Origin of the sequence: Thauera sp. 27, assembly GCF_000310125.2 — a bacterium.
Classification (GTDB): Bacteria; Pseudomonadota; Gammaproteobacteria; order Burkholderiales; family Rhodocyclaceae; genus Thauera; species Thauera mechernichensis.
In genome coordinates this window covers 1-49,283 of record NZ_AMXB01000036.1, presented here as the reverse complement: position 1 = coordinate 49,283, position 49,283 = coordinate 1, and the positions used below count along the sequence as shown (strand labels likewise).

At 66.2% G+C, this 49,283-nt stretch carries 44 protein-coding genes and 1 tRNA gene; 14 read left to right on the top strand and 31 right to left on the bottom strand.

Annotated features, from left to right (window positions below; genetic code table 11):
* Positions 1–421: phosphoenolpyruvate carboxylase (locus B447_RS17185; RefSeq protein WP_002936149.1), on the top strand; the 421-nt coding region annotated here is incomplete at its 5' end.
* Positions 422–442: 21 nt separating this feature from the next.
* Here B447_RS17185 and B447_RS17180 read toward each other — a convergent pair.
* Both B447_RS17180 and B447_RS17175 read right to left on the bottom strand, forming a co-directional pair.
* A complete protein-coding gene (locus B447_RS17180) occupies positions 443–1,222 on the bottom strand; it encodes a LytR/AlgR family response regulator transcription factor (RefSeq protein WP_002926753.1) in 780 nt (259 codons plus the stop codon).
* Positions 1,212–2,267 (bottom strand): sensor histidine kinase, encoded by a 1,056-nt coding sequence (locus B447_RS17175; RefSeq protein WP_002943330.1) that lies wholly within the window; start codon positions 2,265–2,267, stop codon positions 1,212–1,214. Before B447_RS17175 ends, B447_RS17180 begins: the two co-directional genes overlap by 11 nt.
* An 86-nt stretch (positions 2,268–2,353) precedes the next feature.
* On the opposite strand from B447_RS17175, the gene argH reads away from it, so the two are divergent.
* From argH to B447_RS17160, 3 genes are read left to right on the top strand one after another with little or no spacing between them, the layout of a single operon-like run.
* Positions 2,354–3,787, top strand: coding sequence for an argininosuccinate lyase (gene argH, locus B447_RS17170; RefSeq protein WP_002943328.1), 1,434 nt, complete (start codon positions 2,354–2,356; stop codon positions 3,785–3,787).
* Positions 3,788–3,837: 50 nt separating this feature from the next.
* Complete coding sequence (locus tag B447_RS17165) at positions 3,838–5,133, top strand: serine/threonine protein kinase (protein WP_002943324.1); 1,296 nt, start codon at positions 3,838–3,840, stop codon at positions 5,131–5,133.
* Positions 5,130–6,047 carry a fructosamine kinase family protein gene (locus B447_RS17160; RefSeq protein WP_002943321.1) on the top strand — a complete coding sequence of 306 codons (918 nt, stop codon included), beginning with the start codon at positions 5,130–5,132 and terminating at the stop codon, positions 6,045–6,047. The genes B447_RS17165 and B447_RS17160 overlap by 4 nt, the downstream gene beginning before the upstream one ends.
* A 26-nt stretch (positions 6,048–6,073) precedes the next feature.
* On the opposite strand, the gene B447_RS17155 is transcribed toward B447_RS17160, so the two are convergent.
* The 14 genes from B447_RS17155 to B447_RS17090 form a co-directional block, all read right to left on the bottom strand.
* Positions 6,074–7,171, bottom strand: a complete 1,098-nt coding sequence (locus tag B447_RS17155; RefSeq protein ID WP_002943318.1) for a nucleotidyltransferase domain-containing protein — start codon at positions 7,169–7,171, stop codon at positions 6,074–6,076.
* On the bottom strand, positions 7,168–8,022 hold the full coding sequence (locus B447_RS17150) for an HprK-related kinase A (RefSeq protein ID WP_083485745.1): 855 nt from the start codon (positions 8,020–8,022) through the stop codon (positions 7,168–7,170). The genes B447_RS17155 and B447_RS17150 overlap by 4 nt, the downstream gene beginning before the upstream one ends.
* A gap of 59 nt (positions 8,023–8,081) precedes the next feature.
* Positions 8,082–8,312, bottom strand: a complete 231-nt coding sequence (locus B447_RS17145) for a hypothetical protein (RefSeq protein ID WP_002943293.1) — start codon at positions 8,310–8,312, stop codon at positions 8,082–8,084.
* Between the two features lie 81 nt (positions 8,313–8,393).
* On the bottom strand, positions 8,394–9,092 hold the full coding sequence (locus tag B447_RS17140) for a hypothetical protein (protein ID WP_002943285.1): 699 nt from the start codon (positions 9,090–9,092) through the stop codon (positions 8,394–8,396).
* A gap of 242 nt (positions 9,093–9,334) precedes the next feature.
* On the bottom strand, positions 9,335–9,664 hold the full coding sequence (gene grxD / locus B447_RS17135; RefSeq protein WP_002943284.1) for a Grx4 family monothiol glutaredoxin: 330 nt from the start codon (positions 9,662–9,664) through the stop codon (positions 9,335–9,337).
* Between the two features lie 103 nt (positions 9,665–9,767).
* A complete protein-coding gene (gene prmC, locus B447_RS17130) occupies positions 9,768–10,628 on the bottom strand; it encodes a peptide chain release factor N(5)-glutamine methyltransferase (RefSeq protein ID WP_002943283.1) in 861 nt (286 codons plus the stop codon).
* The gene (gene prfA / locus B447_RS17125; protein WP_002926776.1) at positions 10,628–11,707 is read right to left on the bottom strand and encodes a peptide chain release factor 1; all 1,080 of its coding nucleotides are present in this window, start codon (positions 11,705–11,707) and stop codon (positions 10,628–10,630) included. Before prfA ends, prmC begins: the two co-directional genes overlap by 1 nt.
* A 60-nt stretch (positions 11,708–11,767) precedes the next feature.
* On the bottom strand, positions 11,768–13,036 hold the full coding sequence (hemA, locus tag B447_RS17120; RefSeq protein WP_002926778.1) for a glutamyl-tRNA reductase: 1,269 nt from the start codon (positions 13,034–13,036) through the stop codon (positions 11,768–11,770).
* A 143-nt stretch (positions 13,037–13,179) separates the two neighbouring features.
* Positions 13,180–13,255: transfer RNA gene (locus B447_RS17115), tRNA-Phe, on the bottom strand.
* 113 nt (positions 13,256–13,368) lie between these two features.
* Complete coding sequence (locus tag B447_RS17110; protein WP_002943279.1) at positions 13,369–14,850, bottom strand: sensor histidine kinase; 1,482 nt, start codon at positions 14,848–14,850, stop codon at positions 13,369–13,371.
* Positions 14,825–15,511: a response regulator transcription factor gene (locus B447_RS17105; protein ID WP_002926782.1), complete on the bottom strand. Its 687-nt coding sequence runs from the start codon at positions 15,509–15,511 to the stop codon at positions 14,825–14,827. Before B447_RS17105 ends, B447_RS17110 begins: the two co-directional genes overlap by 26 nt.
* Before the next feature lie 321 nt (positions 15,512–15,832).
* Positions 15,833–17,482, bottom strand: coding sequence for a chaperonin GroEL (gene groL / locus B447_RS17100; protein ID WP_002943277.1), 1,650 nt, complete (start codon positions 17,480–17,482; stop codon positions 15,833–15,835).
* Between the two features lie 53 nt (positions 17,483–17,535).
* Positions 17,536–17,826 (bottom strand): co-chaperone GroES, encoded by a 291-nt coding sequence (gene groES / locus B447_RS17095; RefSeq protein WP_002926786.1) that lies wholly within the window; start codon positions 17,824–17,826, stop codon positions 17,536–17,538.
* A 263-nt stretch (positions 17,827–18,089) separates the two neighbouring features.
* Positions 18,090–19,469 (bottom strand): L-serine ammonia-lyase, encoded by a 1,380-nt coding sequence (locus B447_RS17090; protein WP_002943268.1) that lies wholly within the window; start codon positions 19,467–19,469, stop codon positions 18,090–18,092.
* Between the two features lie 125 nt (positions 19,470–19,594).
* Between B447_RS17090 and pxpB the strand changes: the two genes are divergently transcribed.
* The 3 genes from pxpB to B447_RS17075 are packed head-to-tail and all read left to right on the top strand — an operon-like array spanning position 19,595 to position 22,235.
* Complete coding sequence (pxpB, locus tag B447_RS17085) at positions 19,595–20,365, top strand: 5-oxoprolinase subunit PxpB (protein ID WP_002943266.1); 771 nt, start codon at positions 19,595–19,597, stop codon at positions 20,363–20,365.
* Positions 20,362–21,423, top strand: coding sequence for a biotin-dependent carboxyltransferase family protein (locus B447_RS17080; RefSeq protein WP_002943264.1), 1,062 nt, complete (start codon positions 20,362–20,364; stop codon positions 21,421–21,423). Before pxpB ends, B447_RS17080 begins: the two co-directional genes overlap by 4 nt.
* Before the next feature lie 35 nt (positions 21,424–21,458).
* Positions 21,459–22,235, top strand: a complete 777-nt coding sequence (locus B447_RS17075) for a LamB/YcsF family protein (protein WP_002943262.1) — start codon at positions 21,459–21,461, stop codon at positions 22,233–22,235.
* A gap of 65 nt (positions 22,236–22,300) precedes the next feature.
* On the opposite strand, the gene B447_RS17070 is transcribed toward B447_RS17075, so the two are convergent.
* The gene (locus B447_RS17070; RefSeq protein ID WP_002943260.1) at positions 22,301–24,046 is read right to left on the bottom strand and encodes an autotransporter assembly complex protein TamA; all 1,746 of its coding nucleotides are present in this window, start codon (positions 24,044–24,046) and stop codon (positions 22,301–22,303) included.
* 14 nt (positions 24,047–24,060) lie between these two features.
* Complete coding sequence (locus tag B447_RS17065; RefSeq protein WP_002926803.1) at positions 24,061–25,062, bottom strand: class 1 fructose-bisphosphatase; 1,002 nt, start codon at positions 25,060–25,062, stop codon at positions 24,061–24,063.
* A 182-nt stretch (positions 25,063–25,244) separates the two neighbouring features.
* On the opposite strand from B447_RS17065, the gene B447_RS17060 reads away from it, so the two are divergent.
* Positions 25,245–26,522: a D-amino acid dehydrogenase gene (locus B447_RS17060; protein WP_002943259.1), complete on the top strand. Its 1,278-nt coding sequence runs from the start codon at positions 25,245–25,247 to the stop codon at positions 26,520–26,522.
* Between the two features lie 56 nt (positions 26,523–26,578).
* Here the strand turns inward: B447_RS17060 and B447_RS17055 are convergent, their stop codons facing one another.
* From B447_RS17055 to dnaX, 9 genes are all read right to left on the bottom strand, one after another.
* On the bottom strand, positions 26,579–27,091 hold the full coding sequence (locus tag B447_RS17055) for a hemerythrin domain-containing protein (protein WP_002926807.1): 513 nt from the start codon (positions 27,089–27,091) through the stop codon (positions 26,579–26,581).
* Between the two features lie 10 nt (positions 27,092–27,101).
* On the bottom strand, positions 27,102–27,593 hold the full coding sequence (locus B447_RS17050) for a ClpXP protease specificity-enhancing factor (protein WP_002943258.1): 492 nt from the start codon (positions 27,591–27,593) through the stop codon (positions 27,102–27,104).
* A 50-nt stretch (positions 27,594–27,643) separates the two neighbouring features.
* Entirely contained in the window at positions 27,644–28,240 is a 597-nt protein-coding gene (locus B447_RS17045) for a glutathione S-transferase N-terminal domain-containing protein (RefSeq protein ID WP_002926809.1), read from the bottom strand.
* Positions 28,241–28,348: 108 nt separating this feature from the next.
* On the bottom strand, positions 28,349–29,104 hold the full coding sequence (locus B447_RS17040; protein WP_002943257.1) for a cytochrome c1: 756 nt from the start codon (positions 29,102–29,104) through the stop codon (positions 28,349–28,351).
* Positions 29,101–30,369, bottom strand: coding sequence for a cytochrome b (locus B447_RS17035; protein ID WP_002926815.1), 1,269 nt, complete (start codon positions 30,367–30,369; stop codon positions 29,101–29,103). Before B447_RS17035 ends, B447_RS17040 begins: the two co-directional genes overlap by 4 nt.
* 3 nt (positions 30,370–30,372) lie before the next feature.
* Complete coding sequence (petA, locus tag B447_RS17030) at positions 30,373–30,966, bottom strand: ubiquinol-cytochrome c reductase iron-sulfur subunit (RefSeq protein ID WP_002926818.1); 594 nt, start codon at positions 30,964–30,966, stop codon at positions 30,373–30,375.
* A gap of 214 nt (positions 30,967–31,180) precedes the next feature.
* Positions 31,181–31,774 carry a recombination mediator RecR gene (gene recR, locus B447_RS17025; RefSeq protein ID WP_002926820.1) on the bottom strand — a complete coding sequence of 198 codons (594 nt, stop codon included), beginning with the start codon at positions 31,772–31,774 and terminating at the stop codon, positions 31,181–31,183.
* A 13-nt stretch (positions 31,775–31,787) separates the two neighbouring features.
* On the bottom strand, positions 31,788–32,111 hold the full coding sequence (locus B447_RS17020; RefSeq protein WP_002926821.1) for a YbaB/EbfC family nucleoid-associated protein: 324 nt from the start codon (positions 32,109–32,111) through the stop codon (positions 31,788–31,790).
* 83 nt (positions 32,112–32,194) lie between these two features.
* Positions 32,195–34,165 (bottom strand): DNA polymerase III subunit gamma/tau, encoded by a 1,971-nt coding sequence (gene dnaX / locus B447_RS17015; RefSeq protein WP_002943248.1) that lies wholly within the window; start codon positions 34,163–34,165, stop codon positions 32,195–32,197.
* A 341-nt stretch (positions 34,166–34,506) separates the two neighbouring features.
* Between dnaX and B447_RS17010 the strand changes: the two genes are divergently transcribed.
* Positions 34,507–35,841 carry a PEP-CTERM sorting domain-containing protein gene (locus tag B447_RS17010; RefSeq protein ID WP_232431663.1) on the top strand — a complete coding sequence of 445 codons (1,335 nt, stop codon included), beginning with the start codon at positions 34,507–34,509 and terminating at the stop codon, positions 35,839–35,841.
* Positions 35,842–36,159: 318 nt separating this feature from the next.
* On the opposite strand, the gene cysN is transcribed toward B447_RS17010, so the two are convergent.
* Entirely contained in the window at positions 36,160–38,067 is a 1,908-nt protein-coding gene (gene cysN, locus B447_RS17005; RefSeq protein ID WP_002943241.1) for a sulfate adenylyltransferase subunit CysN, read from the bottom strand.
* Between the two features lies 1 nt (position 38,068).
* Positions 38,069–38,992: a sulfate adenylyltransferase subunit CysD gene (gene cysD / locus B447_RS17000; protein ID WP_002943233.1), complete on the bottom strand. Its 924-nt coding sequence runs from the start codon at positions 38,990–38,992 to the stop codon at positions 38,069–38,071.
* 190 nt (positions 38,993–39,182) lie between these two features.
* Between cysD and cysQ the strand changes: the two genes are divergently transcribed.
* Together cysQ and B447_RS16990 are read left to right on the top strand one after the other, a co-directional pair.
* Complete coding sequence (cysQ, locus tag B447_RS16995) at positions 39,183–39,953, top strand: 3'(2'),5'-bisphosphate nucleotidase CysQ (RefSeq protein ID WP_002943232.1); 771 nt, start codon at positions 39,183–39,185, stop codon at positions 39,951–39,953.
* A gap of 20 nt (positions 39,954–39,973) precedes the next feature.
* A complete protein-coding gene (locus B447_RS16990; protein ID WP_002943229.1) occupies positions 39,974–41,710 on the top strand; it encodes an SLC13 family permease in 1,737 nt (578 codons plus the stop codon).
* Positions 41,711–41,731: 21 nt separating this feature from the next.
* On the opposite strand, the gene B447_RS16985 is transcribed toward B447_RS16990, so the two are convergent.
* On the bottom strand, positions 41,732–41,998 hold the full coding sequence (locus tag B447_RS16985) for an acyl carrier protein (protein WP_002926828.1): 267 nt from the start codon (positions 41,996–41,998) through the stop codon (positions 41,732–41,734).
* 123 nt (positions 41,999–42,121) lie between these two features.
* On the opposite strand from B447_RS16985, the gene B447_RS16980 reads away from it, so the two are divergent.
* Positions 42,122–43,699 carry an acyl-CoA ligase (AMP-forming), exosortase A system-associated gene (locus B447_RS16980; protein ID WP_002943224.1) on the top strand — a complete coding sequence of 526 codons (1,578 nt, stop codon included), beginning with the start codon at positions 42,122–42,124 and terminating at the stop codon, positions 43,697–43,699.
* A 41-nt stretch (positions 43,700–43,740) separates the two neighbouring features.
* Complete coding sequence (locus B447_RS16975; RefSeq protein ID WP_443080989.1) at positions 43,741–44,994, top strand: pyridoxal-dependent decarboxylase, exosortase A system-associated; 1,254 nt, start codon at positions 43,741–43,743, stop codon at positions 44,992–44,994.
* Positions 44,995–45,009: 15 nt separating this feature from the next.
* Here the strand turns inward: B447_RS16975 and B447_RS16970 are convergent, their stop codons facing one another.
* The gene (locus B447_RS16970; RefSeq protein ID WP_002943215.1) at positions 45,010–45,432 is read right to left on the bottom strand and encodes a hypothetical protein; all 423 of its coding nucleotides are present in this window, start codon (positions 45,430–45,432) and stop codon (positions 45,010–45,012) included.
* Positions 45,433–45,547: 115 nt separating this feature from the next.
* Here B447_RS16970 and B447_RS16965 point away from each other — a divergent pair, with 115 nt between their 5' ends.
* Complete coding sequence (locus tag B447_RS16965; RefSeq protein WP_002943212.1) at positions 45,548–49,108, top strand: VanZ family protein; 3,561 nt, start codon at positions 45,548–45,550, stop codon at positions 49,106–49,108.
* The last annotated feature ends 175 nt before the right edge of the window (positions 49,109–49,283 follow it).

The following is a 49,283-nucleotide window of genomic DNA, read 5'->3' as shown; positions in this document are numbered from 1 at the left end:
GGACGGCCTGGCGCTGCTGCAGCGCATGAACCGCGAGTGGCCCTTCTTCCAGACCCTGCTGTCGAACATGGACATGGTGCTGGCCAAGACCGACCTCGCGATCGCCAGCCGCTACGCCGAGCTGGTCAAGGACGCCGCGCTGCGCGAGGCGATCTTCGGGCGCATCCGCGCCGAGCACCAGGCCACCGTCGAGGCGGTGCTCAAGATCACCGGCCAGGCCGCGCTGCTCGACGGCAACCCGCTGCTCAAGCGCTCGATCCGCAATCGCTTCCCCTACCTGGACCCGCTCAACCACGTCCAGGTCGAGCTGCTGCGCCGCCACCGCGAAGCCGCCGCCGCTGCCGGCAGCGACGAGCGCACCCGCAACGGCATCCATATCTCGATCAACGGCATCGCGGCGGGCTTGCGCAACAGCGGCTAGGGCACAGCACAGGACGCGCGCCTACACACCAAGCGCCTGGCGGACCGCAGGCCACTGCCTGCGGCTGACCGCCAGGCGCTCGTCCACGCCCTTGAGCAGTACCGCCCAGTGGGCCTCGCCGTCCTGCTCACCGGCGCGCTCGACACCGAGCACCGCCGCACGCGCCACCAGGCAGTTGCGGTGCAGGCGCAGGAAGCGCTGGGGAAACTCCTCCTCGAGCTGGACCAGCGATTCGTCGAGCACGTAGTCGCGCTCTGCCGTGCGCGCTGTGACGTACTTGAGCTCGGCACGCAGGTAAAGCACATCGGCCACCGGCAGCAACAGGATGCGCCCACGCTCGCTGACGCTGAAGTGACGCCGCTCGCCCGGCGCCAGGCCGGCCAGCGTGGCGTCGGCGACACGCGCGGGCGGGCGCAGCTTGCCCAGCGCAGCAGCCAGGCGCTCGGCGCGCACGGGCTTGAGCAGGTAATCGACCGCCGCAAGGTCGAAGGCCTGAACCGCATACTGGTCGTAAGCAGTCACGAAGATAACCGCCGGCGGCTTGTCGAGGCGGCCCAGGTGGCGGGCAAGCTCCACCCCATCCATCACCGGCATGCGGATGTCGGCGAGGACGACGTCGGCCGGCTCGGCCTCCAGGATGCGCAAGGCCTCCACGCCATTGGCCGCCATGCCCACGACCCGGCTCGGCTGCCCCGCACCGATGTCGCCGAGCAGGTCGCGCAGGCGGCTGCGTGCAGGCGCTTCGTCATCGACAATCAGGACCCGCAGTGCGGGCGCTGCTCCGCCCCCCTCAGGCTTCATCGTTCCATGCTCCCAAAGCACCCCCGGTACGGTAAGGCAGTCGGATGCGCACACGGTATCGCCTGCCATCGTCGTTGATCTCAAGCCCGGCCTCGAGGTCATAGAACAGCATCAGGCGCTCACGAATGTTGTCGAGTGCCATGCGATTGCCGGCATGGTGGCCACCTGCATCGCACACCGGGTTGTCGACCTCGAGCCTCAGCTCCTTGCCGTGGCGCGCCAGACGCACGACCACCTCACCGGCCTGGGCAGCGGGCTCGATGCCGTGATAAACCGCGTTCTCCAGCAGCGGCTGCAACAGCAGCGGCGGGACTCGCGCTTCGAGCAAGGCCTCGCGCCCGCCCTCACCTTCGCCAAGCTCCCAGCGCACATGCAGGCGCTCGCCCAGACGCAGGCGCTCGAGGTCGATATAGCGCTCGCACAGCGCCAGTTCGTCGCGCAGCGGCACCTGCTCGCGGTTGTCCTGCATCAGCGCGCGAAACAGGTCTGCAAGCTCTTCGAGGGCGCGCTCGGCCCGACGGGGATCGGTCCGGATGACACCAAGCACACCGTTGAGGCTGTTGAAGAAGAAATGTGGCCGGATGCGCGCGGTAAGCGCAAGCAGACGCGCCTCGGCAAGTGCGGGCGTATAGCGGCAGCGCACATAGTCGAGGTAAAGCAGGCACAGCATGGCGGCCAGTGCCGCCCACACCGCGCTGCGCGCGCCCTCGGCGACCACATCGCCGCCGACCAGCGCCACACCCGCAAGCGCCGCAGCAACAGCCAGGCCGACAACGGCAAACCACGCGCGACGCGCACCAGCGCGCAGCAATGCAGGTGCCACGCCATAGAGCAGCAGCACGGTGAGCAACAGCGGCAGCGCCACCTGCCCGGCCATCAAGACCAGCGCTGCCGGCAGCTCGGCGGGCTCATCGACACGCACGCCAACGGTGAGAACGACGAACAGGCTCACCAGCACAAGCACGCGCAGGATGACGCCCAGATTGCGGAAATCCGGCAGGCGGGGCGGGCCAAGCCCGGCTGGCTTTTGCTTTATAATTTCCATCGTTCCCGAGCGCCGTGACCACGGCCTCACATCCACGCGCAGGGCCGGCTTCAATACGCCGGCCGATTCATTTCATCGGCACCATTATGACAGACACCACGACGCCGGCAGCCAGCGGCAACGAACCCGCCAAGGCCTGGTCCGGCCGCTTCACGGAGCCCGTCTCAGAACTCGTCAAGCGCTACACCGCCAGCGTGTTCTTCGACCAGCGCATGGCGACGCAGGACATCCGCGGCTCGCTCGCGCACGCCAGGATGCTCGCCCGCCAGGGCATCATCGGCGCCCAGGATCTCGCCGATATCGAGCGCGGAATGGCGCAGATCAAGGACGAGATCGAGCGTGGCGAATTCACCTGGAACCTCGACGACGAGGACGTGCACCTCAACATCGAGAAACGCCTTACCGCGCTCGTGGGCGACGCCGGCAAGCGCCTGCACACCGGCCGCAGCCGCAACGACCAGGTCGCCACCGACATCCGCCTGTGGCTGCGCGACGCGATCGACCAGATCCTGGCGCTGATCGCCGAGTTCCAGAAGAACCTGCTCGATGTCGCCGAGGCCAACGCCGACACACCGATGCCCGGCTTCACCCACCTGCAGGTGGCGCAGCCGGTTACCTTCGGCCACCACCTGATGGCGTATTACGAGATGAGCCGGCGCGACGCCGAGCGCTTTGCCGACTGCCGCAAGCGTACCAACCGCCTGCCGCTGGGCTCGGCCGCGCTCGCCGGCACCAGCTACCCGATCGACCGCGAGTTCGTGGCCGCGGAGCTGGGTTTCGACGAGGTCTGCTACAACTCGCTCGACGCCGTCAGCGACCGCGACTTCGCCATCGAGTTCTGCGCCGCATCGGCGTTGCTGATGACCCACCTGTCGCGCCTGTCCGAGGAGCTGATCCTGTGGATGAGCCCCCGCGTGGGCTTCATCGACCTCGCCGACCGCTTCTGCACCGGCAGTTCGATCATGCCGCAGAAGAAGAACCCCGACGTGCCCGAGCTCGTGCGCGGCAAGACCGGCCGCGTCAACGGCAGCCTGATCGCCTTGCTCACCCTGATGAAGGGCCAGCCCCTGGCTTACAACAAGGACAACCAGGAAGACAAGGAGCCGCTGTTCGACACCGCCGACACCGTCATCGACACCCTGCGCATCTATGCCGACATGATCACCGGCATCAAGGTCAAGGCCGACGCCATGCGCGGCGCGCTCTGCCAGGGCTATGCCACCGCCACCGACCTCGCCGACTACCTGGTCAAGAAGGGCCTGCCCTTCCGCGATGCGCACGAGGCCGTGGCGCTGGCGGTGCGCGCAGCCGACGTCAAGGGCTGCGACCTGCCGCAGTTCTCGCTCGATGAGCTGCGCATTGCCATGGCGCACGTGCCGGGCGCAGCCGAGCGCCTCGGCGAGGACGTGTTCGGCGTGCTCACGGTCGAGGGCTCGCTGGCCTCGCGCAAGCACATTGGCGGCACCGCGCCGGAGCAGGTTCGCGCCGCCGTTGCACGCGCGCGCAACCGGCTTGGCTGAGTTCGGCGCAACTCGATGACGGCACGTAAGGGCGCTGCGGCGCGGCGACGATGAACACGGCAACGGCTGAGTTCATCGGCAAGTACGAACTTCGCCGCCTCATCGGCCGCGGCGCCACCAGCAGCGTCCACCTGGCCTGGGATCCGTTCCGCCAGACCGAGGTCGCCATCAAGCGCCTGCGTCGCGAGATCGTGAGCGACCCGCAGCGTGGCCGCCTGCTGCGCCAGCTGTTTCTCAACGAAGCCACCTTCGCAGGCAAGCTCAAGCACCCCCACATCGTCCGCATCCATGACGCCATGGTGGGCGACGACAGCGCCTGGCTGGTGATGGACTACATACCCGGCGGCACACTCGACGCCATCGCCACCCCAGGGACGCTCGCCCCCTTCGAGCGCGTCATAGAGCTCGTCTTCAAGGCCACGCGCGCACTCGACTACGCCTTTCACCAGGGCATCACCCATCGCGACATCAAGCCGGCCAACATCCTGCTGATGGAACCGGAGGGCACCGACATCCGCATCTCGGACTTCGGCGCCGCGCTGCACACGGCACGCGAGACCACCCAGATCTCCGGCGTCGGCTCGCCTGCCTACATGTCACCACAGCAGGTGCGCGAGGTGCCGCTGGACCACCGCACCGACATCTACTCGCTCGGCGTGGTGATGTTCCAGTTGCTCACTGGTCGCCTGCCCTTCGAGCACGACAACAACTACAGCCTGCTCTACAGCATCGCCAACGATACGCCGCCACTCCCCTCGGAGCTGCGCCCCGAGGTACCCGAAGCCCTCGATGCGATCGTGCGTCGCGCCACCGAGAAGGACATCGAGCGCCGCTACCAGGACTGGGCCGAGTTCTCGCACGACCTCGCGCTCGCATTCCGCAACCATGGCGTTCACCTGGCCGCAAACAGCGTCCCCGATGCAGAGAAGTTCGAGGCCCTGCGCGCGATCCACTTCTTCCGCCGCTTCTCGGATGCCGAACTGTGGGAGGTCATCGGCCTGTCGCGCTTCAGTCGCGCCCATAGCGGCACGGTGATCTTCAAGGAAGGGGAGCGCGGCGACGCCGTTTGTTTCGTGCTCGAAGGCGAGGCGCATGTGCGCAAGCACGGGCACCTGCTCAACGTGTTGAGCACCGGCGAGTGCTTCGGCGAGGTGGCGGTGTTCTCGGCGGCTGCCGGCATACGCTCGGCCTCGGTCGAAGCGACCACCGACACGGCGCTCATCACCATACGCGCAGCGGCCCTGCAACGCGCCAGCGACACCTGCCGCATGCATTTCTACCAGGGCTTCCTCGAGGTCCTCGCCACCCGCCTGTCCCAGGCCAGCGCACGCATCGCGAACCCATGAGCACACCGCCCCACCCCGCCCTGCCCGACATCGAACACGCAATCCGCAGCGCGACCGGCAGTGCCTTCCACATCGCCGAACTGACACCAGCCAGAGGCGGCAGCACCCACCAGGCGATGACCGTCTGCGGCACCGACGGCAGCCGCCACTTCGTCAAGGTCGGGCCCCGCGCCTGTGCAGCGATGTTCGCCGCCGAATCAGACGGCCTCGCCGCGATCGCAGCCAGCGCAACGTTCCGCACGCCTGCCGTCATTGCCCGTGGCGAGTCCGCCGAGCACGCCTTCGTCGTCCTCGAGCACCTCGACCTGCTGGCTGTGAGCTCTGCGGCCGACGGCGTCCGCTATGCCGAAGCGCTGGCTGCCCTCCATCACACGACGGGCGACAGCTTCGGCTGGCGATGCGACAACTTCCTCGGCCGCAGCGCCCAGCGCAACACGCCAAATGCGAACTGGGCCCAGTTCTTCATCGAACAGCGCCTGCGCCCCCAGTTCGCCCTTGCGCGCGAGCGCGGCTTCGTCGGCGAGCTGCAGAAGCAGGGAGAACGCCTGCTCCCACGCGTGCCCGCACTCTTCCTCGACTACCGTCCACGCGAGAGCCTCGTCCACGGCGACCTCTGGCACGGCAACGCAGCCCTGCTCGCAGACGGCACGCCGGTTGCGTACGACCCCGCGGTGCACTTCGGCGACCGCGAGTCGGATATCGCCATGAGCGAGCTTTTCGGCGGCTTCCCGTCGAGCTTCTATGCGCGCTACCGCCAGGCTTGGCCGCTGCACGAGGACTACGAGCAGCGCAAGCTGCTGTACAGCCTGTATCACATGCTCAACCACCTCAACCTCTTCGGGCGCGGCTACCTGGGCGAAGCGCTGAGGCTTGCGACCAAGCTCAACCAGGAACTGTCGCTGCGCCGGGATTGAGGACAGGCGTCAAAGTGCGCCGCGCATCACGCCTCGCTGCGAAAGGCCTTGTTGAGCAGATGAACTGCCAGCAATCCTGGCGGCATGCGCAGCCAGTGGCTGCGCACGAAGGCCATCCAGCGCGCAAATCGGACGGACGATGTGGCGCACGAGGGGTGATCGGGCAGAAGCGCGCGGCGCAGCATCCAGTCACGAAGCGCGCCGACGCCGCGCGACGACCGCGCTCGAACGACTTGTGCCAGCTCGACCTCAGGCACAGCGGTATGGAACACCCGCGCACAATGCTGAAGCGCATCGTTCAGCGGCTGCTCCAGCCCAGTCTCGCAAGCCCTGCGCCGCAGGACCGTCCAGAACGCCGGCACATCGCCAAAATGCGTCAGCAGACGATGCAGGTCGTAGAGGTCGCGCAAGCCCTTGTGGAACTCATTGAAGAACAAGTGCGCGGCCGAGTGCAGGACCATGTCTTCCGGCGCCAGCACCCTGAACATGCCCAGCCTGTCGGACTCCAGACCGTTCAGGGGCTGCGCGCGCTCGAGCAGCACGTTTGCGTCAGGCACGACACCGGAGGTCGGCGGTACGATCGTGTGGTGCACGTCGAGCACAGTGCCGCGTGATTTGTGTTCAAGCGGCGGAATCTCATGCATCCAGCGCCTGTAGTAGCGCTGGTCATAATCGTTGACGATCTGCGGAATCCAGCCCGCATCAAGCAAGGCGTACTCGACCGTGGTGATCGCGGCATGCGGCACCATGATATCAACGTCATTGAATACGCGGCCTTCCGCCGCCGGATAGTCCGCGAGGGCGTAAGCGGCTCCCTTCAGCAGCACCACAGGAACATCAAGCTTGCGCAGGGCACGCGCGATGTGAAGCACCTCCCAGCGCACGGCCTCGCGATGGCGCATGGACAGTTGCCAGGCTAGATCAAGGTGGCGGCGCGCCGCCTGAGGCGCAAAATGGAGCGCGGCGGCACACGAAAGGCGCGCATGCAACTGACCGAGCATTTCGGCATTTCTGGCCTGTCCGATCAGAACCGACCACGCCGCCGCATCCAGGCCGGCCACCCGCCCGGGCTCGGCAAGCACAGCGGCAATCAGGCTCGTGTCGAGCACGCCGCCCCCGCTCATGAGCGATCCGCCGCGGTAAGGCGGTCGATCTCGGGGAGTATCTGCGTCAGACTGCCATAGCCAGCGCGAAAGGTCTCGCTACGCTCGATCAAGCCGGCCAATGCGTCGAAGGCAGAGGCGCCAAGGAAGCCATAGTTGAAGGCGTGGCGCACCATCTCCATGAAAGCGTGCGCCTTGCCGACCGGCTCGACGCTGAGCTGACCGCCGCGCGTGAAGCGAGGAAAAACCAACCAAGCCGGCAGCGCCATCTCCGCTCTGCGCGCCACACTATCGGCAGGCGGGCGCATATGCGCGACGGCGCCCTTGGTCGTATCGGCACATACTGCGCTGAGCTCGACCTCGTCGCCAAGACCGCGCACGACCTCGATAGATTCATTCTTGAGGCTGATCGGTCGCGCCACCGGCCGCACACGCCCGGACGACAACTCGAGCAAGGCCAACTCGTCCGACAGCAGGCGCCAGCCCGCATGAACGAGGCCTGCACACAAGGTGCTCTTGCCCGATCCCGGATCAGCAGACAACAGAAGGGCGCGCCCGTCACGCTCGAGAACAGCGGCATGCAGGACGAGATGGTCGTGAGCGTGGGTGGAGATCACCCAGTTGAGCCCCCACTCGAGCATCGGAAAAGCCTGATGACGGGGCAGAGGCTTGAAAGGCGCACGACCATCGCAGTAGAAGCCGACCTGCGGCCGCAGGAAACGCCGAGCCAGGCCTGGCGGACGGACTTCGACCTCGAAATCGACAAAGCCCCCCTCTGGCATAAGGGGGAAGTCTCGATAGAGACGCTGCAAGCCCTCGACGATCTCTGCGCTTCGCGTACGCAATCGGACCACGAAAGGGCCACATGGCAACAATAGCCCGGCGCCCGCCAGCCTTTGCTGCAATTCAACCCGGGAAAGCGCTCCGAGCGTCAATCCCGGCCCCGGAGCGCCGCAAGTCGCAACAATGCGTCCGCCAGCGCGGACTCAGCCTCGCCACCAACCGCTGCCGCGGACCAACCCTCGGCACTCGCGGCGTCAAGCAGAAGCGCCTCCGCTGCACCAGGCAACATTACGGTCTCGGCACTGCGTGGCGAAAACAGCACCACACCGTCAGCCCAGGCACGCCAGCGCACTTCCGGGTTCAGAAAAAAGGCGGTCATCTACACCTACGGAAAACTGATCGCCGAGGCGGCTCGCCCGCAGCGCTGGCCCAGCCTTGCAGGCCGGCCTACAACTCACGCTCAATACCTCGGCTCCCAGTCCTCTGCGCCCTTCGTGACTCCGTTGAAGCACCACAACGCGCCGGACTTCTCATACACATCCAGATGGCTCTTGAGCGCATTGAGCGCGCTGCAAGGACTGGGACTCGACAACGCAGTCTGCAGTGCAGCGATCACCGCGCCCGGGGTCTGGTAGCCTGGCGCAGGATAGCGATCACCATAGAAGGACGCATTCAGCAAGCCTGCGATCACATGGAACAGACTGGCCGAGAGCGAAGTACAACCCTTGAGCTTGCTCATCGCAAGTTCGGAGTCCCCGACCTTGTTGCTGCCAGGCCCCAGATCGATCAGCTTGCGGTTGGAGGTTGACTTGAAAAGCATGACCCCGAACACCGAGTTGAAGGTCTTGTAGGGACCATAGTGCGCGGGAATGATGTCGGTATCGCCCCACTTGATGATCCCGTGCGGGCTACGCCACCAGAACCCAGGACTGCAGCCGCATGACGACACCTCGCCATGCCGAGACATTGCCGCCGACACCGACTCTGAGCCACACTGGCCGAAGCCGGTACCGAGCGCCGAGCGGGAACTCAGCGACATCAGCACACCCGCGCCGGCAAGACCGGCCGTAGTCAGCTTGCGTCGCTTGGGATCGGACACGGATTCGACCTGGCCGGAGGCTTCCGCACCAGGATCTGAGGGTTTGTTCGGCGTATTCATCAAGTATCTCCGTCAGCGCACCGCACCGTATCACAGCTCGCCAGTCGCGAGCGTGAACAACGGCACGGATTCGAATGCTGTCATTCCTGCGCTTTTCGAAAGACGTAAAGCAAAATTCACGCCCATCCCTGCAAACAACTGAACAACAAGAACAAATTACCCTGCTGTTGCTACGCCCTGCGACCAGAGCAACGAGAGTGTCAAAAAAACCGACACTACGAGCAACGCCATGCCTCGACGACTCAGGCGGCGTCGGACACACCTGCATCCTTGAGCATCTGCTGCAGCTCGCCGCTCTCGTACATCTCGCGCATGATGTCGCTGCCGCCGACGAACTCGCCCTTGATGTAAAGCTGCGGGATGGTGGGCCAGTTGGAGAACTCCTTGATGCCCTGGCGGATCTCGGCGTCGGCGAGCACGTTGACCGCCAGCACCTCGCGCACGCCACAGGCCTTCAGGATCTGCACCGCGGTGGACGAAAAGCCGCACTGCGGGAACTGGGGCGAACCCTTCATGTAAAGCACCACGTCGTTGGTGGCGACCTGTTCGCGGATGACGTCCTGGATGTCCATGGAAAAACCTGCAAAAGTTGAGTTAAACAGTCGGAAATTCTAGGGATGGCCCCGGAAGGCGTCAAGCCGGACGCACAAAGCCGGTCGCAGACGCACCCGGTGCTCAGCCCCTGCCCAGCCAGCGCCCACCGGAGACGCGCTCGATTCCGGCCAGATCCCTCCAGGACGCAATCTGCGCGAAGCCCGCATCCGCCAGCAAGCCCCGCGCTGCGGAAGCCTGGTCATAGCCGTGCTCGAGGAAGAGCCAGCCGCCCGGCACGAGACGCGCTGGCGCCCCGGCGACGATCTCGGCAAGATCGTCCAGCCCTTGCGGGCCGGCAGCCAGCGCGCTGCGCGGCTCGAAGCGCACGTCGCCCTGCTCGAGATGCGGATCGGCCGCGGCAATGTAGGGCGGATTGGAGACGATGAGCTCGAAGCGCTCGTCCCCCAGCGCACCGAACCAATCGCTCTGCACGAAGGACACGCTGGCGCCGAGGCGGGCGGCATTGGCCATCGCTACCCACAAGGCTTCGCGCGAACGGTCGAGGGCAACGACATCCGCCCCGTCGAGCTCGAGCGCGAGCGTGACGGCCAGCGCACCGCTACCCGTACCCATGTCAAGTACGCGCGCGCCGCGCTGTCCGGCGAAGTGCGCCAGCGCCAGCTCGACCAACAATTCGGTGTCCGGACGCGGGATCAGCACCGCGGGCGTGACCAGGAACTCGCGACCGTAGAACTCGCGACTGCCTGTCAGGTAGGCCACCGGCTCGCCCGCGCAGCGGCGCTCGACGAGCGCACGGTACTCCGCCCAATCGGCAGCCTCGAGACGCTGCTCCGGCCAAGCCACCAGGCGCGCTGCAGGGCATTGCAGCACATGGCGCAGCAGCACTCGCGCATCGAGCATATCGATGCGCGCGCGCGCCCAGGCGAGCGCACCAGCGATATCGACACCGGCCACCGGCACCCCCGAACGCTCCTCGCCCATCAGTCGTCCGCCAGCGCTGCGAGCAGCGCCGCCTGGTGCTCCAGCGTCAGCGCAGCGACGATCTCGTCGAGTTCGCCCTGCATCACCGCATCGAGCTTGTAGAGGGTGAGGTTGATGCGATGATCGGTGACACGCCCCTGAGGAAAATTGTAGGTGCGGATGCGTTCAGAGCGGTCGCCACTTCCGACCAGGCTCTTGCGCTGCGCAGCCTCGGCGCTCTGCTGCGCACGCACCTTGGCGTCATACAGACGCGCCGCCAGCACAGCCATCGCCTGCGCCTTGTTGCGGTGCTGCGAACGGTCGTCCTGGCACTCGACGACGATCCCGGTCGGCAGATGGGTGATACGCACCGCCGAATCGGTCTTGTTGATATGCTGGCCGCCCGCGCCAGAGGCACGGAAGGTGTCGATGCGCAGGTCTGCAGGATTGATGTCGACGGCCTCGACCTCATCCGCCTCGGGCAGCACCGCCACCGTGCACGCCGAGGTGTGAATCCGCCCCTGCGTCTCGGTGACCGGGATGCGTTGCACGCGATGACCGCCGGATTCAAACTTGAGTCTGGAATACGCCCCCGCGCCGACCACGCGCGCGATGACCTCCTTGTAACCCCCCAAGTCGGACTCGCTCGCCGACACGATCTCCACTCTCCAGCGCTGGCGCTCTGCGTAGCGTGTGTACATGCGCAGCAGGTCGCCAGCGAACAAGGCGGCCTCATCGCCACCCGTGCCTGCACGGATCTCGAGGAAGAGGTTGCGCTCGTCGTTGGGGTCGCGCGGCAGCAAGGCGCGCTGCAACTCGCCATCGAGTTCGCCGATGCGCGCCAGCCCGGCCTCCAACTCCAGCTCGCCAAGCTCGCGCATCTCGGGCTCGGCGATCAGCTCGCGCGCGGTGGCGCAGTCCGCTTCAGCCTGAAGGTAGTCGCGATACAGCGCAACCACCGGCTCGATCTCTGCACGCTCGCGCGAAAGCTCGCGAAAGACGTTCATGTCACGCGCAGCATCTTCTGCCGCGAGCGCACGGTCGAGCTCCTCGAGCCGGCTGGCAAGGTGTTCGAGTTTGTCGCGGATGCTCTGCTTCATCGTGATGAGCGGCATGCGCCTGCACCGCCCCTGCGGGCGGCCCGGCGTATGCCGATGGGCCTAGTGTTGATCGCGATGGAGGTCGCGGGGCAGGCTGAAAAGATCGCGCACGACGCGGCCGGCTTCGGCCTTGTGCTCGCCTTCAGCCTGGTTGAGGAAACGGGTGGGCCCGTGCATGAGCTTGTTGGTCAGACCCTGCGACAGCGCATCGAGCACCTTGTGTGGATCCTCACCCTTGGCAAGCAGGCGCATGGCACGTTCGAGCTCGCTGCGACGCAAGGACTCCGCATGGTCGCGCAGCGCGCGGATCACCGGCACCGCGTCACGATTGGCCATCCAGCTGAGGAAACCGTCGACACGCGTATCGATGATCTGCTCGGCCTCGATCACCGCCTGCTGGCGCGACTCCATCCCGGCCTCGACGACCTGGGCGAGGTCGTCGACGGTGTACAGGAAGATGTCATCGAGCCCGGCAATCTCGGGCTCGATGTCGCGCGGCACGGCGAGATCGACCATCACCATCGGGCGGTGGCGGCGCGCCTTGACCGCGCGCTCGACCATGCCCAGGCCGACGATCGGCAAGGGCGCGGCCGTACAGGACACGACCACGTCGAAGCGCGGCAGCGCGTCGGCAATCTGCTCGATGCGCATGGTCTGGGCACCAAAGCGCGAAGCCAGCGCACGCGCGCGCTCCTCGGTGCGATTGGCCACGGTCATGGACTTGGGCTTTGCCCCGCCGAAATGCGCAGCGCAGAGCTCGATCATCTCGCCTGCGCCGATGAACAGCACATGCTGGTCGGACACCCGCTCGAAGATGCGCTCGGTCAGGTGCACGGCGGCGGCGGCCATCGACACCGTGTTGGCCCCAATCGCGGTGGTCGAGCGCACCTCCTTGGCCACCGCAAAAGTGTTCTGGAACAGCTTGTGCAGCAGCACGCCCATGGTGCCCGCCTCTTCGGCGTGGCGCGCGGCATCCTTGACCTGTCCGAGGATCTGCGGCTCGCCGATGACCATGGAATCGAGCCCGCTGGCGACGCGAAAGACGTGGCGAATGGCGTCGCGCTGCGGGTAGGAATACAGGTAGGGCGACACTTCCGGCAAGGGCACGCTGTGAAAGCGCGCCAGCCAGTCGGCCGCGTGCTGAGGCTGCTCGGCCGCGAAGTAGAGCTCGGTGCGGTTGCAGGTAGACAGGATCGCCGCCTCGCGCACCGAATCGGCATGCGTCAGATCGTGCAGAGCCTGATCCAGCCGCTCGGGCTGGAACGCCACGCGCTCACGGATGGCGAGCGGCGCGGTGTGATGGTTCAGGCCAAGGGCGAAGAGTTGCATGCGGAAACCGGGTTTTCGGGCGTGGCGCATTATAGCACCGCGAAACAAGCGTAAAACTTGAGCAGAATCAGCCACTTCTGACCCGAAATTCCAGCCCGGAAAGCAAACGGGCCGACACAAGTGTCGGCCCGTCCTTGGAATCGTGGTGGCCAGTCGCGGAATCGAACCACGGACACGCGGATTTTCAATCCGCTGCTCTACCAACTGAGCTAACTGGCCAACGAGGACGCCATTATAGTGAAATCTTTTCCGATGTCAAAGCCTAATTCAATGCAAATGCGCGACGCGCTGGATGCACGCTCGAGGGAAGACCTCGGGCGTGGCACAAGGCCTCAACCCAGCGGATCATGATCGCCCTGCACGATCGGTGGCGGCTGCAGATTGCTGCGCGGGAAAACCACCCGCGCCAGCGTGCCCTGCCCGGCCGGATTGGCATCCAGCGTCACCGTGGCGCGATGCAACTCGGCAATCTCGCGCACGATCGGCAAGCCCAGGCCGGAGCCATCCACGCCGCTGCCGAGCACACGGTAGAAGCGCTCGAACACGCGCTCGCGGTCGACATCGGGGATTCCCGGTCCGGTGTCCTCCACCTCCAGGATCGGCGATCCCGCAAAGCGGGTGCGCGCCGTCACCCGTCCGCCGTGCGGGGTGTATTTGACCGCGTTGTCGACAAGGTTCTTGACCATCTCACGCAGCAGGACGGGGTTACCCTCGATCACCAGTTCGGCGTCGCCGGCCTCGACGCCGAGATCGATCTGCTTGACCTGAGCGCGCGGGTAAAGCTCGAGCGCCACTTCCCGCACCACTGCATCGAGACTGACCGGCTCCACGGTATAGAGCTTCTCGAAGCTTGCCTCGGCGCGCGCCAGCGACAAAAGCTGGTTGATCAAGTGGGCAGCGCGGTCGGTACTTTCTGCAATACGCGTGAGCGACTCCCGCAACTGCACGGGATCGGTCTCGTGCAGCGCGAGGTCGGCCTGCATCTTCAGACCGGTCAGTGGCGTGCGCATCTGGTGCGCTGCGTCAGCAATGAAGCGTTGCTGTGCCTGCAGGTTCTCTTCGAGGCGGACCATCATGTCGTTGAAGGCGACGATCAAGGGACGAACCTCTTCCGGGACGCTGCCGGGCGCGACCGGTGACAGGTCGGTCGGCCGGCGGCGCCGGATCAGGCTCTGCAGCCGGTTGAGCGGCGCAATGCCGCGACTGAGGCCGACCCAGACGAGGATCACCGCGAGCGGGATGATCGCGAACTGAGGCAACAGCACCCCCGTGACCACTCGCGAGGCCAGATCCGTACGCTTGTTGCGCGTTTCAGCCACCTGCACTACCACAAGCAGCTCGGGCCGCGCGGGATCAAGGCGCAGGAAGCGGTAGGCGATACGCACATCTTCGCCGTGGATCAGCTCGTCACGAAAGAAGATCTGCTCGCCGTCGATGGAAACGGGCAAGGGAGCCGGGAGGATCTCGGGGTCGCCGCTGACGGTCACGCCACGCCAATCCGCCACCTGGTAATAAACCGCGTCGTCCTGATCGGCACGAAACAAGGCGCGCGGTGGCGCCGGAAAGTTGACAACGGCACGCCCCTCATCGATGACGACGAAGCGCGCCAACGCCCTCACACTGTCGGCGAGCGCGAGGTCGTAGGGCTGATTGGCGATACTGTCCGCCACGTTATGGGTGACGATGATGGAGATCGGCCACAGGAAAAGCAGCGGCGCGAGCATCCAGTCGAGGATCTCACCGAAAAGCGAGTTTGGGGGCGCAGTCTTGCGCGCCGCCCCCGCCTTCTCAGGCTTTCGCCGCAGGGGCAGCATCGGGGTTTTCCAGACAGTACCCCAGACCGCGCACGGTCACGATGCGCACGCCGCTGTCCTCGAGCTTCTTGCGCAAGCGGTGCACGTACACTTCGATTGCATTGCTCGACACCTCCTCGCCCCAGCCGCACAGGTGGTCGACGAGCTGGTCCTTGCTCACCAGGCGACCGACCCGCAGCAGGAAGACCTCGAGCAAGCCGATTTCGCGCGCCGACAGGTCGATCATCTGACCGCCGACCTTCACCACGCGATCGGCCTGGTCGTAGCTGAGCTGGCCGATCTCGATGCAGCGCGGCTGCCCGGTACCGCGCCGCGTCAGCGCGCGCACGCGCGCCTCGAGCTCGGGCAGGGCGAATGGCTTGGTAAGGTAGTCGTCCGCACCGGCGTCGAGTCCGCGCACACGATCATCGACACCGTCCTGGGCCGTCAGGATCAGCACCGGCTGCGCCGATTTGCGCGCCCGCAGGCGCTTCAGGACGTCGATGCCGTTCATGCGCGGCAGACCAAGGTCGAGGATCAGCAGGTCATAGCCCTGGGTGGAAACCGCCGCATCGGCCTCGGCGCCGTCGGCCACATGGTCCACTGCATAGCCGCCACGCCGCAACGCGCGACAGATGCCATCGGCAATCACCGGGTCGTCTTCAGCCAGCAGAATCCGCATAGTGTCCAGGCTGTAAGTGATTTGTAAGCGGACCTTCATACAGTTGGCCCGCTGTTCTCCTTTTGCTCGGCCTTGGGAGCCGCCAGCGCTAGCGCGCTGGCGGCTCCGGGGAGCGGGCGGCCACTGCGCCAGCTCACTCCCCGCCGACCTTTCTCCCTACCAAACCTATGGATTATCCCACGCTTCGCGCGGCTTCGTGCGCGGCGATGCATGCTCTCGCCTGCGTCTTCGGCCCTGCGTAAACGCAGACGGCCCCGCCTGAGCGGAGCCGTCTGCGTTACTGCGGGCGCGACCCGGGCATGCCGGGTCGCAGGCAGGCACTTACATGCCCATGCCCATGCCGCCCATGCCACCCATGCCGCCCATGTCGGGCATGCCACCGGCCGGCTTGTCTTCTGCCAGCTCGCCGACCATGCAGTCGGTGGTCAGCATCAGGCCAGCGACGGACGCGGCGTTCTGCAGCGCGGTGCGGGTCACCTTGGTCGGGTCCAGCACGCCCATCTCGACCATGTCGCCGTACTCGCCGGTGGCGGCGTTGAAGCCGTAGTTGCCCGAACCCTCGACCACCTTGTTCACCACCACGCTCGGCTCGTCACCTGCGTTGGCGACGATCTCGCGCAGCGGCTGCTCCATCGCGCGCAGCACGATCTTGATGCCGGCGTCCTGGTCGTGGTTGTCGCCCTTCAGCTCGCCCAGTGCAGCACGGGCACGCAGCAGCGCCACACCGCCGCCGGGGACGATGCCCTCTTCCACTGCAGCGCGGGTGGCGTGCAGGGCGTCTTCGACGCGGGCCTTCTTCTCCTTCATCTCGACTTCGGTGGCAGCGCCGACCTTGATCACCGCAACACCACCCGCCAGCTTGGCGACGCGCTCCTGCAGCTTCTCGCGGTCGTAGTCCGAGGTCGCTTCCTCGATCTGCACGCGGATCTGCTTGACGCGGGCTTCGATGCGCTCGGCCTGGCCGGCGCCGTCGATGATGATGGTGTTTTCCTTGCCGATCTCGATGCGGGAGGCCTGGCCGAGGTCGTCCAGGGTCGCCTTTTCGAGGGTCAGGCCGACTTCTTCGGCGATGACCTGGCCGCCGGTGAGGATGGCGATGTCTTCCAGCATGGCCTTGCGACGGTCGCCGAAGCCCGGAGCCTTGACGGCGCAGGTCTTGAGGATGCCGCGGATGTTGTTCACCACCAGGGTGGCCAGGGCTTCGCCCTCGACGTCCTCGGCGATGATCAGCAGCGGACGGCCGGCCTTGGCAACCTGCTCGAGCACCGGCAGCAGGTCACGGATGTTGGAGATCTTCTTGTCGAAGAGCAGGACGAAGGGCTGCTCGAGAATGGCAACCTGCTTGTCCGGGTTGTTGATGAAGTAAGGCGACAGGTAGCCGCGGTCGAACTGCATGCCCTCGACGACGTCGAGCTCGTTCTGCAGCGACTTGCCGTCCTCGACGGTGATCACGCCTTCCTTGCCGACCTTGTCCATGGCGCGGGCAATGATGTCGCCGATGTCGCTGTCGGAGTTGGCCGAGATCGAGCCGACCTGGGCGATTTCCTTGTTGGTCGAGCACGGCTTCGACAGCTTCTTCAGCTCTTCGATGGTGGCCACGACAGCCTTGTCGATGCCGCGCTTCAGGTCCATCGGGTTCATGCCGGCGGCGACGTACTTCATGCCTTCGCGCACGATCGACTGGGCCAGCACGGTGGCGGTGGTGGTGCCGTCACCAGCGATGTCCGAGGTCTTGGAAGCAACTTCCTTGACCATCTGTGCGCCCATGTTCTCGAACTTGTCCTTCAGCTCGATTTCCTTGGCGACGGAGACGCCGTCCTTGGTCACGGTGGGGGCGCCGAAGGAGCGCTCGAGCACCACGTTGCGACCCTTCGGGCCCAGGGTCACCTTGACCGCGTTGGCCAGGATGTTGATGCCGGCGACCATGCGCTCGCGGGCGGAATCACCAAACTTGACTTCTTTAGCTGCCATTCTTCAGAACTCCTGAATTGTTTCGATTAGCGTTGCAGGGGCTTGCAGGAGGCTCAGGCCTCGACCACGCCCATGATGTCTTCCTCGCGCATCACGAGGAGCTCTTCGCCTTCGACCTTCACGGTCTGGCCGGCATACTTGCCGAACAGCACCTTGTCGCCCACCTTGACGGCCATCGGACGCACCTTGCCGTCGTCCAGGATCTTGCCGTTGCCGACAGCCAGGACTTCGCCCTGATCGGGCTTCTCGCCGGCGCTGTCCGGGATCACGATGCCGCTGGCGGTCTTGCGCTCGGCTTCCAGACGCTTGACGATCACGCGATCGTGCAGGGGACGAATCTTCATCGAGTTCTCTCCTTGTTACGGTTCAACTGTTTGGGTTGATTGATCCGCGGGCAAAGCCCGCGGGTGAATCTGCAGTGGCTTGAGCACCAACGGGTGCGACTGATCGCCGCCACGTGTTAGCACTCACCGCCAACGAGTGCTAATAATAGGGACGGCCCCAATGGATTTCAAGGGTGGGAGGCCGAAACTATTTGTTCGGCAGCATCGCTCATGCGGCGCAGGCTCCCTGCCTCTACACCAGAACTCGGCCAGCACAGCATTGTTCAGCACTCGGGGAAGCTCACCGCCAGGCCGCCGCGCGAGGTCTCCTTGTACTTGTCGAGCATGTCGCGACCGGTATCGCGCATGGTGCGGATCGCCTGATCGAGCGAGACCGTGTGTGCGCCGTCGCCGCGCAGGGCAAGTTGGGCGGCGTTGATGGCCTTCACCGAGGCCATCGCGTTGCGCTCGATGCAGGGCACCTGCACAAGACCGCCGATCGGGTCGCAGGTCAGGCCGAGGTTGTGCTCGAGGCCGATCTCGGCCGCATTTTCGACCTGCTCGGGGCTGCCGCCCAGCACCTCGGTCAAGCCTGCAGCAGCCATCGCACAGGCCGAACCGACCTCGCCCTGGCAGCCGACCTCCGCGCCCGAGATCGAGGCGTTCGTCTTGCAAAGCACGCCCACGGCCGCCGCCGCAAGCAGGAAGTCCTCCACGTCGCGCGTACTGCTGCCCGGCATGAACTTCATGTAGTAGTGCAGCACGGCAGGGATGATGCCAGCTGCCCCGTTGGTAGGCGCGGTGACCACGCGACCACCTCCGGCATTTTCCTCATTGACTGCCAGCGCGAACAGATTGACCCAGTCGAGCGCTGCCATCGTGTCGCTGATCAGGTTGCGGCCCGCCGCCCGTGCGCTGAGCGTGCGATGCAGGTCCGGAGCGCGGCGCCGCACATTGAGCCCGCCTGGCAACACGCCCTCATGGCGCATGCCCCGTGCCACGCAGGCCTGCATCACCGCCCAGATACGCTGCAGTGCCTGCCGCGTATCATCCTCGTTGCGCCAGGCGCCCTCGTTGGCGAGCATCAGCTGACTGATGCGCAGACCATGGCGGCGACACTGCGCGAGCAACTCGGACGCGGTGGCGAAAGGGTAAGGCAGCGCCAGTTCCTCCGCCGCCAAGTCACCTGACTGGGCTTGTGCCTCGTCGATCACAAAGCCGCCACCGACTGAGTAATAGGTGTTCTCATGCAGGAGGCCGGCCTCGCCGTAGGCCGCCAGGCGCATCGCGTTCGGGTGGTAGGGCAAGCTCACGGGCAGCAGGCGCATGTCGCGCGCCCAGTCGAATGCCAGCTCACCCCCACCGGGCAACGGCAATACGCCATCGATACGTACGGCATCCACCGCATCACCCAGGAAATCGGGATCAACCTCGTCCGGGCGAGCCCCCATGAGGCCTGCAACCACGGCCCGGTCGGTGCCATGACCGACACCCGTCGCCGACAGGGAGCCGTAGAGTTTCACCTCGATCCGCGTCACCGCATCCACCAGCCCACGGCCCCCGAGCGCTGCGACGAAATCGTGGGCGGCACGCATGGGGCCGACGGTGTGCGAACTGGACGGCCCGATGCCGACCTTGAACAAGTCCAGGACACTGATGCTCATATACCCCCCCGCTAGAATCTCAGTCGTGCCGACTAATTCCGCAATGATGAGCATACTCGCGTGCAGCCTACCGCGAGCGCCGCGCCACCCCGCAATCGGACGCATTGCGACTGGAACAAGCCTTCATGAATCGAGCCTACCGCATCCTCGACGCCGGCGACGCCGCGCTGACCATCGAGTTCGGCAACGTCATCGACCCCGCCCTGCTCGCCGCCGTGAACGCCCTGGACGCCGCCATCCTGCGCTTGCAACATGGCGGCGGGCTGCCGGGCGTGATCGAGTCCATGCCCACCTTCCGCTCGCTGACGGTGTTCTTCGACCCGCTCGTCACCGACCGCGACACCCTGCTCCCAGCGCTGCAGCCGCTGATCGACGCTGTCGAGCACTGCACACCCACGGACGGTCGCCACTGGCAGCTGCCCGTCTGCTACGAGGGCGAGGCCGCACCCGACCTCGCCGAAGTGGCGAGTACGCTCGGCATCGACGCCGCCGAGGTGGTGGCGCTGCACAGCGGCACCGAGTACCTGGTTTACATGCTGGGATTCCTGCCTGGCTTTCCCTTCATGGGTGATCTGGCCGAGCGCCTGCACCTGCCACGGCGCAGCCAGCCCCGCGTGCGTGTTCCCGCCGGCAGCGTGGCGATCGCAACCGGCCTTACCGCCATCTATCCTTGGGAAAGCCCCGGCGGCTGGCACCTGCTCGGACGCTGCCCCGTGCCGCTGTTCGACGCCCGCCGCGCATCGCCCTCACTGCTCGCCGCCGGCGACAAGGTGCGCTTCGTCCCCGTCAGCGCGGACGAATACCGCGCACTCGAAGCCGGGCTACGCCGCGGCGAGATCGACCCGATGCAGTGGTGCGTCGCCGATGCCAGCAGCGCCAGCGAGGCTGCAGCATGAACGCCAGAACCGAACTCGAGATCGTCTCACCGGGCGCCTTCGCCTCGATCCAGGACGACGGCCGGCGCGGCTTCCGTCGCATCGGTGTGCCCTGGGCGGGCGTACTCGATCGCCGACTGATGCGCATCGCCAACGCTCTGGCCGGCCGCCCCGAGTACGCACCGGTGATCGAGTGCTTCGATGGCGGGCTGCATGTCGTGGCACACGGCGGCGCGGTGAAGCTGGCGGTCGCGGGCGACGCGGTGGTGGAGATCGATGACACCGGTGGACGCCGGCAGCTCGCCCCCTGGCGCTCGCTGACGCTGGCTGCAGGTCAGGCGCTGCGCATCCGCAAGATGGACAACGGCCGCATTGCCATGGTCGCGGTCGCAGGGCTCGATGTTGCAGCGGTGATGGGCAGTGCCTCGACCTATGTACGCGCTGGCCTCGGCGGGGCAAACGGCAGCGGCCGCGCGCTGACCACCGGCACACGCCTGGCCCTGGCCCCAGCCACTGACGAGAGCCGAGGCCTTGACCGCGTGCTCGCCCAAGCGCCCGCCGCCGACACGCGCCCGATCCGCGTGGTGCCCGGCCCGCAGGCCGACCATTTCGGCACCGATGCGCTGGCGACGCTGGTCAGCGGCAACTACCGCGTCAGCGCGGAAGCCGACCGCATGGGCATCCGCCTCGAAGGCGCGCGCCTCGAGCATGCCGGCGCCGCAGAAATTGTGTCCGACGCCACCGTGCCCGGCTCCATCCAGGTGCCCGGCGCCGGCCAGCCGATCGTACTGCTCGCCGACGCCCAGACCGCAGGCGGCTATCCGAAGATCGCCACCGTGATCACCGCCGACCTCGGCCGACTCGCCGCACTGCGCCCCGGGCAGACGCTGCGCTTTGCCGCCATTACTGCCACCGAAGGGGCACGGGTCGCGCGCGCGACAGAGGCCGAGACCCGGGCATTGATCGCCTCGATCCGCCCTCTGCCTGCCGACGGCGTGGACCTGGTGGCGCTGTACAGCAGCAATCTGGTCGACGGCGTCGTTCATGCGCTCGGCCCCGAATACCGGCCGCTGTATTGAACCTCAGAGCCGCCCCTGCCTAAGGAGACTTGCACATGAACAAGACCATCAATCTGAACGCCGACCTCGGCGAATCCTTCGGCGCCTGGACGATGGGCGAGGACGAGGCACTACTGCAGGTGGTGCGCTCGGCCAACATCGCCTGCGGATTTCACGCCGGTGACCCGGTCGTGATGCGCCACACCGTGCGTTGTGCGCTTGCCGCCGGGGTCAGCCTGGGCGCCCATCCCGCCTACCCCGATCTGCAGGGCTTCGGCCGCCGGCCGATGAAGATGGCGCCGGCCGAACTCGAAGCCATGATCATCTACCAGGTTGGCGCGCTCGCCGGCTTGGCCGCGGCCGAAGGCGGGCGCGTCACACACGTCAAGCCACATGGCGCGCTGAACAACCAGGCCTGCGAGGATGCAGCGCTCGCTGACGCGGTGGCGCGTGCGGTGAGCGCCATCGACCCACAGCTCATTCTGCTCGCCCCCGTGTTGTCCGAGCTGTACTTCGCCGGCCAGCGTGCAGGTCTTCAGGTCGCTGGCGAGATCTTTGCCGACCGCGCTTACACCGACAATGCCACCCTGGTGCCACGCGGTCAGCCGGGCGCCGTCATCCATGACCCTGAGCAGCTCGTCTCCCACGTGCTGCGCATGCTCGACGCCGGCGCCGTAGTCAGCCAGAACGGCAAGGTCCTGCCGGCGACGATGGACAGCATCTGCGTACATGGCGACACCCTGGGCGCGGTGGATAGCGCACGGCTGCTGCGCACTGCGCTGGAAGCGCGCGGCTGGACAGTGAGCACGCTACCCGCACTGCGCCATGGCTGAAGCGCAGCCTGCATGCTGTGGCGCTGTTCCGCACACACACTCCACCGCTCGCGGTGAAGGTGTATTCAAAACGCGATGGCGACGCCGAAGTGCAAGCGCAGGCTGCGCGCCTGGTGGCCCCATGCGAGGTCGATTGCGAGCGGCCCGGCCGGGCTGCGCCAGCGCGCTCCAACGCCATAACCGACGCGCAGGTCGAAGTCGTCGCGCGTATCCGCGGCATCACCTGCATCCACGAATACGGCGCCCCCCCACTGCGGCTTGAACCAGTGCACATACTCTGCACTCGCCGCTGCGAGGAAGCGGCCACCGACGGTGGCGCTGCCCTCCCTGACGCCGAGGCTCTGGTAGTCGTAGCCGCGCACGGTCTGCGCGCCACCGGTGCGAAAAAGGAAGTCCTGCGGGATACCCTCGCGGCTGTCTGCAACCGTCATGCCCGCCTCGGCGCGCAGGATGAAGACATCGCTGCCGCGCACCGGCTGATAGCGAACGAAGCGCGAATACAAGCGGACGAAGTCCTGCTCGGCCAAGGCGATCGCGGTACCACCGCCAACCTGGTACTCGAATACATAGCCACGGGTGGGGTCGAGCAGGTCATCAACCGCCCGCTTCACCCATGTCCAGTTTGCGGTAAGGGTGTTGTTGGAACGCTGCGGCGCACCAGCGGGCGCGATGTTCTCGTGCTGCAAGCGCAGCGCCAACTGGGTTTCGATGTCGCCACGGGTTGCACTGCGGGTCGCGCCCACGGCTTGCGAGGTGACGACGAGGTTCTCGAGATCACTGCGCTCGACGAGCGCGCCGAAACTGTCGCGATGCCGCCCCCTAGGCGGCAGGAACACGTCGGCGTACAGCGCCTGGCGGCGCTGCTCGACACGCAGGCCGGTGGCGAACTCCCAGCCACGGCCACGCAGGTTGGAGTCGCGATAGGTGGTCTCGACGCGCGCCCCGGTGTTGGTGGAAAAACCCGCCCCGAAACCAACGTACTTCGGCAGCGCCTCGGTCACCTGCACCCGTATCGGTACTGCTGCAGCCAATGCGGGGTCGCGCTCGATGTCGACGATCACCGAGCCAAAGTGCGGCGTATTCTGCAAGCCGGTCTGGAAAGCCAGAAGCGCTTCGCGGTCGTAAGGCGTACCCGGTCGCAAAAGGCTGTAGCGCTGAACGAGGTCGGCCGGCAGGTGCTCAAGCCCCTCGACCTCGAGAGCACCGAGGTAGAAGGCCGGCCCGCTGTCGAGCGTCACGCTGAGCCTTGCCGTTGCGGCCTCGGGATCGATCTCTGCACGGCTGCGAACGATGCGGGCGGCGGCGTAGCGACGCGCGCTTACGGCATCGAGGAGCTGCTGCTTCGCGCCGTCCCACGCGCCCTGAGTGAAGGCGTCGCCCACCGGCAGGGACCAGCGCGCACGCAGGTCCTGGAGACGCTCAAGCTCCGCAGTGGCGCCGGGCGCGGCGAGCTCGCCCTCGAACTCGATGTTGACCGCCGCAATCGTGGTACGCGGCCCGGGTTCGACCTGAATTACCCACTGCCCGGCCGCGCTGCGGTCGATGCGGACACGCGGGCTGAAGTAGCCCTCGGTGGCAAGCAACTCGGCGACCTCACGGCGCGTCCGCCGTGTCATCGCCGCGCGGTCGGCGTCCGCCTCGGGAACCACAAGGTCTGCACGACGCAGCAGGCGAACGTGACGCTCGAGCAAGGGCTTGACGGCATCGGGCGCATCCAGGCCGACCGCCAGTGCCTGCTGCGCATACGCGCCGGGCACGGGGAGCAGCGCCAGCCCCCCAAGCACAGCGGCAACCCGCACCAAGCACCGCATCCGACCCACCCGGCTCAAGCCTCGAGGTGATAGGAGACGACGCGCTCGACTTCGTTCTTCGAGCCCAGGATCACCGGCACGCGCTGGTGCAGCTCGGTGGGCTTGAGGTCCATGATGCGCTCACGACCGGTAGAGGCGGCGCCGCCAGCCTGCTCGACCAGCATCGCCATCGGGTTGGCCTCGTACATGAGACGCAGCTTGCCCCCCTTTGCACGGCACTTCTCATCCATTGGGTACATGAAGATGCCGCCACGGGTCAGGATGCGATGGACGTCGGCGACCATCGACGCCACCCAGCGCATGTTGTAGTCCTTGCCGAGCGGGCCGCCCTTGCCCGCCTGCATCTCATCCACGTAGCGCTTCACCGGCTGCTCCCAGAAGCGCGCATTGGATGCGTTGATGGCGAACTCCTGGGTGTCGACCGGGATGGTCATGAACGGCTGGGTATATACGAAGCTACCCATCTCGCGATCGAGGGTGAAGCCATGCACACCATTACCGACGGTGAGAACCAACTGGGTCGACGGGCCATACACCGCATAACCTGCAGCGACCTGCTCGCTGCCCGGTTGCAGGAAGTTGGCCTCGGTCGGCTCGCTGCCGCCCGCGGGGTTGCGCAGCACCGAGAAGATCGTGCCCACGGAGATATTCACGTCGATGTTCGAGGAGCCGTCGAGCGGATCGAACAGCAGCAGGAAACCACCTTTGGGATAGTCGAACGGAATCTGGTGCACGGTCTCGACCTCTTCCGAGGCCATGGCCGCAAGGTGGCCACCCCACTCATTGGCCTGCAGCAGGATCTCGTTGGCGATCACGTCGAGCTTCTTCTGCGCCTCGCCCTGCACGTTGTCGGTACCGGCCTCGCCGAGCACGCCGGCGAGCGCCCCCTTGGATACGTTGACGCTGATGGCCTTGACCGCACGCGCAACAACCTCGATCAGCAGACGCAGATCGGGGCTGATGCGACCTGCACGCTGCTGCTCGATCAGGAACTGGGTAAGGGTGACACGGCGCATGAAGGAACTCCAATCGACTCGATAGACGGACAGGCGTGGATTATCGCGGTTCCACGCCGGCAGCGCACGGGGTAAATGCCCATAGCACTGCCGGCAAGCGGTTCCGCGCGCTGAAGCGCGGGGGTATGATCGCAGCCCCGGAACCCATCCCCGGCCCTCAACAGAAGGCGCACGCCCCACCCATGCATGTCCTGGTCCTCGGTGCCGGCCTCTCCGGCGTCACCACAGCCTGGTATCTGCACCAGGCCGGGTTCGACGTCAGCATCGTCGACCGCCAACCCGCGGCAGCGCTCGAGACCAGTTACGCGAACGGTGGCCAGATCTCGATCAGCCACCCGGAGCCCTGGGCCAACCCGGGTGCACCGCTGCAAGTGCTGCGCTGGCTCGGCCGTGACGATGCGCCGCTGATGTTCCGCCCCACCACCGACCCGGCCCAGTGGCAGTGGGGGGCGCGCTTTCTGCTCGAATGCCTGCCCTGGCGGACACGCCGCAATACGGCTGCGATCGCGCACCTGGCGCGCTGGAGCGGCGAGCGCCTGCGCGCCCTGCGCGCGGAACTCGACCTGCACTACGAACACCTCGAACGCGGCATCCTGCATCTGTTTCACAGCCCGGCAGAGTTCTCCCAGGCCGGCAGACGGGTGCAGGAACTCACGCGCTTCGGCATCGCAGCCCGGGTCTGCACCAAAGCCGAATGCCTGCGCATCGAGCCCGCACTCGCGGCACAGGCGGACTCGCTGGCAGGCGGGCTGTATGCGCCAGGCGACGAGTCGGGCGACGCCCACCTCTTCACCCAGATGCTTGCCCTGCGCCTGTCGAGCGCTGGGGCACGCATGCACTGGGGGTGCGAGATCACGCGCATCCTGAGCGCTGCGGCAACCGGGAGGGAGTGCGTCGAGGCCGTCGAAATCCGCGACACGCGCGGCGAGTTGCATCTGCTGCATGCCGACGCCTTCGTTGTCTGCCTGGGCAGCTACGGCCCGCGTCTGCTCGCACCGCTGGACGAAAAGCTACCGATCTATCCGGTAAAGGGCTACTCGATCACGGCACCGGTGGTCGACCCGAGCCGCGCGCCCAGCGTGAGCCTGACCGACGAATCCCGCCGCATCGTCTGCTCGCGACTCGGCGATCGACTGCGCATCGCAGGCACGGCGGAACTCAATGGGTTCGATACGAGGATCAGGCCGGAACGCGTAGCGGGAATCCTCGACTGGGCGCGCACCCGCTTCCCGGGTGCAATCGACATCGCCGAGGCCGAAGCCTGGGCCGGGCTGAGGCCGGCAACACCCGGCAATGTTCCGGTGATCGGCCGCGGCCGGCACGATCGGCTGTGGTTCAACACCGGGCACGGAACGCTGGGCTGGACGCTGGCCTGCGGCTCCGCCGCAGCCCTGGCCGAACTCATGAGCGGACGGCAGCCCGCGCTCGACTTTCCTTTCCGCGACGGCCGCAAGACCTGAAAACCGCGTCGCGATGAACTGTAACGCGCAGGGAATACGCCAGCAGAGTGCCCTGGTCAGCCCGAACAGGCCGGGCTACGCGCAGTCTCCGGCTGGCATGCGGACTCCGCACTGAGGCTGGCGCACGCACAGCCTTCACCGCGCTGCTCGCCCTCGGCGAGCGCAGGCAGCACGCCAGCCTCGAAGTCGAACCCTACGCTCTGCAAATGGAATGCGAGCGCGGCATCCATGCCGTCGACATGATTGCGGAACCAGGCCGGCAACTCCTCGACCAGGCGTTTGAAGAAGAAGGTGTCGCCCCCCGCGACGCGCTTGCGGATGTCGTACATGACTGCAAGCACGCGATCGTGCTCGGCGCGATGGCAACCCGGAAAGTCAACGGCTTCCATCCACCCGTTCTCGAGCGCAAAGTGCTCTTCGGTGTGCGCGATGAGCGCATCGAAGGCCGCCAGCAACTGCTCGGGCGCCGCCTCGACTACCGCGTTGTAGCACGCCACGAACTCGCGGTGCGTGGCGTCCATCGGCTCGAGCTTGTTCTCGAGCGCTTCGCTCCAAACCAGACCTGTCACGGCATGCTCCTCACTTGACCAGCTTGAGATGACTGCCGCGCGGCGGGCGTGGAGAGGCATCGCCGGCGCCATCTGCAGCTTCGGCGCGGGCCTGTGCCGCCGCGTCGCCCATGTCTTCGACCACGGCCTCCGTGCCGGCAGCTTCTTCGCCGTCGACAGCCTCATCCTCGAGGCCGGCCGCATCCTCTTCGAGCTCGGGCTCGAAGGCCATGCCCTGCCCGTTCTCCCGCGCATAGATGGCGATCACGTTGGCGACAGGAATGACCAGCGAGTGTGCAACACCACCGAAGCGCGCCTGGAAGCTGATGAAGTCGTTCTCCATCTGCAGTTGGCCCGTGGCGTCAGGGGCGAGATTCAACACGATCTGGCCATCGCGGGCGTAACCGGGCGGAACACGCGTGTGCTCGTCAACGGCAGTTGCGATATAGGGCGTGAAACCCTGGTCGATGCACCACTGCCAGATTGCGCGCAGCAGATACGGCTTGGTCGAAACGATGCTCATCTTCACTCCGTTGATCGGGGCTGCGCCACTGGGGGCCCGCCCCGGCCCGCTCAGCGGCGCATGACCTTCTCGGACGGGGTCAGTGCGTCAATGAAGCCCTGGCGGCTGAAAATGCGCTCGGCGTATTTCATCAACGGCGCGGCAGCCTTGGGCAGCTCGATACCGTAGTGCTCGAGGCGCCACAGCAGCGGCGCGATCGCGACGTCAAGCATCGAGAACTCGTCACCCAGCATGAACTTCTGCTTGGTGAACACCGGCGCGAGCTGAGTCAGGTGGTCACGCACATGGGTGCGCACCTTGTCGACACCCTTCTGCCCGGCCTCGAGCGCCTCGAGGTGGGTGAACAACTCCTGCTCGAAGGTATGCAGCAACTGACGTGCACGAGCGCGCATGATCGGGTCGGGCGGCATCAGCTGCGGATGCGGGAAGCGCTCGTCGATGTACTCGTTGATGATGTTGGACTCGTAGAGCACGAGGTCGCGATCCACCAGCACCGGCACGCGGTTGTAGGGATTGATGACGGCGATGTCTTCGGGCTTGTTGTAGAGATCGACGTCGATGACTTCGAAATCCATGCCCTTTTCGAACAGCACGATCCGGCAGCGGTGACTGAAGGGATCGGTCGTGCCGGAATAAAGGTTCATCATGGTGTTGCCACTCCGGAATTCATAAAGCAAAAGCGCACCACGCGGTAGCGCGTGGTGCGTCTGGGGTCGGACCGCGCTAACCGGCCTTGCGGCCTGCCGCGTTTTCGATCAATGAATGTCCTTCCAGTAGTTCTTCTTCAGCGCGTAGCTGAGCACGAACATGCCGGCCAGGAAGATCAGCACGACGGTACCGATCGCCTTGCGCTTCTCGGCAATCGGCTCGCTCATCCAGACCATGAAGGACACGAGGTCGGCGACGGCCTTGTCGTACTCTTCTACGCTCAGCTTGCCCGGCTTGGCGAGCGACAGCTGCACGTTCTTGGTGCCATCGGCGTTCTCGGTGATGCTGGCCACCTGCTCGCCCTGCAGCTCCCAGAACACGTGCGGCATGCCCACGTTCTCGAACACCACGTTGTTCCAGCCCGAGGGACGCTCCGTGTCACGGTAGAACTGACGCAGGTAGGTGTAGAGCCAGTCCGCACCACTGCCGTCTCCCGAGTTGCGCTGGCGCGCTACCAGGGTCAGGTCGGGCACCGCGGTGCCGAACCAGACCTTGGCATCGGCCGGGCGCATGGCCACGGTCATCAGATCACCGACGCGCTCGGCGGTGAACATCAGGTTGTCACGGATTTCCTGCTCGGACAGGCCGATGTTGGTGAGCATGTTGTAGCGCTTGAAGCTCGCGCTGTGACAGCTCAGACAGTAGTTGACGAACAGCTTGGCGCCATGCTGCAGGGCAGCCGGATCTGTACTGACCGGGGCCTTGTCGAGCTGCACCGAGGCCGCCGCCGCCAGCGCCACGGCCGGGGCGAACAGCAGCACCGCTGCTGCCCGCTTGATGAGGTTGATCACGCGCATTTTCATTTGAAAGTCACCCTTTCCGGTTCGGGTTTGCACTTGTCGAGCTTGCTGTACCACGGCATCAGCAGGAAGAAGGCGAAATACAGCACCGAGCAGATCTGCGACACCAGGGTGCGACCCGGGGTCGGCGGCAGCACGCCAAGGTAACCGAGGATGATGAAGCACACCACGAAGATGGCAACTGCAGCCTTGAAGATCGGGCCCTTGTAGCGCATCGACTTCACCGGGCTGCGATCGAGCCACGGCAGGAAGGCGATGATCACCACCGAGGCCCCCATCGCGACCACACCCCAGAACTTCGCATCGAGGCCGAACAGCGGGAAAGTGACCGCGCGCAGGATCGAGTAGAAGGGCGTGAAGTACCAGACCGGCGCGATGTGCGGCGGGGTCTTCAGCGGGTCAGCGGGAATGAAGTTGTTGTACTCGAGGAAGTACCCCCCGCCCTCTGGCGCGAAGAACACCACCGCGCTGAAGAAGAACAGGAAGGCGACGACGCCGACGATGTCCTTCACCGTGTAGTACGGATGGAAGGGGATGCCGTCGAGCGGGATGCCGTTGGCGTCCTTCTTCTTCTTGATCTCGACACCGTCCGGGTTGTTGGAGCCAACCTCGTGCAGCGCGATGATGTGCGCAACGACGAGGCCGATCAGCACCAGCGGCACGGCGATGACGTGGAAGGAGAAGAAGCGGTTCAGCGTGGCGTCGGACACGACGAAATCGCCGCGGATCACCAGCGCCAGATCGGGCCCGATGAGAGGAATCGCCGAGAACAGGTTCACGATCACCTGCGCGCCCCAGAAGGACATCTGCCCCCACGGCAGCAGGTAGCCCATGAAGGCTTCGGCCATCAGCACCAGGAAGATCAGGGTACCGAAGATCCAGATCAGCTCGCGCGGCTTGCGATAGGAACCGTAGAGCAGGCCACGGAACATGTGCAGGTACACAACGACGAAGAACGCCGACGCGCCGGTCGAGTGCAGGTAGCGGATCAACCAGCCACCCGGCACTTCACGCATGATGTACTCGACACTGGCGAAGGCCACCGGCACGCCCGAGGCGTTGAGCGACGCATCCGGCTTGTAGTGCATGACCAGGAAGATGCCGGTGAGGATCTGGATGACCAGCACCAGCAGGGCGAGCGAACCGAAGAAATACCAGAAGTTGAAGTTCTTCGGCGCGTAGTACTCGGTGAGATGCCCCTTGATCGACGACGTAAGCGGAAAACGCTCGTCGATCCAGTTGAGCAGGGCTTGTGATTTGGTCGTCATCGCTTAGGCCTTCCCGTCTTCGCCAACAAGAATGGTGGAATCCGCGAGGTACTGGTGCGGCGGCACTTCGAGGTTGTCCGGCGCCGGCATGCTGCTGTAGACGCGACCGGCCAGATCGAAGAGCGAGCCATGGCAGGGGCACAGGAAGCCACCCTGCCAGTCGGCGCCCATGCCGCTCTCGGCACCCATCTTGAACTTCTCGGACGGGGAACAGCCGAGGTGGGTACAGATACCCACGGCGACGAGGTACTCCGGCTTGATGGAGCGATGCTTGTTCTTTGCGTAGTCCGGCTGCATCGGCTTGTCCGAATTCGGATCGCTGACGCGCGCATCGGTCGCATCGAGCGACGCGAGCATTTCGGGCGTGCGGCGCAGCACCCACACCGGCTTGCCCCGCCACTCCACCGTCATCATCTCGCCCGGAGCGAGCTTGCTCACATCGACTTCGACCGGCGCACCGGCTGCCTTGGCGCGCTCGGACGGCGTCAGGCTGGCAACAAACGGCACCGCGGTCGCCACTGCGGCCACGCCGCCGGCGGCGGACGTAGCGAGCAGCAGAGTGCGGCGGCTGCTGTCCATCTTTTGATCAACGCTCATGACCCTCTTCCCAGAAAGGAAAATGAAAGACCTGGATACAGATAACCCGAGAATTATACCGGAGTCACCGCAGCAGAGAAAGCGCAAAGCGCGCATCGCCTTCTGCCACAAGGCTTTCCGCGACAATGCGAGGGCTTTCGGTCGGTCTCCGGGCGGGTCAAATGTGGCGCTGCAGCATCCTCGCCACCGGCCGCGTCATGAAGCCCGGGATGGGTCAGAGCGCACGCCGCTCCACCAGGGCCTGGGCAATGGTGCCGGTGTCGGTATGCTCGAGCTCTCCACCAACCGGCACCCCACGCGACAGGCGGCTCACCTTGACCCCACGCGCTGCGAGCAGGGTGGCCACCGTGTGCGCCGTTGCCTCGCCCTCGTTGGTGAAGTTGGTGGCAAGGATCACCTCGCGCACGCTGTCGTCCGTCGCCCGCGCGATCAGCTTGTCCAGGCCGAGCTCACGTGGCCCGATGCCGTCGAGCGGCGACAAGCGCCCCATCAGCACGTAGTAGAGGCCATTGTAGGTCTGGGTCTGTTCGATCATCGCCAGATCGGCCGGCATTTCCACCACGCACAACAGAGACGCGTCGCGGCGAGGATTTGCGCAGCGCTGGCACACCACCTCCTCGGAAAACGTATTGCAGCGCTCGCAGTGACGCAACACTTCGAGCGCATGCGTGAGCGCACGACCAAGGCGCGCTGCGCCGCGCTGGTCGCGCTGCAACAGGTGGTAGGCCATGCGCTGGGCCGACTTCGGCCCCACGCCGGGCAGGCAACGCAGCGCCTCGATCAGCTCGTCGAGGCTGGACGGCGACATCGGACGGCTACGCTCAGAACGGCAGTTTCATGCCGGGCGGCAGATTCAAGCCCGCGGTGACACTCGCCATCTTGTCCTGGGTGGCGGTTTCGACCTTGCGCACCGCGTCGTTGAGCGCCGCGGCGACGAGATCCTCGAGCATCTCCTTGTCATCCATGACCGAGGCATCGATGGAGACGCGGCGCACATCGTACTTGCAGGTCATCTGTACCTTGACCATGCCGGCACCGGACTGCCCCTCGACTTCGATCGAGGCCAGTTGGTCCTGCATCTTCTTCATGTTTTCCTGCATCTGCTGGGCCTGCTTCATCAGGCCGGCAATACCGCCTTTCATCATGATGTGCGCTCCGTCGTATGGTTGGGATTCAAGGTAAATGTTTCAGGAAGGGTGTGCCGCAGGCCGACACCGCAAGCAGCGGCTCAAAGCGGCTTCACGGTACTCTCGACGAGCGTGGCGTCGAAACGTTCGATCAGCTCGCGTACGAAGGGATCGGCCTCGAGCGCGGCAACGGCCTCGGCATGGCGCGCACGACGCTCGACCTCGTCGCGCTGCGCTGGCGTCTCACCGGCAATGTCGCCGACGATGATGCGCAGTTTGAGCGTACGCCCGAGGGCTGACGACAGACTGCCCTGCAGGCGCTCGAGCGCCCCCGGGTTCATGTCGAGCAGATGACGGTGCGCCACTGACAGGCGCAACTGCAGGCCCTCATCGCTGAAATCGACCCATTCGCAATGCTGGGCAAGTTCGCGCACGAGGCCACCGAGTTCAAGCGCACGCACCAGCCCGCGCCAATCACCAAGCGCGAACAGGGTCGCAGCATCGCCGCGTGCAGCCTTGCCGGCAGCTGCATCCGGCGCCATCGTCGCCTCCGGCACTACCACGGACTTCTCTGCGGCAGCAGCCACTGAGGCAGGAGCCACCGGGGCAGGAGCGGGAGCTGACGCAGCCTCGCTCGCAGCTCCCAGCGAAGACGACACGGCATGCACGCGTTCGACAACGGCCGCGCTGTCGGCATAGGCCTCGGGCGGCAGATCCTCCCACGGCGGCACGTCATGCCCCGACACCGCTTGCGCGGTGCCGACCGCCGCCGGCTTGGCCTCGGCAGGCTGCGGAGCCATCGCTGGCGGCGGCTCTGCGGCAGGCTGTGCGACCGCGGCAGGTGGCGGTGTTATGGCCGCGACCGGCGGCTCCGGCCTCGCCGCAGCAACCGACGCGGACACCGTTGGCGCCGGCCTCGCCGACGCAGGCACCGCCCGCGCCAAGCCACCACCCCCAGGCGCCACGCCCGGCCCACCGAGCGCTGCGGGTTGCTCGGGACGGAATGCATGCAGGCGCAGCAGCGTCATCGTGAAGCCAGTGTACTCATCCGGCGCAAGCGGTAGCTCATCACGGCCGTGGATGGCGATCTGATAGGCAAGCTGCAGGAACTCGGCATCGAAGGCCTGCACGTAGGCCGCCACGCGCGCGCGCTCGAGTTCGTCGGTGATCGCCTCGGGCGCAAACTGCGCCAGGGCAATGCGGTGCAGCAGCGTCGCCAGCGACTGCAGGGCCGCATCGAAGGCCAAGCTGCGCGCCTCCATGCCATCAGCCACTCGCAGCAGCGCAGGGACATCAGCCGCGACCAGGGCATCGAGCACCGCGTACAGGTGGTCGTCGCCCACCGTACCCAGCATGTGGGTAACCTGCTCCTCCTCGACCTTGCCCGCGCCATGCGCGATCGCCTGGTCGAGCAGGGACAGCGCATCTCGCATCGAGCCGTTCGCCGCCTTGGCGAGGTGGCGCAATGCACCAGGCTCGAATGACACCTGCTCGGCCTGCAGGATGCGCGTGAGGTGCTCGACGATATGCCCCTGCGGCATCTGCTTGAGGTTGAACTGCAGGCAGCGCGACAGCACCGTTACCGGGATCTTCTGCGGGTCGGTGGTGGCGAGGATGAACTTGACGTGCTCGGGCGGCTCCTCGAGCGTCTTCAGCATGGCGTTGAAGGCATGCCCGGTGAGCATGTGCACTTCGTCGATCATGTACACCTTGTAGCGCCCCTGCACTGGCGCATACACCGCCTTGTCAAGGAGCGCCGCCATATCGTCCACGCCACGGTTCGAAGCCGCATCCATCTCGACGTAATCGGGAAAGCGGTCGGCGTCGATCGCGCGACAGGCGTCGCAGGTGTTGCACGGCTCGGGGGTGATGCCGGTCTCGCAGTTGAGCGCCTTGGCCAGAATGCGGCTGATCGTCGTCTTGCCGACGCCGCGCGTGCCCGTGAACAGCCAGGCGTGATGCAGACGGCCGGTGGCGAGCGCATGCGACAGCGCACGCACCACGTGCTCCTGACCGACCAGCGTACCGAAGGACTTCGGCCGCCACTTGCGCGCAAGGACCTGATAGCTCATGGCGGGCGATTCTAGCAGAGCGTGGCCGCCGCGCCCCCCCGCAGTGCAGCGCCCGCCGCGAGAGCCCGAAGGAGACTGCACTCGGATCTGCCGGGGTATCAGCGGAATCGATGGCCTGCGCCGCTGCGCCTGTGGGCTGCTCCACCGAACTGATCGGCATCGAAACTTCCTGCCGCCGGGAAAGTGTCGGCATTCCTTACACATGCCCACCCCAACTCGGCGTCGATCACAGCCGGCTGCGACTTGCCAGCGGGATATACCACTCGCACAAAAATTGCTTCGACCACTCTGTCCGGGCGACCACCGGACACCTACAAAACAACAACCCGCAGGAGACTCGCATGAACACAAGAAACAGCTTATCGCCGCAGAGGGTAGCCCTGACGGCGGCAATGAGCCTTTGCCTGCTGCAGGCGAGCACGGCGGACGCCGCCATCACCGTCAGCGACAGCTATCACTTCCTGGACAATCGCAGCGACAACTCCGTACGCATCTTCGCCGGCGTAAGGCAGACGATCGGCGCCTTGAACGTCACTCCCAATCCAGGCTCCACACCCAGCGCCGCCACCCAGATCATCGCCACCCAGGACGGTGTGCACTACACCAGTCTCGTCTACGATCCGGTCACCGTCGCGCCGAACCAGTATGCGCGCTCGGTCGGGGACGGCATGCTGTTCTTCAATGCCGAGCTGGGTGAGAACGTGCCCTACAACCCCAGCACGGCCGGCTGGAGCCTGTTCGGTCGGAGCGACCCGACGGACGCATATGCCGCTGTCGGCACCCTGCCCTCCATCGAAGGCGCAACTGTGCTGCCCTTCGTCTCCAACATGCGTGTCAGCGGCAGTGGCGAGGACATGACCTTCAATTGGGGGGTCTATGAAGATTCGAGCCACGACAGCGTGCGGGTGCAGATATGGAGCCTGGACTACAAGCCCGGTGACTCCATCTCGGGCGACATCCTGTTCAGCCGCAGCTTCATGGCGCCCGATGTGTCCTCGTTCCGGATCGGCGACTATGCCGATCTCGGCACCCTGCTGAGCGGCGACAAGATGTACTCGGTCGAGGTCAGCCTGATCGACCGCCGCGACGAATCCGCGCCGGTGTCGAACGCCAACATCCTGAGCCGCTCGCGTAGCTTCTTCGACTTCATGCTGCTGCCCGAAGGGGCGCCGGACGGTGTCTACCTGCCCAGCGGCGGAATCGACCCGACCGGCGATACGGTATTCAAGTTCACCATCGAGCGCGTCACTCCCGACGAGATCATCTTCATAGATCCGCTAGTGGCTGTCGGTTACGACTATGCCATCGGCGCTGGCGACCCGCTGATCCGCGCCGTGCTGCTCCCGACCGGGATCGGCGACTCGCTCTACGATATCGAACTCTGGGACGGCAGCGCGTGGGTGCCCTTCAAGACCAACGTCCTTGGCGGCGAAGAACTCGTGTTCGATGACGACGGCGTCGACCGTTTCCGCGTGCTGGGGATCGAGACCACCGCCGGACTGGACCCGGCCAACCCGCTGGCCTTCATCACCGGCCTGCGTTTTGCCGAGGAAGGACGCTTTACCGGCACGATGACACCGCTGACCGAGTTCGTCTCCCCCGTCCCCGAGCCCGGCGTCCTCGTGCTCATCGCTGCGGGGCTGCTCGGCTGGTGCCTGACGCGTCGGGCCTCCTGAGCTGTCTGGTGCTTCCGCACGGGCATTGCCGAGGCCAATCGCCGCGATGATGCGTTTCGATTGGCCTCTCCTGAGCGAGCGACGTAAGCTGCCTCTAGCAGGATGGGGCTTGCAGGAGCAGGGACGAGGCCACCCGGGCTTGTTCGGCAGGCGCGCGCCCCACTTGTCGCCGCGAATCGGAGGGAGCCGATGATGAACACCGGACGCAAGGAACTTGAAACGCTTTTCGACCTGCTGTGCGAGATGTGCGCCGATTACGCGCAGTCTCAGTAACTGAGGGCAAGGATGGGGTCCCCCCATCCTTGCTCACTGCTCGATTCAACGCACGAGCATTCCCCGCGCCTCGAGCCATGCCAGCACGGTGTCGGCCGCAGCGTCGAGGTCAAGCCGGGTGGTGTCGAGGCGCAGTTCAGGCTCTTCCGGCGCCTCGTAGGGCGAGTCGATGCCAGTGAAGTTCTTCAGCTCGCCGCGCCGGGCCTTCTTGTAGAGGCCCTTCACGTCGCGCGCCTCGGCGACTTCGAGCGGGGTGTCGACAAAGACCTCGACGAACTCCCCCTCTTCGACCAGGCCGCGCGCCATACGGCGTTCGGACTTGAAGGGCGAGATGAAGGCGGTGAGCACGATGAGGCCGGCATCGACCATCAGCTTTGCGACTTCGGCCACGCGGCGGATGTTCTCGACGCGGTCGGCGTCGGTGAAGCCGAGATCCTTGTTCAGCCCGTGGCGCACGTTGTCGCCGTCGAGCAGGTAGGTGTGGTGGCCCAGCGCGTGCAGCTTCTTCTCGACCAGGTTGGCGATCGAGGACTTGCCCGCACCCGACAGGCCGGTGAACCAGAGCACGCAACCGTGCTGGTTCTTGAGCGCAGCACGCGCCTGCTTGTTCACGTCAACGTGTTGCAGGTGGATGTTGTGTGCCCGGCGCAGCGCGAAGTGCAGCAGGCCAGCACCGACGGTGTTGTTGGACAGCCGGTCGATGAGGATGAAGCCGCCGGTGTCACGGTTGTCGCGATAGGCATCGAAGGCGATCGGACGGTCGAGGCTGATGTTGCACACGCCGATCGCGTTCAGTTCCAGCTTCTTGGCCGCGACATGCTCGAGCGTGTTCACATTGACCTGGTACTTGATGTCGGTGATCGTTGCCGTCACCGTGCGCGCGCCGATCTTGAGCAGGTAGGGTCGCCCGGCGAGCATGGGCTCGTCGTGCATCCAGTTGATCGTGCACTCGAACTGGTCGGCGACCTCGGCCGGCGCCTCGACCGTGGAGATCACGTCGCCGCGCGAGATGTCGATCTCGTCGGCCAGCGTGAGCGTGACCGACTGCCCGGCCACCGCCTGTGGCAGGTCGCCGTCCAGAGTCACGATCCGCGCTACCGTGCTCTCGCGCCCCGAGGGCTGAACGCGGATGCGATCACCCGGCTTGACCACACCGCTGGCGATGGTGCCGGCAAAACCGCGGAAATCGAGGTTCGGGCGATTGACCCACTGCACGGGCAGGCGGAAGGGGGCGCGCTGCATGCGGCAATCGTCCACCTCGACGGTCTCGAGATAACCCATCAGCGTGGTGCCGTGGTACCAGGGCATGTTGTCGCTGGGGGCAATGATGTTGTCGCCCTTGAAGGCGGACATCGGGATGAAGGTGATGCCCTCGAGACCGAGCTGCGCTGCGAAGGCGCGGTAGTCCTCGACGATCTCGCGGAAGATGGGCTCGGCGTAGCCCACCAGGTCCATCTTGTTGATGGCGACCACGACGTGGCGGATGCCGATCAGGGACACCAGGTAGCTGTGGCGGCGCGTCTGGGTGAGGATGCCCCTGCGCGCATCGACCATCAGGATGGCTGCATCCGCCGTGGACGCGCCGGTGACCATGTTGCGGGTGTACTGCTCGTGGCCCGGGGTGTCGGCGACGATGAACTTGCGCTTGTCGGTGGAGAAGAAGCGGTAGGCCACGTCGATCGTGATGCCCTGCTCGCGCTCGGCCGCCAGGCCATCGACCAGCAGCGCGAAGTCGATCTGGTCGCCCTGGGTGCCGAACTTCTTCGAGTCGGCCTCGACCGCGGCAAGCTGGTCCTCGAACAGCATCTTCGATTCGTAGAGCAGGCGGCCGATGAGGGTACTCTTGCCGTCATCCACGCTGCCGCAGGTGATGAAGCGCAGCAGGCTCTTCTTCTCGTGCTGACGGAGGTACTGCTCGATGTCGGTGGCGATGAGGTCGGAAACGTGTGCCATGTCAGAAGTACCCCTCTTGTTTCTTCTTTTCCATGGAAGCGGCGGAATCGTGGTCGATCACCCGGCCCTGGCGCTCGGAGGTCTTGGTGAGCAGCATTTCCTGGATGATCGCAGGCAGCGTATCGGCCTCGGACTCGATGGCGCCGGTCAGCGGGTAGCAGCCCAGGGTGCGGAAGCGCACCTTCTTCATCATCGGCACCTCGCCGGGCTTCAAGGGCATGCGGTGGTCGTCGACCATGATCAGCGTGCCGTCGCGCTCGACCACCGGGCGCTCGGCGGCGTAGTACAGCGGCACGATGGGGATGTTCTCGAGGTAGATGTACTGCCAGATGTCGAGCTCGGTCCAGTTCGACAGCGGGAACACGCGGATCGACTCGCCCTTGTGCTTTCTGGCGTTGTAGAGCTTCCACAGCTCGGGGCGCTGGTTCTTCGGGTCCCAGCGGTGCTGCGCGGTGCGGAACGAGAACACGCGCTCCTTGGCGCGCGACTTTTCCTCGTCGCGGCGCGCACCGCCGAAGGCGACGTCGAAGCCGTACTGGTCGAGCGCCTGCTTGAGGCCCTCGGTCTTCATGATGTCGGTGTGGATCGCCGAGCCGTGGGTGAAGGGGTTGATGTCCTTCTCCACGCCCTCGGGGTTGATGTGCACCAGCAGGTCCATGCCTGTCTGCTGGGCCATGCGGTCGCGGAAGCGATACATCTCCTGGAATTTCCAGCGCGTATCGACGTGCAGCAGCGGAAACGGTGGCACTGCCGGGTAGAAGGCCTTCATCGCCAGGTGCAGCATCACCGCGCTGTCCTTGCCGACCGAGTACAGCATGACCGGCTTGTCGGCTTCGGCGACGACCTCGCGCAGGATGTGGATGCTTTCGGCTTCGAGCCGTTGCAGGTGGGTCAGGCTGTTCGCTGCGGGACTGTGCATGGGCATCGGTCGCTCTGTTCGGTTCTGGACGTTGAGCGCGCACTTCACCCTCAGCCATTCATGCCTGCTCCGGGGCAGGCACGGAGGAAACTGCAACAGGGCCATGTTCCAGCGTGCGCGAAGACGATGCAATATATCGCCGAAGGCTAGACTATGCCACTCGACATCACCCATGCCCCTTGCCTGGAGTCCGCCCGTGACCTTGCCACCGCTCGCCCCGCTACTCGAACGCCTTGTGCCGATCATCCGTGCTGCCGGCGATGTCGTGATGAAGGTCTACGCCACCGATTTCGCCGTACGTGGCAAGGACGACGCCTCTCCGGTGACCGAAGCCGACGAGCGCGCCGAGGCGCTGATCCTGCCTGCCCTTCAGGACCTGCTGCCCGGCGTGCCGGTGGTGGCGGAGGAGGCTGTCGCTGCAGGACGAGTACCCGAATTCGGCCGCCACTTCTGGCTGGTGGACCCGCTCGATGGCACCAAGGAATTCATCGGCCGCAACGGCGAGTTCACCGTCAACGTCGCACTCATCGAGGACGGCAACCCGGTGCTGGGAGCCGTGCTCGCGCCCGCACTCGACCGCCTTTTCCTCGGCGCCCACGGCGTGGGCGCATTCATTGAGGAAGGCGGCGCACGCAGTCCGATCCGCTGCCGGCATAGCCCTGCGGCGGGGCTCACGGTCGTTGCCAGCCGCTCGCACGGCGATGCTGCGGCACTCGACGCCTTCCTTGCCGGTCGTCCGGTTGCTGCGCTGAAAAGCGCGGGTTCTTCGCTCAAGCTCTGCCTCATCGCCAACGGCGAAGCCGACCTCTATCCGCGCCTGGGCCGTACCATGGAATGGGACATCGCCGCCGGACACGCCGTGCTGGCAGCTGCCGGCGGCAAGGTACGCACGCTCGCCGGCGACGCGCTGCGCTACGGCAAGCCTGGCCTGGACAACCCGCACTTCGTCGCCAGCGGCCTGGACTGAGCGGCCACCGCGACCCACGCATGACAGCTCACCTCGTCCTCGGCTCGATCGGTCTCCTGCTGGCGCTGCTGATTCACGGCCGGATCAGCCCGGCGATCCTGTTCGCGAGTTGGGCCGGCATCTACCACCTGCTCGGTCTGGCCAGCCAGCAGGCCCTGCTGTCGAGCTTCTCCAACCCGGCGCTGGCCACCCTGATCCTGCTGCTGCTGGTATCGCTGGCACTGGAGCGCTCTCCCTTCCTCGACCTGCTCTCCCAGCTCCTGCTCAAGGGGCGCACCCGCCTGGCGACCCTCAAGCTGGCCACTTTCAGCAGCCTTGCCTCGGCCTTCATGAACAACACGGCGGTGGTCGGCGCCTTGCTCGGCACCATCACCCAGCAGCGCCGGCACCCGGCCTCGAAGCTGCTGATTCCACTCTCCTACGCATCGATCCTTGGCGGCATCACCACCCTGGTGGGCACCTCGACCAACCTGGTGGTTAACTCCTTCGTCGTCGAAGCTGGCCTGCCGGCCTTGCACATGTTCCAGTTCACGCTGGTCGGCCTGCCGGTGGCGCTTGCCTGCATTGCGGTGCTCACGCTCAGCGCCCGCCTGCTGCCTGCGAACGCCTCGACCGGCAACGATGTACGCTCGGCCTACTTCCTCGAGGCCCGCGTCATGCCCGGCTCGCCGATGATCGGCCGCAGCATCGAGCACAACCGACTGCGCAACCTCGAGGGACTGTTCCTGCTCGAGATCGAGCGTGAGGGTCGGCTGATCTCGCCCGTCGGGCCAGCCGAACTGCTGCACGCCGGCGATGTACTGGTATTCACGGGCGAGGTGGACAAGGTGCAGGCCCTGCAGCGCTTCTCCGGCCTGGCGGTATTCGGCGCCGGCGCGGACGCGCTGCTCAAGTCCAACCTGGTGGAGGTCGTGCTGTCGAGCGAGTCGGACCTGGCCAACCGCACGCTGCGCGACGTCGATTTCCGCACCATGTTCGACGCCGGGGTGGTAGGCATTCGCCGCGGCGACAAGCGCCTCACCGGCCAGCTCGGCCGCATTCCGCTGCGCGTGGGCGACAGCCTGCTGCTCGCGGCGGGGCCGGACTTCTTCCAGCATCGCAACCTCGACCGCAACTTCCACGTACTCAACGGCTCGGGCGTACGCCCGAAGATGAGCCCTGCGCAGAGCACGGCCGCGCTGACGGGCTTCGCGCTCGCAATCGTGCTATCGGCGGCGGGCGTGCTGCCGCTGTTCTCGGGGCTGTTGCTGCTGCTCGCCGGCCTGCTCGCCAGCGGCCTGCTGACCCTGGGCGAAATGCGCCGGCGATTTCCTTTCGAGCTGCTGGTGGTGATCGGCTCGGCGCTGACGATCGCCGGAGTCGTCGAACGCTCGGGCGCCGCTGCACTGATGGCGGGCTGGATGCGCGCCCTGTTCGATGGCTACGGCGTGTATGCAGCACTGGTCGGCGTGTATCTGATCACCATGGTGCTCACCGAGCTTGTCACCAACAATGCGGCGGCAGCCCTCGCGTTTCCGATCGCGCTGGGTACGGCGCGTGCGTTCGGCGTCGATCCGACGCCATTCATCATGGTGGTGGCCTATGGCGCCAGCGCCGGTTTTCTGATCCCTTTCGGCTACCAGACTCACCTGATGGTGTATTCGGCCGGCCGCTACCGCATGCGCGACTTCCTGCGCGCAGGCTTGCCGGTGAGCCTGACCTATGCTGCGGTTGTGCTTGCCCTGGTGCCGGTGTTCTTCCCGTTCAGGCCGTCGTAGCCGGCACGCCGAACGATCGCCTCAGCCCTGCTGACGGGCGGTGAGGCGTTCCACGAAGTCGACCACGGTGGCCACCGACGCAAACGAATTGCCATCGACCTCGTCGTCGGGGACCTCGATACCGAAGCGGGCTTCGATCTCATGGATCACGGCGATCACGGCCATCGAGTCGAGCTCGGGCAGATCGCCAAGCAAGGGCGTGTCGGCGCTGAAGCCCAGGGCGCGGCCATCGAGGCTGAGCACCTCGTCCAGCAGCGCCAGCACTTCCTTCAGAATCTGTTCTGACATCTTCTCTCCCTTGCGGACCACGCGCGCGCACGGCAAGCCAGCGCGAAAACGCGCGCATTATACTTCCGCATCCGGTGCGAATTGCGCACTGCGACAATTCAGACTCAATCAAAAAGAGCAGCAATGCACGCCAGGCACCTCCTTCATCATCTCGTTTCCGCCCCAGCCGTACACGCCCCGGAGCGCATTGCACTCGTCAGCGGCTCGCAGCACATCAGCTATGGCGCACTGCAGACGAGCATCGACGGCTTTGCAGGCGGCTTGGCAGGGCTGGGCCTGGCGCGCGCCGAACGGGTCGCGATCTACCTCGACAAGCGCCCGGAGTTCGTCGCCGCCGCCTTTGGCTGCAGCGCCGCCGGCGGAGTGTTCGTGCCGGTCAACCCCATCCTCAAGGCCGATCAGGTCGGGCACATCCTGCACGACTGCACCGTCCGCGTCCTGGTCACCACGCCGGAACGCTTCGGCGCCCTGCGCGCCACGCTGGCAGCTTGCCACGACCTGCGTCATGTCGTGCTGGTCGGTCGCCCCGCAGAGCGTCCGCAGCTCGACGGCCTGTCGCTGCACCTTTGGGACGAGCTCGTGGCCGCCCCGTCCATGGCCGGGCACCGCGTCATCGACACCGACATGGCGGCCATCCTGTACACCTCGGGCAGCACCGGGCGACCAAAGGGCGTGGTGCTCGCGCATCGCAACATGATGGCGGGCGCGCGCAGCGTTGCCTCTTACCTCGGCAACCACGCCGACGACACCCTGCTCGCCGCGCTGCCGCTGTCCTTCGACGCCGGCCTGTCGCAGCTCACCACTGCCTTCCATGCCGGTGCCCGCGTGGTGCTGCTCAACTACCTGATGCCGCGCGATGTGCTCAAGGCGGTCGAGCGCGAGCGCGTGACCGGACTCACCGCAGTACCACCGCTGTGGATACAACTGGCACAGCTTGAATGGCCCGCCGGTGTCAGCGAGCACCTGCGCTACTTCGCCAACACAGGCGGGCGCATGCCACTCGACACCCTCACCCGCCTGCGCGCGCAGCTACCTGCAAGCAGTCCCTTCCTGATGTACGGGCTCACCGAGGCATTCCGCGCGACCTACCTGCCACCCGAGGAGATCGACCGCCGCCCCGACTCCATCGGCAAGGCCATCCCCGATACCGAGGTGCTGGTGTTGCGCGAGGACGGCAGCGAATGCGCCCCCAACGAGCCTGGCGAACTGGTGCAACGCGGCGCGCTGGTAGCGATGGGGTACTGGAACGACCCCGAGCGCACCGCCGAACGTTTCCGCCCCCTGCCGCCGCGCGCGCCCGGACGCGAGCCCGGCCTGGTGCTACCGGAGATTGCCGTGTTCTCGGGCGATACGGTACGCCGCGACGAGGACGGATTCCTCTACTTCATCGGCCGCCGCGACGAGATGATCAAGACCTCGGGCTACCGCGTGAGCCCCACCGAGATCGAGGAGATCCTCTACGCCACCGGCATGGTCGGCGAGTGCGTCGCCTTCGGCCAGCCGCACCCCACGCTGGGCCAGGGCATCGCCGTGATCGCAACCCCCCTGCCCGGTACCACCCTCGATACCGCGGCACTGCTAGCCGAGTGCCGCGCACGCATGCCCGCCTACATGGTGCCGACACGCATCGAGCTGCGCTCCGGTCCGCTGCCGCGCAACCCGAATGGCAAGCTCGACCGCAAGGCGCTCAGCGCTGACTGAGCTGCCACCCTCCTGCCAACCGCATCGCCACTGACACCGCCATGCCCGCCTCCACTCCTGCCGCCAAAGCCTCGCCCGTACACGCCGCCATGGACCAGTTCGCGGTGCGCGACGGCGAACTCCTGGTCGGCGGCATCCCGCTACGCAGGCTCGCCGCCCGCGTAGGCAGCACCCCTTTTTACGCCTACGATCGCACGCTGCTGAGCGCGCGCGTGGCACAACTGCGCAGCGCCCTGCCCACGGGGATCGAGCTGCATTACGCGATGAAGGCCAACCCGATGCCGGCGCTGGTCGGCCACATGGCGCCCCTCGTCGACGGCATCGACGTCGCCTCGGCGGGCGAGCTGAAGATAGCGCTCGACGCCGGCACCGACCCCGGGCGCATCAGTTTTGCCGGGCCGGGCAAGCGCGACGCCGAACTGCGCCAGGCGGTCGCTGCCGGCATCCTGATCAATGTCGAGTCCTTCCGCGAGCTCGCGGTGCTGGCCGAAGCCTCGCAGGCGCTTGGGGTGCCGGCACGCGTGGCCGTACGCGTCAATCCGGACTTCGAGCTCAAGTCATCGGGGATGAAGATGGGCGGCGGCCCCAAGCCCTTCGGCGTCGATGCCGAGCAGGTACCGGCACTGCTGCAGGCGATAGGCAGGGCGGAGCTCGCCTTCGAGGGCTTTCATCTCTTCGCCGGTTCGCAGAACCTGAAGGCGGAGGCCATCGTCGAGGCCCAGCAGAAGAGCTTCGCGCTCGCCCTTCGCCTGGCCGAGCACGCACCGGGGCCGGTGCGCACGCTCAATCTCGGCGGCGGCCTCGGCATCCCCTACTTTCCTGGCGAGCAGCGCCTGGATCTCGCCCCCATCGGGACAGCGCTGGGCGACATCGTGGCCGAGGCAGCGACCGCGCTGCCCGGGGCAGCCATCGTGCTGGAACTCGGCCGCTACCTCGTCGGCGAGGCAGGGATCTACGTGTGCCGCATCACCGACATCAAGGTCTCGCGCGGCCACACCTACCTGGTCACCGACGGCGGGCTGCATCACCACCTTTCGGCCAGCGGCAACTTCGGCCAGGTGCTGCGCAAGAACTACCCCGTGACGATAGGCACCCGCATGGGCGAGCCTGCGGCCGAGGCCGTGTCAGTGGTCGGCCCGCTCTGTACGCCGCTCGACCTCATCGCCGAGCGCATGGCTCTGCCGCAGGCCGCGGAAGGCGACCTGGTGGTGGTGTTCCAGTCCGGTGCCTACGGTGCATCAGCCAGCCCACAGGCCTTCCTCGGCCACCCAGGCGTAGCCGAGGTTCTGGTATAGCGGCTCCGGCGTGGGTCAGAAACCGCAGGACTGCTGGCCGGGCCGCACCGTGGCGTCGTGCACCTCGTCGCCATTGCAGAAGCTGTAAAGCCCGCCACCGTTGCTGACGACGCGGTAGGTGTAGGTGCCACCGGAGCCGTAGTTGTAGACCATGCGCGCGTTGGCGCCCGTGCCAGTCACGCTCCAGGAACCGACCTGCTTGGTCGGGTCGACCGCGTCGGTGGGCCCCTTCTTCCAGTCGATGAGCGCACCGCCCGCCTGGTGGAACTCCTGCCAGCGATTGCTGCCTCGTACCGCGCAGACGGTGTTGCCGGGGAAGGTGCCGTTCAATTCCGTATGATTCATCGTGCTGTTGGCCGGGCATGCCGCGAGCGCCTGGCCCGAGCCCACTACACCAAGGACCGCGAACGCGGCCGCCGCACATTTGAATGCCTTCATGTCTGCTCCCTCGTGAGTTCGGATCGCGCCGGGTCTGGCGTCAATTTTCAAGATAGCAGTTTGCAGCGCGGCGTACGACAATTGAACCTCAACGCCGCAGGAAAAAGATCACACGATGCACGATCCGCGCTCCGCCGCCCCCGCCAGGGCCTGGCAGCACGCCCGAATCGCCCTGCTGTGGGCGGTTTTCGTCGCCTACGGCAGCCTGGTGCCGCTGGAGTACCGCCCACGCGAGGACGCCTGGCAGGCATTCATGAACACCCCCTGGCTGGACCTGGGCGTAGGCTCGCGTGCAGACTGGGTGGCCAACATCCTGCTGTACATCGTGCTCGCCTACTTCGCCACCGGCGCAGTGTGGGCGAGCCGGATGGGACGTGCGGCCCGCGTGCTCGTGCTCATGGTGGTCGTCACGGCAATCCTGGCGATGGCCGTGGGCATCGAGTACCTGCAGTTGTTCTTTCCGCCGCGAACGGTCTCGCGCAACGACCTGCTCGCGGAGGGCCTGGGCACCGGGCTGGGGCTGGCGCTTTGGTTCGTCGCCGGGCAGCGCATCGCCGGGCTGTGGCAGCGCTTCGTCCATGGCGGAGCGCACAGTCTGCTCGCCGTGCTGGCACTGTACGCCCTCGGCTACCTCGGCTTGAGCTTCTTTCCCTACGACTTCCTCGTCAGCAGCCAAGAGGTTGCGGCCAAGCTCGCCCGCCCCGACAGCCTTAGCCTTGGCCCAGGGCTGTCCTGCGGTGCAGCCTTCACCTGCGGGGTGAAATTGCTGGTGGAGGCCGTGCTGATGGTCCCCGTCGGGCTGCTGCTGGCGCTCGGCCTGAAGGCGCGCTCGCCCGGCCGGCGCAGTCCCGGCCTTGTCACCGGAGTCGTGGCGGGCGCCGCCGTCGGGCTGCTCATCGAGGCAGTGCAGATCGTGCTCGCCTCGGGCACCACCCAGGGCATCTCCATCCTCACCCGCGCGCTCGGCATGGCTTGGGGGGTGGCACTCGCGCGCAGCCATCCGCTGCAGTGGCTGCACTACTCGCCCGCCCGGCTGTTACGCTGGAGCCTGCTCCTGAGCCCCGTCTACCTCGCCTTGGTGCTGGCACTCCACGAAGTGCTGCCGCTGGCGCTCCAGCCTGCCTGGGCAGCCACGGAGAAGCTCGAGACGCTGCGCTTCCTGCCTTTCTATTACCACTACTACACCACCGAGACGGCCGCGGTGCGCAGCCTGCTCTTCGTCCTGGGGAGCTACGCGCCAATCGGCCTGGTCGCCGCACTCGCCTTCCCCCGCCTGCAACGGGGGGCAATGATCCTCGCCGTGCTCGTGGCGCTCGCGCTGTGTTTCGGCGTCGAGGTATTGAAGCTCTTCACCGTGGGCAAGAAGCCCGATCCGACCAATCTGCTGATCGCCGCGAGCAGCGCCTGGTTCATGCACTGGGTCGCCAGCCGCATCCTCGCGCTGATGCAGGCCCACGCGACCACGTCCCACGCCACCGCACACGCTGAGGGTCTTGTTTACCCCGCACGCACCGCAAGCGCGGACTGGCGCAAGGCCCTACTGGTCGGTGTGCTGCCGGCAGCCCTGATCATTGCCGCTGTGGCGCTGACCGTACCCGATGCGCCGCCTGCCGCCGGCGCGAACACGCCCAGCGTCACGTACCCGCCACCGTCGGCGCTACCAAGGCCGCAGTTGCCCGGCTTTCGCATGGCGCACCCCCGCCTGCCACATCCGTCTCCCGCCGACATCGCCACCCTGCGCGCAAGGAACCCGCGCTTTCTGGAGCAGTTGTCCTCTGCCGCACGCAACAATCCCAATGCCATCAACGCCATCATGCAGGCGGGCTTCATCCAGCCGGGGGTGTTCAACCTCGCCCCCCTGCACGCGAGACTGATGGAAACGCGCTTCGTCGACCGCGGACACGGCCAGGTCATGCCACTGGCAATCGCCTACGACTGGCTGCACGACCAATGGACGGCAGCCGAGCGCGACGCCCTGCGCGACAAGCTCGCCGAAGGCTGCGACTATCTCATCGACGTCATCCGCCGCGACCAGCTGTCGCCCTACAACGCCTTCCTCTACAACGCACCGCTGCAGGCGTTGATGGCATGCAGCATTGCGCTCTACGGCGACCACCCGCGTGGTGAAGCGCACATGAGCTTCACCCACGAACTCTGGAAGAACCGCGTGCTGCCGGTGTGGCGCCAGGTTTTCGGCAACAGCGGCGGCTGGCACGAGGGCGGCGAATACGTCGCCGTAGGCATCGGCCAGGCCATCCACACCCTGCCCGCGCTATGGCGCGCAGCAACGGGCGAGGACCTCTTCGCCAGCGAGCCAGGCATCCGCGGCTTCCTCGACTTTCTTGTCTACCGCACCCGCCCCGACGGCACCCACATGCGCTGGGGCGACGGCGCCTGGTTCAATCGCCACCCCAGCGATGCGGCAGCTCTGGCGCTGGAGTTCCGCCACGCCGCAGCCTATTCGCTGGTCCCGCCAAAGGGCGGCCCGGTGCCAACGGGCTGGCCCTGGGGTCCGCTGTCGGACGATGGCCTCTTCGACCCGCAAGCCGCCGCGCGCCTGCCACTGGCCAAGCTCTTCGACGGCATCGGCATGCTCATCGCCCGCAGCGACTGGAGCGAGCACGCAACCTGGGTGAGCTTCAAGGCGGGTGACAACTTCTGGTCGCACAGCCATCTCGACCAGGGCGCCTTCACAATCTACAGCGGCGGCCCACTTGCCATCGACAGCGGCTGGTACGGCCCGGCCTACGGGTCGGAACACCACATGAACTACGCCTACCAGAGCATCGCCCACAACCTCGTCACCGTCACCGACCCTGCCGACAACCAGCCGGGCCCTGGTTTCGACCACGCCAACCCGCGCCACTACGCCAACGACGGCGGTCAACGCCGCATCGGCTCGGGCTGGGGCGTCGACGGCGCACCGCTCGACACCAAGCAATGGGCACAGCGGCGCGAGACCTACCACACCGGCCGCATCGTCGCGCACGTGGCCGAGGACGACCTGGCAGTCGCCGTTGCCGACATCACACCGGCCTACACCAACAGTCAGTCGGGCCGAGGCAGCTTTGCCGACCGCACCCGGCGCGTGGAGCGCATGTGGCGGGTATTCGGCTACGACCGCATCAACAACGCAGTGGTCGTATTCGACGATGTCGTCGCAACCCGGGCCGAGTTCCGCAAGCGCTGGCTGCTGCACTCGATCGAGCCTCCCATTCTCGGCCCCGACCGCTTCGACCTCTTCATCCCGGCCAATCAGAACCCAGGACGCAGTGGCGGTCGCCTGCACGGCTACGTGCTGCTGCCACGCGAGCCGATGCTCAACAGCATCGGCGGACCCGGCTTCGAGTTCTTCGTGGACGGCCGCAACTACGATCAGGACGGCAGCGCACAAGCGGCCATCGCCCAACTCGGCCACGGCCGCGCCGAGCCTGGGGCCTGGCGGATCGAGCTGATGCCACTGCGCGACGCTCGCGAGGACCAGTTCCTGGTCGTCATGTTCCCAACCGCAGCGGGCGCCAGCCCCGCCGCCAGCGTTCGCCGTATCGAAGCCGATGGCCGCATCGGCGCCGAAATCGCAGGCCCCGAGCGCACCACGCGCTGGTGGTTCACGCCTGGCCAGCTCGGCGCCACCGTCGAGGTCGTCGGCGGTAGCACGCACCACCTCAACGAGTAGCACGTGTGCCGCATTGGGACAGACGTGCCGCGGTTTGCTGCAAGCGCGGCGCCAGCCGCGAGCTTCTCGTCGTCCCGCCCAAGCCCCATCGCCTTCAACCCCTCGCGGCTCGCGCCGCTCCCACTGGGGATTGTCGGCCGCAGCGGGGTGCCGTAGGAGCGGCGCCAGCCGCGAG

Bases quoted from the DNA above. Each gene is read 5' to 3' on its own strand.
- B447_RS17180 (WP_002926753.1), bottom strand. From the start codon at position 1,222: ATGAAGCCTGAGGGGGGCGGAGCAGCGCCCGCACTGCGGGTCCTGATT.
- B447_RS17065 (WP_002926803.1), bottom strand. From the start codon at position 25,062: ATGCGCCGTGTCACCCTTACCCAGTTCCTGATCGAGCAGCAGCGTGCA.
- B447_RS17090 (WP_002943268.1), bottom strand. From the start codon at position 19,469: ATGAGCATCAGTGTCCTGGACTTGTTCAAGGTCGGCATCGGGCCGTCC.
- B447_RS17060 (WP_002943259.1), top strand. From the start codon at position 25,245: ATGCATGTCCTGGTCCTCGGTGCCGGCCTCTCCGGCGTCACCACAGCC.
- cysN (WP_002943241.1), bottom strand. From the start codon at position 38,067: ATGGCACACGTTTCCGACCTCATCGCCACCGACATCGAGCAGTACCTC.
- hemA (WP_002926778.1), bottom strand. From the start codon at position 13,036: ATGCAACTCTTCGCCCTTGGCCTGAACCATCACACCGCGCCGCTCGCC.
- B447_RS16975 (WP_443080989.1), top strand. From the start codon at position 43,741: ATGCCCGCCTCCACTCCTGCCGCCAAAGCCTCGCCCGTACACGCCGCC.
- B447_RS17165 (WP_002943324.1), top strand. From the start codon at position 3,838: ATGAACACGGCAACGGCTGAGTTCATCGGCAAGTACGAACTTCGCCGC.
- groES (WP_002926786.1), bottom strand. From the start codon at position 17,826: ATGAAGATTCGTCCCCTGCACGATCGCGTGATCGTCAAGCGTCTGGAA.
- B447_RS17070 (WP_002943260.1), bottom strand. From the start codon at position 24,046: ATGCGGTGCTTGGTGCGGGTTGCCGCTGTGCTTGGGGGGCTGGCGCTG.
- prmC (WP_002943283.1), bottom strand. From the start codon at position 10,628: ATGGGCGAGGAGCGTTCGGGGGTGCCGGTGGCCGGTGTCGATATCGCT.
- cysD (WP_002943233.1), bottom strand. From the start codon at position 38,992: ATGCCCATGCACAGTCCCGCAGCGAACAGCCTGACCCACCTGCAACGG.
- B447_RS17050 (WP_002943258.1), bottom strand. From the start codon at position 27,593: ATGAGCATCGTTTCGACCAAGCCGTATCTGCTGCGCGCAATCTGGCAG.
- B447_RS17155 (WP_002943318.1), bottom strand. From the start codon at position 7,171: ATGAGCGGGGGCGGCGTGCTCGACACGAGCCTGATTGCCGCTGTGCTT.
- B447_RS17080 (WP_002943264.1), top strand. From the start codon at position 20,362: ATGAACGCCAGAACCGAACTCGAGATCGTCTCACCGGGCGCCTTCGCC.
- B447_RS17010 (WP_232431663.1), top strand. From the start codon at position 34,507: ATGAACACAAGAAACAGCTTATCGCCGCAGAGGGTAGCCCTGACGGCG.
- B447_RS17145 (WP_002943293.1), bottom strand. From the start codon at position 8,312: ATGACCGCCTTTTTTCTGAACCCGGAAGTGCGCTGGCGTGCCTGGGCT.
- grxD (WP_002943284.1), bottom strand. From the start codon at position 9,664: ATGGACATCCAGGACGTCATCCGCGAACAGGTCGCCACCAACGACGTG.
- dnaX (WP_002943248.1), bottom strand. From the start codon at position 34,165: ATGAGCTATCAGGTCCTTGCGCGCAAGTGGCGGCCGAAGTCCTTCGGT.
- B447_RS17045 (WP_002926809.1), bottom strand. From the start codon at position 28,240: ATGATGAACCTTTATTCCGGCACGACCGATCCCTTCAGTCACCGCTGC.
- groL (WP_002943277.1), bottom strand. From the start codon at position 17,482: ATGGCAGCTAAAGAAGTCAAGTTTGGTGATTCCGCCCGCGAGCGCATG.
- B447_RS17075 (WP_002943262.1), top strand. From the start codon at position 21,459: ATGAACAAGACCATCAATCTGAACGCCGACCTCGGCGAATCCTTCGGC.
- B447_RS16970 (WP_002943215.1), bottom strand. From the start codon at position 45,432: ATGAAGGCATTCAAATGTGCGGCGGCCGCGTTCGCGGTCCTTGGTGTA.
- B447_RS17110 (WP_002943279.1), bottom strand. From the start codon at position 14,850: ATGCTGCCCCTGCGGCGAAAGCCTGAGAAGGCGGGGGCGGCGCGCAAG.
- prfA (WP_002926776.1), bottom strand. From the start codon at position 11,707: ATGAAGCAGAGCATCCGCGACAAACTCGAACACCTTGCCAGCCGGCTC.
- B447_RS17105 (WP_002926782.1), bottom strand. From the start codon at position 15,511: ATGCGGATTCTGCTGGCTGAAGACGACCCGGTGATTGCCGATGGCATC.
- B447_RS17040 (WP_002943257.1), bottom strand. From the start codon at position 29,104: ATGAAAATGCGCGTGATCAACCTCATCAAGCGGGCAGCAGCGGTGCTG.
- B447_RS17175 (WP_002943330.1), bottom strand. From the start codon at position 2,267: ATGGAAATTATAAAGCAAAAGCCAGCCGGGCTTGGCCCGCCCCGCCTG.
- B447_RS17140 (WP_002943285.1), bottom strand. From the start codon at position 9,092: ATGAATACGCCGAACAAACCCTCAGATCCTGGTGCGGAAGCCTCCGGC.
- B447_RS16990 (WP_002943229.1), top strand. From the start codon at position 39,974: ATGACAGCTCACCTCGTCCTCGGCTCGATCGGTCTCCTGCTGGCGCTG.
- B447_RS17160 (WP_002943321.1), top strand. From the start codon at position 5,130: ATGAGCACACCGCCCCACCCCGCCCTGCCCGACATCGAACACGCAATC.
- B447_RS16980 (WP_002943224.1), top strand. From the start codon at position 42,122: ATGCACGCCAGGCACCTCCTTCATCATCTCGTTTCCGCCCCAGCCGTA.
- B447_RS16985 (WP_002926828.1), bottom strand. From the start codon at position 41,998: ATGTCAGAACAGATTCTGAAGGAAGTGCTGGCGCTGCTGGACGAGGTG.
- B447_RS17035 (WP_002926815.1), bottom strand. From the start codon at position 30,369: ATGACGACCAAATCACAAGCCCTGCTCAACTGGATCGACGAGCGTTTT.
- pxpB (WP_002943266.1), top strand. From the start codon at position 19,595: ATGAATCGAGCCTACCGCATCCTCGACGCCGGCGACGCCGCGCTGACC.
- B447_RS16965 (WP_002943212.1), top strand. From the start codon at position 45,548: ATGCACGATCCGCGCTCCGCCGCCCCCGCCAGGGCCTGGCAGCACGCC.
- B447_RS17020 (WP_002926821.1), bottom strand. From the start codon at position 32,111: ATGATGAAAGGCGGTATTGCCGGCCTGATGAAGCAGGCCCAGCAGATG.
- argH (WP_002943328.1), top strand. From the start codon at position 2,354: ATGACAGACACCACGACGCCGGCAGCCAGCGGCAACGAACCCGCCAAG.
- petA (WP_002926818.1), bottom strand. From the start codon at position 30,966: ATGAGCGTTGATCAAAAGATGGACAGCAGCCGCCGCACTCTGCTGCTC.
- recR (WP_002926820.1), bottom strand. From the start codon at position 31,774: ATGTCGCCGTCCAGCCTCGACGAGCTGATCGAGGCGCTGCGTTGCCTG.